50 protein-coding genes, 2 tRNA genes and 1 pseudogene are annotated in these 55,503 nt (G+C 55.1%); 15 read left to right on the top strand and 38 right to left on the bottom strand.

Annotation, left to right across the window (positions count from 1 at the left end; genetic code table 11):
• Nucleotides 1-254 (top strand): annotated as a pseudogene (locus HMPREF2958_RS02940) (hypothetical protein); the annotation flags it as partial.
• 82 nt (nt 255-336) lie between these two features.
• On the opposite strand, the gene HMPREF2958_RS02935 reads toward HMPREF2958_RS02940, so the two are convergent.
• The 6 genes from HMPREF2958_RS02935 to HMPREF2958_RS02910 form a co-directional block, all read right to left on the bottom strand.
• Nucleotides 337-423, bottom strand: a tRNA-Ser gene (locus tag HMPREF2958_RS02935).
• Between the two features lie 226 nt (nt 424-649).
• A complete protein-coding gene (locus tag HMPREF2958_RS02930) occupies nt 650-1,261 on the bottom strand; it encodes a TetR/AcrR family transcriptional regulator (protein ID WP_246824104.1) in 612 nt (203 codons plus the stop codon).
• Between the two features lie 48 nt (nt 1,262-1,309).
• Nucleotides 1,310-3,874, bottom strand: coding sequence for a YhgE/Pip domain-containing protein (locus tag HMPREF2958_RS02925; RefSeq protein ID WP_070696421.1), 2,565 nt, complete (start codon nt 3,872-3,874; stop codon nt 1,310-1,312).
• 2 nt (nt 3,875-3,876) lie between these two features.
• Nucleotides 3,877-4,791: an ABC transporter ATP-binding protein gene (locus HMPREF2958_RS02920; protein WP_070696418.1), complete on the bottom strand. Its 915-nt coding sequence runs from the start codon at nt 4,789-4,791 to the stop codon at nt 3,877-3,879.
• A gap of 381 nt (nt 4,792-5,172) precedes the next feature.
• The gene (gene tadA / locus HMPREF2958_RS02915; protein ID WP_070448756.1) at nt 5,173-5,691 is read right to left on the bottom strand and encodes a tRNA adenosine(34) deaminase TadA; all 519 of its coding nucleotides are present in this window, start codon (nt 5,689-5,691) and stop codon (nt 5,173-5,175) included.
• A 55-nt stretch (nt 5,692-5,746) separates the two neighbouring features.
• Nucleotides 5,747-7,879 carry a RecQ family ATP-dependent DNA helicase gene (locus tag HMPREF2958_RS02910; protein ID WP_070696415.1) on the bottom strand — a complete coding sequence of 711 codons (2,133 nt, stop codon included), beginning with the start codon at nt 7,877-7,879 and terminating at the stop codon, nt 5,747-5,749.
• Nucleotides 7,880-8,237: 358 nt separating this feature from the next.
• Between HMPREF2958_RS02910 and HMPREF2958_RS02905 the strand changes: the two genes are divergently transcribed.
• Nucleotides 8,238-8,897, top strand: a complete 660-nt coding sequence (locus HMPREF2958_RS02905) for a DedA family protein (RefSeq protein WP_048751718.1) — start codon at nt 8,238-8,240, stop codon at nt 8,895-8,897.
• A 105-nt stretch (nt 8,898-9,002) separates the two neighbouring features.
• Here HMPREF2958_RS02905 and HMPREF2958_RS02900 read toward each other — a convergent pair whose 3' ends face one another.
• Nucleotides 9,003-9,710, bottom strand: a complete 708-nt coding sequence (locus HMPREF2958_RS02900; protein WP_070696411.1) for a cation:proton antiporter family protein — start codon at nt 9,708-9,710, stop codon at nt 9,003-9,005.
• Nucleotides 9,711-9,721: 11 nt separating this feature from the next.
• Here HMPREF2958_RS02900 and HMPREF2958_RS10955 point away from each other — a divergent pair, with 11 nt between their 5' ends.
• Nucleotides 9,722-9,880, top strand: a complete 159-nt coding sequence (locus HMPREF2958_RS10955) for a hypothetical protein (protein WP_168165959.1) — start codon at nt 9,722-9,724, stop codon at nt 9,878-9,880.
• A gap of 3 nt (nt 9,881-9,883) precedes the next feature.
• Here the strand turns inward: HMPREF2958_RS10955 and HMPREF2958_RS02895 are convergent, their stop codons facing one another.
• The 10 genes from HMPREF2958_RS02895 to HMPREF2958_RS02850 all read right to left on the bottom strand — a co-directional run bounded on the left by HMPREF2958_RS02895 (nt 9,884) and on the right by HMPREF2958_RS02850 (nt 19,339).
• Complete coding sequence (locus HMPREF2958_RS02895) at nt 9,884-10,651, bottom strand: hypothetical protein (RefSeq protein ID WP_070696408.1); 768 nt, start codon at nt 10,649-10,651, stop codon at nt 9,884-9,886.
• Between the two features lie 160 nt (nt 10,652-10,811).
• Nucleotides 10,812-11,705, bottom strand: coding sequence for a hypothetical protein (locus HMPREF2958_RS02890; RefSeq protein ID WP_246828002.1), 894 nt, complete (start codon nt 11,703-11,705; stop codon nt 10,812-10,814).
• Between the two features lie 302 nt (nt 11,706-12,007).
• A complete protein-coding gene (locus HMPREF2958_RS02885) occupies nt 12,008-12,541 on the bottom strand; it encodes a mechanosensitive ion channel protein MscS (protein WP_070696402.1) in 534 nt (177 codons plus the stop codon).
• Nucleotides 12,542-12,887: 346 nt separating this feature from the next.
• Nucleotides 12,888-13,733, bottom strand: a complete 846-nt coding sequence (locus HMPREF2958_RS02880; RefSeq protein ID WP_246828001.1) for a hypothetical protein — start codon at nt 13,731-13,733, stop codon at nt 12,888-12,890.
• A gap of 114 nt (nt 13,734-13,847) precedes the next feature.
• Complete coding sequence (locus tag HMPREF2958_RS02875) at nt 13,848-14,582, bottom strand: hypothetical protein (RefSeq protein ID WP_070696399.1); 735 nt, start codon at nt 14,580-14,582, stop codon at nt 13,848-13,850.
• Between the two features lie 165 nt (nt 14,583-14,747).
• Nucleotides 14,748-15,575, bottom strand: coding sequence for a hypothetical protein (locus tag HMPREF2958_RS02870; protein WP_041321598.1), 828 nt, complete (start codon nt 15,573-15,575; stop codon nt 14,748-14,750).
• 237 nt (nt 15,576-15,812) lie between these two features.
• Entirely contained in the window at nt 15,813-16,424 is a 612-nt protein-coding gene (locus HMPREF2958_RS02865) for a hypothetical protein (protein ID WP_070696396.1), read from the bottom strand.
• Nucleotides 16,425-16,554: 130 nt separating this feature from the next.
• A complete protein-coding gene (locus HMPREF2958_RS02860; protein WP_070696393.1) occupies nt 16,555-17,523 on the bottom strand; it encodes a skin secretory protein xP2 (protein APEG) in 969 nt (322 codons plus the stop codon).
• A 104-nt stretch (nt 17,524-17,627) separates the two neighbouring features.
• Nucleotides 17,628-18,011 carry a hypothetical protein gene (locus tag HMPREF2958_RS02855; RefSeq protein ID WP_246828000.1) on the bottom strand — a complete coding sequence of 128 codons (384 nt, stop codon included), beginning with the start codon at nt 18,009-18,011 and terminating at the stop codon, nt 17,628-17,630.
• A 95-nt stretch (nt 18,012-18,106) separates the two neighbouring features.
• Complete coding sequence (locus HMPREF2958_RS02850; RefSeq protein WP_070696390.1) at nt 18,107-19,339, bottom strand: RNA-guided endonuclease InsQ/TnpB family protein; 1,233 nt, start codon at nt 19,337-19,339, stop codon at nt 18,107-18,109.
• A gap of 24 nt (nt 19,340-19,363) precedes the next feature.
• On the opposite strand from HMPREF2958_RS02850, the gene tnpA reads away from it, so the two are divergent.
• Entirely contained in the window at nt 19,364-19,783 is a 420-nt protein-coding gene (gene tnpA, locus HMPREF2958_RS10650) for an IS200/IS605 family transposase (protein WP_080972578.1), read from the top strand.
• A gap of 245 nt (nt 19,784-20,028) precedes the next feature.
• Here the strand turns inward: tnpA and HMPREF2958_RS02845 are convergent, their stop codons facing one another.
• The 6 genes from HMPREF2958_RS02845 to HMPREF2958_RS02815 form a co-directional block, all read right to left on the bottom strand.
• Complete coding sequence (locus HMPREF2958_RS02845; RefSeq protein WP_070696387.1) at nt 20,029-20,979, bottom strand: hypothetical protein; 951 nt, start codon at nt 20,977-20,979, stop codon at nt 20,029-20,031.
• Between the two features lie 152 nt (nt 20,980-21,131).
• Nucleotides 21,132-21,710: a peptidase gene (locus HMPREF2958_RS02840; protein ID WP_246827999.1), complete on the bottom strand. Its 579-nt coding sequence runs from the start codon at nt 21,708-21,710 to the stop codon at nt 21,132-21,134.
• 162 nt (nt 21,711-21,872) lie between these two features.
• A complete protein-coding gene (locus HMPREF2958_RS02835) occupies nt 21,873-22,379 on the bottom strand; it encodes an asparaginase domain-containing protein (RefSeq protein WP_048753148.1) in 507 nt (168 codons plus the stop codon).
• Nucleotides 22,380-22,823: 444 nt separating this feature from the next.
• Nucleotides 22,824-25,496, bottom strand: a complete 2,673-nt coding sequence (gene uvrA, locus HMPREF2958_RS02830; protein WP_070696380.1) for an excinuclease ABC subunit UvrA — start codon at nt 25,494-25,496, stop codon at nt 22,824-22,826.
• Between the two features lie 1,621 nt (nt 25,497-27,117).
• The gene (locus HMPREF2958_RS10950) at nt 27,118-27,267 is read right to left on the bottom strand and encodes a hypothetical protein (RefSeq protein WP_168165958.1); all 150 of its coding nucleotides are present in this window, start codon (nt 27,265-27,267) and stop codon (nt 27,118-27,120) included.
• A 688-nt stretch (nt 27,268-27,955) separates the two neighbouring features.
• Nucleotides 27,956-28,028 (bottom strand) — tRNA-Lys (locus HMPREF2958_RS02815).
• Between the two features lie 133 nt (nt 28,029-28,161).
• On the opposite strand from HMPREF2958_RS02815, the gene HMPREF2958_RS02810 reads away from it, so the two are divergent.
• The 6 genes from HMPREF2958_RS02810 to HMPREF2958_RS02780 all read left to right on the top strand — a co-directional run bounded on the left by HMPREF2958_RS02810 (nt 28,162) and on the right by HMPREF2958_RS02780 (nt 34,864).
• A complete protein-coding gene (locus HMPREF2958_RS02810; protein WP_070696377.1) occupies nt 28,162-28,857 on the top strand; it encodes a histone acetyltransferase in 696 nt (231 codons plus the stop codon).
• A 333-nt stretch (nt 28,858-29,190) separates the two neighbouring features.
• Entirely contained in the window at nt 29,191-29,808 is a 618-nt protein-coding gene (locus HMPREF2958_RS02800) for a DUF47 domain-containing protein (RefSeq protein ID WP_004005702.1), read from the top strand.
• Complete coding sequence (locus tag HMPREF2958_RS02795; RefSeq protein WP_004005701.1) at nt 29,808-30,809, top strand: inorganic phosphate transporter; 1,002 nt, start codon at nt 29,808-29,810, stop codon at nt 30,807-30,809. Before HMPREF2958_RS02800 ends, HMPREF2958_RS02795 begins: the two co-directional genes overlap by 1 nt.
• A gap of 128 nt (nt 30,810-30,937) precedes the next feature.
• The gene (locus HMPREF2958_RS02790) at nt 30,938-31,906 is read left to right on the top strand and encodes a glycosyltransferase family 2 protein (protein ID WP_246824093.1); all 969 of its coding nucleotides are present in this window, start codon (nt 30,938-30,940) and stop codon (nt 31,904-31,906) included.
• A gap of 8 nt (nt 31,907-31,914) precedes the next feature.
• Nucleotides 31,915-33,453: a polysaccharide pyruvyl transferase family protein gene (locus HMPREF2958_RS02785; RefSeq protein WP_070696373.1), complete on the top strand. Its 1,539-nt coding sequence runs from the start codon at nt 31,915-31,917 to the stop codon at nt 33,451-33,453.
• A gap of 148 nt (nt 33,454-33,601) precedes the next feature.
• Entirely contained in the window at nt 33,602-34,864 is a 1,263-nt protein-coding gene (locus tag HMPREF2958_RS02780) for an FUSC family protein (protein WP_070696371.1), read from the top strand.
• 173 nt (nt 34,865-35,037) lie between these two features.
• Here the strand turns inward: HMPREF2958_RS02780 and radA are convergent, their stop codons facing one another.
• On the bottom strand, nt 35,038-36,465 hold the full coding sequence (gene radA, locus HMPREF2958_RS02775; RefSeq protein WP_048778845.1) for a DNA repair protein RadA: 1,428 nt from the start codon (nt 36,463-36,465) through the stop codon (nt 35,038-35,040).
• Between the two features lie 125 nt (nt 36,466-36,590).
• On the opposite strand from radA, the gene disA reads away from it, so the two are divergent.
• Nucleotides 36,591-37,655, top strand: a complete 1,065-nt coding sequence (gene disA, locus HMPREF2958_RS02770) for a DNA integrity scanning diadenylate cyclase DisA (RefSeq protein WP_004005745.1) — start codon at nt 36,591-36,593, stop codon at nt 37,653-37,655.
• A 143-nt stretch (nt 37,656-37,798) separates the two neighbouring features.
• Here disA and HMPREF2958_RS02765 read toward each other — a convergent pair whose 3' ends face one another.
• Nucleotides 37,799-38,578 carry a hypothetical protein gene (locus tag HMPREF2958_RS02765; RefSeq protein ID WP_070696367.1) on the bottom strand — a complete coding sequence of 260 codons (780 nt, stop codon included), beginning with the start codon at nt 38,576-38,578 and terminating at the stop codon, nt 37,799-37,801.
• Between the two features lie 134 nt (nt 38,579-38,712).
• Here HMPREF2958_RS02765 and HMPREF2958_RS02760 point away from each other — a divergent pair, with 134 nt between their 5' ends.
• Together HMPREF2958_RS02760 and HMPREF2958_RS02755 are read left to right on the top strand one after the other, a co-directional pair.
• Nucleotides 38,713-39,648, top strand: coding sequence for an HhH-GPD family protein (locus HMPREF2958_RS02760; protein ID WP_070696364.1), 936 nt, complete (start codon nt 38,713-38,715; stop codon nt 39,646-39,648).
• Between the two features lie 128 nt (nt 39,649-39,776).
• The gene (locus tag HMPREF2958_RS02755) at nt 39,777-40,544 is read left to right on the top strand and encodes an SDR family oxidoreductase (protein WP_004005748.1); all 768 of its coding nucleotides are present in this window, start codon (nt 39,777-39,779) and stop codon (nt 40,542-40,544) included.
• A 76-nt stretch (nt 40,545-40,620) separates the two neighbouring features.
• On the opposite strand, the gene HMPREF2958_RS02750 is transcribed toward HMPREF2958_RS02755, so the two are convergent.
• The 13 genes from HMPREF2958_RS02750 to folP form a co-directional block, all read right to left on the bottom strand.
• Complete coding sequence (locus HMPREF2958_RS02750) at nt 40,621-41,130, bottom strand: MarR family winged helix-turn-helix transcriptional regulator (protein ID WP_070696361.1); 510 nt, start codon at nt 41,128-41,130, stop codon at nt 40,621-40,623.
• A gap of 222 nt (nt 41,131-41,352) precedes the next feature.
• A complete protein-coding gene (locus tag HMPREF2958_RS02745; protein ID WP_013397971.1) occupies nt 41,353-43,905 on the bottom strand; it encodes an ATP-dependent Clp protease ATP-binding subunit in 2,553 nt (850 codons plus the stop codon).
• Nucleotides 43,906-44,452: 547 nt separating this feature from the next.
• Nucleotides 44,453-44,812 carry a histone-like nucleoid-structuring protein Lsr2 gene (locus HMPREF2958_RS02740; RefSeq protein ID WP_004005751.1) on the bottom strand — a complete coding sequence of 120 codons (360 nt, stop codon included), beginning with the start codon at nt 44,810-44,812 and terminating at the stop codon, nt 44,453-44,455.
• 173 nt (nt 44,813-44,985) lie between these two features.
• A complete protein-coding gene (locus tag HMPREF2958_RS02735; RefSeq protein WP_004005752.1) occupies nt 44,986-45,201 on the bottom strand; it encodes a hypothetical protein in 216 nt (71 codons plus the stop codon).
• Nucleotides 45,202-45,349: 148 nt separating this feature from the next.
• On the bottom strand, nt 45,350-46,882 hold the full coding sequence (lysS, locus tag HMPREF2958_RS02730; protein ID WP_238382396.1) for a lysine--tRNA ligase: 1,533 nt from the start codon (nt 46,880-46,882) through the stop codon (nt 45,350-45,352).
• Between the two features lie 95 nt (nt 46,883-46,977).
• Nucleotides 46,978-47,925, bottom strand: coding sequence for a pantoate--beta-alanine ligase (gene panC, locus HMPREF2958_RS02725; RefSeq protein ID WP_070696358.1), 948 nt, complete (start codon nt 47,923-47,925; stop codon nt 46,978-46,980).
• Complete coding sequence (locus HMPREF2958_RS02720) at nt 47,922-48,878, bottom strand: Rossmann-like and DUF2520 domain-containing protein (RefSeq protein WP_041321877.1); 957 nt, start codon at nt 48,876-48,878, stop codon at nt 47,922-47,924. Before HMPREF2958_RS02720 ends, panC begins: the two co-directional genes overlap by 4 nt.
• Before the next feature lie 89 nt (nt 48,879-48,967).
• Nucleotides 48,968-50,692, bottom strand: coding sequence for a PH domain-containing protein (locus HMPREF2958_RS02715; RefSeq protein ID WP_083313684.1), 1,725 nt, complete (start codon nt 50,690-50,692; stop codon nt 48,968-48,970).
• The gene (locus HMPREF2958_RS02710) at nt 50,692-51,267 is read right to left on the bottom strand and encodes a PH domain-containing protein (RefSeq protein ID WP_246827998.1); all 576 of its coding nucleotides are present in this window, start codon (nt 51,265-51,267) and stop codon (nt 50,692-50,694) included. Before HMPREF2958_RS02710 ends, HMPREF2958_RS02715 begins: the two co-directional genes overlap by 1 nt.
• A gap of 9 nt (nt 51,268-51,276) precedes the next feature.
• Entirely contained in the window at nt 51,277-51,810 is a 534-nt protein-coding gene (locus HMPREF2958_RS02705) for a DUF3180 domain-containing protein (RefSeq protein WP_004005758.1), read from the bottom strand.
• Nucleotides 51,807-52,409, bottom strand: a complete 603-nt coding sequence (folK, locus tag HMPREF2958_RS02700; protein WP_070696827.1) for a 2-amino-4-hydroxy-6-hydroxymethyldihydropteridine diphosphokinase — start codon at nt 52,407-52,409, stop codon at nt 51,807-51,809. The genes HMPREF2958_RS02705 and folK overlap by 4 nt, the downstream gene beginning before the upstream one ends.
• Nucleotides 52,410-52,446: 37 nt before the next feature.
• Nucleotides 52,447-52,881: a dihydroneopterin aldolase gene (folB, locus tag HMPREF2958_RS02695; protein ID WP_037231372.1), complete on the bottom strand. Its 435-nt coding sequence runs from the start codon at nt 52,879-52,881 to the stop codon at nt 52,447-52,449.
• Nucleotides 52,882-52,918: 37 nt separating this feature from the next.
• A complete protein-coding gene (gene folP, locus HMPREF2958_RS02690) occupies nt 52,919-53,869 on the bottom strand; it encodes a dihydropteroate synthase (protein ID WP_070696355.1) in 951 nt (316 codons plus the stop codon).
• Nucleotides 53,870-54,130: 261 nt separating this feature from the next.
• On the opposite strand from folP, the gene HMPREF2958_RS02685 reads away from it, so the two are divergent.
• Nucleotides 54,131-54,334: a hypothetical protein gene (locus tag HMPREF2958_RS02685; protein WP_070696352.1), complete on the top strand. Its 204-nt coding sequence runs from the start codon at nt 54,131-54,133 to the stop codon at nt 54,332-54,334.
• 38 nt (nt 54,335-54,372) lie between these two features.
• Nucleotides 54,373-54,969, top strand: coding sequence for a GNAT family N-acetyltransferase (locus HMPREF2958_RS02680; RefSeq protein ID WP_070696349.1), 597 nt, complete (start codon nt 54,373-54,375; stop codon nt 54,967-54,969).
• The last annotated feature ends 534 nt before the right edge of the window (nt 54,970-55,503 follow it).

Raw genomic sequence — 55,503 nt, 5'->3', positions numbered from 1 at the left:
TGGCGTTTCGGGTGGATTATGGGTATTGGGCTGACCCGAATAATACTCAGGATGCTCAGGTTTTGGTGCGGTTTATGCAGGATAAGTATTGGGTGCAGCGTCTTTTAGAGGTGCCTGTGGTTTCGGGGTTAGCCCACGAGGGGTACGGGAAAGAGTATTGTCCTGTTGGTGGTCCTGAGTTCGGGCCCGAGTTCCGTAGTAGGCAGAGCGCCTCGGGAGATTTCACGTGGGCTAAAAACTTCGTCCTCACCTAAGCCTATAGCTTTCTAGACACAAGGTGCACAACAGAAAACCCGCCAGGTCTTAGAGTTCTAAGACCCGACGGGTTTAGCTATGCGGTGGTGGAGGGATTTGAACCCTCGTTGGCTGTTACACCAAACATCATTTCGAGTGATGCACCTTCGGCCGCTCGGACACACCACCAATAGGATATGATTCTACCGCATCCGCCCCAAGGGGGCAAAAAACTCCACCCCCTTGCTCGGTTCCATCCAAGGTGTTGGAGGCACCCTTCAAATCCTTAGTGACAAGCGCATCATACCGCTTATTCTGTCTGCCGAACTTAGTTCCTCACCCAGGGGGTTAGCCTTCAGTCAAGAGCGAACCCATAGCGGCTGTGCACCCCAATATCGCCTGAAAGCCGCATCCGTCAGTGCCGAATATAGCCGTCAAATACCAGCATGACCGCACGGGTGGAGTCCTCGATGCTACGCTGCACCCCGTGTATCTCCCGGTCCATCGCCAGCATAAAAGTAGCACCAAAAATAGAAAGCGCCAACGCACGTGTATCCTGGGCGGTATCGATCGTGTAGCGGCTGCGCAGGGCGCGTACCTGCGACTCTATGAAATCCAGGATTTCTTGGCGGTTGTCCACCATTGAGTCGGTCCAGGCGTCCAGCCCCTTCCACACTTCGCTCACCCAGAGCCTGGTGAATCCTCGGTGTTCGTGCAGATAGGTGAGCGCCGTGGAGATGCTTTTGCGCAGCCCTTCGCGCGGGTCGCTCTGAGCGACGGAAGCTTCGCTCATGCTCTCCACGAGCAGGTGCGTGCCGTATTGCAGAAGCCGGTCGATCATGGTTTTCTTCGACCCGAAGTTGTAGTACACGGTGCCTTTGGAGACCCCGGCGCGTTGGGCGACCTCTTCAATGCTCACGTGGGCGCTTCCCCGATGCTCCATGATCTCCATCGTGGCGGTGAAGAGTTTGCGTTGGGTTTTGCCGGTGCGGCCCGGTCGGCGTGCGGGGTTCGGCGTATCGGGCATGGGGATGGTTCCCTTCGTGGCGGTTGCTGTTCTCTCCATACTAAGGCCCTACACCGTGATTTCGGGGATTAGTTTTTTCAGGGACCAGATGCGGTCACGGCGGGTTCCCAGGTACCCCAGCACCAGACCGACGGCACCCCACACCAGCAGGTACATCATGATCGGCATCAGGCTGGATTCGTTGATGCCGTAGCTGAGCCTGCGCATACCGGTGACGGCGTAGCCCATGGGGAAGAAGTCGTGCATCCACCTCATGGCGTGCGGCAGGGTTTCGTAGGGCATGGTGCCGCCCGCCGTGATGAGCTGCAGGATCATAATAATCAGGGCTATGAGCTTGCCGGGCGAGCCGAAGAACACCACAACGCCGTGAATGAACAGGGTGAAGATCGTTGCGACGAAGCAGAGGAAGAAGAAGGCAATCCACGGATGCGCCATCTGGAATCCGAGCCCGAATTTCACTGCCGCGAACATGAGTACTGCCTGGGCGATACCGATCAGTCCGAACGGCAGCCAGCTTCCTAGGATGATGCGCACTGTCGGTGCCTTTGAGGCCAGTGCACGGTTGTTGAGCGGGCGCAGGGTTTGCACGAGCATCAGGCCGCCGATCCACAGGGCTAGGCACATGAAGAACGGTCCCATACCCTCGCCGTAATTACGTCCGTTGGCTAGGGAACTGTGTTCGAGGTCCACGGGTGAGGACATGACGGAGGCTACGTCTTTTTGCTGTTCTTCGTTCAGGTTGGGGATTTGGCGGGTGCCGTTTTGCAGTCCGGTGGAGAGCTGCCCGGTTCCGTCTTTGAGCTGTCCCGTGCCGTCGGCGATTTGGTCGGTGCTGCTGCTGAGTTTTCCGGTGCCGTCAGCCAGCTGAGATGATCCGTCCTGCAGCGTGGTTGCGCCCTCGTGCAGTTTGTTTTGGCCGTCTAAGGCTTCTTTTTCGCCATCGGCAAGCTGCTGTGCGCCGTTGTGCAGGTTTCCGGTACCGTTTTTGAGTTCACCGGTGCCCTCGGCCAGTTGGGCTGCTCCGTTATTGAGGGTGGAGGCACCATCGGCAACTTTCCCGGTGCCGTCGGCGAGTTTAGCTGAACCGTCCGCTAGGGTGGTTGCCCCGGAATCGAGTTTGGTGATGCCGTCGCGCAGTGTTCCGGCACCCTGCGCTACCGCCGTGGCGCCGGAGTCGAGCTTATCCACCCCGTCAATCAGGGTACTGAGTTTTTGCGCTGCAGCGGATTCCCCGGTGGCCACACAGTTGTCATTTTTGAGGGTTTGCAGCTTCGCCAACACATCTGAACCGGCTTGTCCGTGCTGCGCCAGATGGTTTTTGAGTGCCTGATCGTTCGCGGATGCTACAGCCGATTTCGTCTGTTCGGAATTGATGTTGGCGACGATCTCATCGGCAGTTTCCTGGCTGATGGAGCCGGATTCGACGAGAGGCGCTAGTTTCTGCCGGGTATCTTCGGCAACCTTAGACACCACCGTATTTGACAGATCTGTGCCGAAATCCCCGCTTGGGGCGGAGGTGTCGATCGAGTTCAGGTTTTGGCACATGGCGGTGAGCGTTCCGGGAAGTTGACGCACCCCGTCCTGATCTAATGCATTCTTGAGCGAATGCGTTCCGTCGGCGACCTGCTGGGCACCTTGGGCGAGGTCGTTCGCGCCTTTCTTAAGGCTGCCGGTGCCGTTTGCGAGGGCTGCGGAGCCATCCGCCAGCTGGGAAGCGCCGTTATGCGCGTCAGAGGCACCGTTGGTCAGGGTTGATGATCCGTCAGCGAGCTTGACCGCACCGTCATTGACTTTTCCGGTCCCCTGGTTGAGGGTGCCTGCGCCGTCAGCCAACTGGGATGAACCATCGGCGAGCTTATTCTGCCCTTCGACGAGCCTACTGGAACCATCCACCAGCTGCTCAGACCCGTCCGCGAGCTTGACGGCACCATCGTTGAGGGTTCCGGTTCCGTCAGCGAGTTGGGTCATCGCATCGGAAAGTTTGACGGTGTTCGCGTTGATTTTGTCGGCGCCGTCGGCTGCCTCATTCATTTTGCCGTGAATGGTCGTGAAGCTTGCCAGCAGAGTGTTCGCCGTCTTATCCCCCACCTTGGAGGCCACGGAATCCCGCACGGCTGTTCCCGCCTTCGTCACGATGTTGGTGAGCACATAGTTATTGGCGTCGTTCGTGATAATTTCCAGCCCGGCGGCCTGCGGGTTAATGGGACCGGTGTTGCCTTTCTCATCAGGTTTGAACGAGCCGGTACTCACGAGCCTGGCCGAGAAGTCTTTCGGAATCACGAGCGCAAAATCATAGGTCCCGTCGCTGACGCCTTGGACAGCTTTATCACGGGTCTCTACGCTCTTCCAGTCGAAGGTTCCCGCATCCAGCAGGCTCTTTTTGACATCCGCACCGGTTTTCAGATCGTTACCGGAGGCATCTTTCGCGCCCTCGTCTTCCACCACGAGTGCGCCCACAATACCGTTCACATTCCCGTAGGCATCCCAGTTGCCGTACAGGTACAGTGAACCGTACAGCAGCGGAATACACGACATAGCAAGAAGCACCAGTACCGGAAGCACTCCGGAGGTTAGACGCTTAAGTTCGACGAGCGCAACACGAACTACACTCACAGTTACTGTTCCTTCTCTGCTGGGTTCTTCGGGTTTGATAATTCTTCGTGGTCTTCGGGGAAAGGCTCGGATACTTCGGATGCGTTCGCCGCCGAGTCTTCCTGCGGTGACCGGACGGTCTGTACCTTCTCGCCCGGATCCTCGCTCTGTAGCGTCTCGCGATCGTTCGGGTCGCTATGATCGTCGTCGTGGTGGTCGCCGCCGAGCAGGTCATCCAGGGACGAGTCGGTTTCCTCCCGCGCAACGGTGAGGCGGATGCTCTCGGGCGCATCCTGCGGGTTTTCTTCAAGGTCTTCGTGGGCGTCACCAACCACGGCAGTTTTGCCGTCCCAGCTTTCGGAAATATGCGGAACTACGGCGATCACGGCACACGGATCGTCTTCGTTTTCGGCGAGTTCCTGCAGATACGGCAGCCACATGCGGGTGTGGTCCAGATGCCGTGACGGAGTATCAAATACCAGAAGATCGGAGCGGGTATGCGCCGCTAACGCGCTCATCAGACGGATGTTCTGCTCACCTGTAAGCTGTTCGGTCCAGAGCCTATCGAGCTCGCCTAAATCATTCTGCTCCAGCCAGTGGCTTGCTCGGGGTCGACCGAAGAACGGCAGAGAGTACGAGAGCATTTCGGAGACGTAATCATGCACGCGCATATGTACTTCGGGGGCGGTAACTTCTGGGGAATCAATAATGTCAGAGATACTGCGCAGGTGGCGCAAGCTGACGGGGCTTCGGTGATCCCAGCTGAGAGTTCCGCCGCTGAGCTTCAGCCGCCCGGTAAGGGCTAAGCTCAGGGAAGTGCGTTCAATCTGACTGTCGGCCTGTATCAGGATGACCTCGCCGCGTTCCACCGTGAAGCTGGTACGGCCGAAGAGCGCCTTATGGCGACCCCGAGCCCAAATATCGTCTGCGGTTAACATGTGTGCTGAACCTTTAAATGAATACGTGTCAGGATTCTTGGCGCGTCCCCGCGTTAAGTGGCACGCAGGACCCTGAATTACCTCATCTATCGTAGATCCGCAGAAACAGTGCACATGACCATTTTTTGACGATTTCCGATGTTATTTTTGAAATTTATGGATTATTTTTCAAAGAAAAAGCGATTTTCGTTCAAATAAGGGGGTGAGCGGTGCCGGCTCCCATCGCTCCCCCTCTCTCCCTCTATCTTCTTCCTTCCCTTCTCAGACTAAAAGACTCATGATGTGCTCAAGCACGGTTTCCTCCGTTTTATTCACATCACGAGACTTTTATGAGGGAAGACAAAGAATTTAGACAAAATACCCAGCAGTTTAGATCCCCTGCTACGGGCGGCGTGCTTCAAAAAATGTGCGCATCAGCCCGGCACATTCCTCGCGCAGCACCCCGGCGTAAACCTGCACATCAAGCCCTAAACGACGGTCACGGAGCACATCATATTGACTCCCCACCGCACCCGTTTTTTCCTCCCAAGCACCCATAACCACCGTGGGTATGCGCGCCATCAGAATCGCCCCGGCACACATGAGGCATGGTTCAACGGTCACTACGAGCGTGCACTCTTCCAAACGCCAGGTCTTAAGATGCTGTGCCGCCTGGCGAATCGCGTGGATCTCAGCGTGCCCGGTGGGGTCATGATCGTGTTCGCGACTATTGTGCCCCGAGCCGATAATTTCGCCTTCGGCATTCACCACCACCGCGCCGATAGGTATCTCACCGGCGCATGCTGCGCGCTTTCCTTCGTCGAGAGCCAGGCGCATCCAGCGTTCATGCTCAGCCAATGTCGCAATGGTACTGAGGGCTTCACCGTCACCGGCGTGAGCACCACTATTGTTGTATTCCATATCGTCTATATGTCCTTGTCAAAAGCTATATATTCCTCATGAGAAATACATATTCTCAGTGTGTCACACCCAGCGCGAAGGGGTATACAGCGGATGCTCCGCCCGCCCGCAGCCGCTGCGCCAACACGGTGATACTCCAGCGAGAATCCACAATATCGCTCACCAAAAGTACAGGTCCCGGATGCTCACGCAGCCTCTCAATTACCTCAGGCGGAATCTGGTAGGAACGCATGACATCGGCACATCGGAAAACACTGTTACCGCCGAAGAAACGCGGTTCGGCAGCCAGCTCAGCCTCGCCCAAATACACGAGTTTGCCGACATGGGCCAGCCCCTCCCCCAACGAGCGCGCTAACGTGGGACGCACCGGAGACGGTACCGTGAGTACGGTTTCGGGGCGCCCGGTTTCACCCCAGTCCCATGCCGCAAGAACCCGCACGCAGGCCTGCCCGAGGGCTTGGGGAACGGGCGTATCGAGAGGTTCCCCGGATTCGTCGGTCGCCAAAAGTTCACGCACACGGCTGCCCCACCCCACATCGCTGAGGCGTGCCAGCGCGTAACCCGGTTCGGCGCGCTCTGACACCGGAATCTTACCCTTTGGCGCGTTCTCTCCCACGAGCTCCTGTAGCCCGGTAGGCCACATGCCGCGCGGGGCTATTTCTACGCCAACCGCGTTGAGGGTTCCTTGAGCCTGCTGCACGGCGCGCTCAGAGACCTGTTCGGGGTACCAGGGGCCCGCGCACCTATCGCATTTTCCGCACGGAGCCGCCGTGGTATCGTCCAGCTCGCGTGCCAGAAAGACCATGCGGCACCCTTCGGTACTCTCGTAGGCGAGCATGGCCTCTTGCTCCCGAACGCGCGCCTGCGCCACGGCACGGTATCGCGGTGCATCGTAGCTCCAGGGAGTACCTGTGGAGTACCAGCGTGAGCCGATCTTGCGCACAGCATCCTCAACATCGAGTACTTTGAGCAGAAGCTCTAAGGTGCTTCGGCGTAACTGTACACGCGCCTCCAGCGCGGGTATAGAAAGCCCATCGGGCTCATCCGCCAGCGCCTCACACACGGCGTAGGCGTTCTGTTCGTCGGGCATGGATGCGGTCGCAAAATACTCCCAGATCGCGCGGTCCTCACGCCCGGGCAGCAGAAGCACATCCGCATGGTCGGTGCCGCGACCGGCACGGCCCACCTGCTGATAGTAGCTCACCGCCGAAGAAGGCGCCCCAAGATGCACCACAAACCCCAGATCCGGTTTGTCGAATCCCATACCGAGGGCACTCGTGGCAACAAGCGCCTTAACCCGGTTGGCTTTGAGGGCTTCTTCGGCTTCGCGGCGTTCATCGGGATCGGTTTTTCCGGTGTACGCAAGAACCTTGTGCCCGGCGGTTTGCAGCAGTCGAGCGGTGTCTTCGGCGGCGGATACTGTCAGGGTATAGATAATTCCTGAGCCCGGCAGCGTATCAAGGTGTTCAACCAGCCAGCCTAGACGCTGCGCTTCGTCGGGCAGCTGCAGCACGCCCAGCCTCAGAGAATCGCGGGTGAGCGAACCGCGCAGCACCACAACATCCTCGGGGTTGGCGCCTGCGGCAAGCTGTTCGGCAATATCGCGGCTTACACGTTCGTTCGCGGTTGCGGTCGTCGCGAGTACGGGAACGTTCGCATCAAGCTCACGAATAAGTGCCCCGATGCGCCGGTAATCGGGGCGAAAGTCGTGCCCCCAATCGGATATACAATGCGCTTCATCAACCACCAGAAGGCCGAGCCGCGGCTGCAGATAAGGCATCCATTCTTCACGAAATGCGGGGTTATTGAGTCGTTCGGGTCCAATGAGGAGAACGTCCAGATCGTTTGCATCAAGGCGGGCGCGTATTGCCTCCCATTCGGTCACGTTAGCGGAGTTCACCATAGCGGCACGAACCCCGGCACGTTCGGCTGCCTGCACCTGGTCGCGCATGAGCGAAAGCAGCGGAGAAATAATGAGGGCAACCCCGGAACCTTGGGCGCGCATCAGAAGCGCCGAAATAAAATACACGGCAGATTTTCCCCAGCCTGTACGCTGTACCACGAGGGTGCGGCGGCGGTCGGTGACAAGCGCCTCGATAGCCTCGAACTGCCCGGGATGAAAGCTCGCATTTGGGTTTGCGGTGAGCTTTCTGAGCAGGACTTGGGCATTTTCATGGAGTGTTGGCATGGGGTTCCTTTGTGAGGGGTTTCTCCCATCATGGCAGATTTCAAGGCTCCGCACATGCTGTACGGTTACCTCGTGCATGCAGGTTTGGGAATACTATCGCGGTCACGGAATATATGGGTACTGACTTCACCGCCCTTATATTCCTCATCGGGTATAAACGCCATGATTCCATCAGTTAGCCAAGCTCGTGAGGCAGGTTCACGCTCTTAATCGTTTCTCACAAAGAATCCCGGTAGAATATTGCGAGACACTTCATAGCTTCCACATATTTTTGCCTTAGTGGTCTCTCAGGCAGACCGCATAGGATTGTGTGCAAGCACCGCGCGTGCCTTGTGTTCGACTACTTCAGGATTTTTCTATGGCTTTTTTTATCCCCGTACTTCTTGCCCATCTTCCGCTGGGGCTCCTCGGTTTCAAGCTTGAAGATGTGCTGATCAGCACCGGTCCGTGGGTTCTGGTGGTTTCGGCCATCATCGTTTTTATCGAATCGGGCGTGCTGTTTCCGGTGCTTCCGGGCGACTCTTTGATCTTCGCTCTGGGTATGCTCCATGACCGCATGGGGCTGTCGCTCTGGTTGGCGTTCCCGGTTCTCATTATTGCAGCGGTAGCTGGCGGCGAGGTCGGGTATCAGCTGGGTGCCCGCTATGGCCGTAATCTTTTCAAAGACGATGCAAAAATCCTGAGCACCAAGAACCTGCACGCTGCGGAAGAATTTTTTGCTAAACGAGGCGGTTTCGCACTTGTTGTAGGTCGCTTCGTACCGATCGTTCGTACCTTTGTTTCGCTGGCGGCGGGTATTTCTTCGTATCCGCGCCGTAGGTTCAACCTCTGGAACATCCTGGGTGCCGTCCTGTGGATTGGTTCTATTGGCATGGCAGGCGTGCTGTTGGGTGGTGTCGAGTTCATCCACAACAATATTGAGATGCTTGCGGTCATTATTGTGTTGGTTTCGGTTCTGCCCGTGACCTTTGAATACCTGCGCGGTCGTTCCAAAGCCAAGAACGAGGCAGCCGAGTAGGGGCGCCTAAATCTCAAACTTCTGCGTATGCATAAGGGGGCGGCGAATACAGTCTGTATTCGCCGCCCCCTGCTATATGCTTATATTCTTATCGAAGCATATACCCTAATGGTTATAGGGTTGGTTCCCCTGCTGCTGGTAGGGATTTACGCCACTCTGATTCTGCTGGTACATACGCCAGATGCGGCTCTGAGCGGTATACTGCGTAGCATCACGCAGCACCATGAACACGATAATGGCGCCCTGCAAAACCGTGGAGAAGATTGTCATACCAATTGACACAGGGTCGTTCATCGTAGAATACGGGGAATAACTTACCGACCCTGTGCCGGCACCCATGAGGATCATGATCAGGGTAATCACACCGAATGCAGTACCAATACTACTTAAGACCAAAGCTGTAATACGCGCCCAAGTGTGCCCTTTGGCGTAAAAATAACCGATAACGACCGTAAGAGCGACTATGATGACGGCTATCAGAATGCCAACAACAATACTCGTTGTTATCAACGAGTCTGAAAAGTTGACGCTACTGTAGTTCCCATACGGAGAGTACTGGTTCTTCTGCTGTTCGAGCAGGGCATTCATCCTGTCTCGAAGGGTTACCGAGTTGTAAATACTTGATACCAGGGCATAAAGCGCATACCCAAAGATCAGATAAATACCTGTTTTTACTACCGTGCTGGGTTCGGGTTTTTTCTCTGGAACAGACATATAAGCCCCTGGCTGGTATGGCTGGCCATAAGGTCCTTGAGGCTGTTGGGCGTATGAGGGCTGATACTGCGGATCTTGATAATAGGGATTTTGGCTCATGATGTGTCCTGGTGACTCTTATCGTGTGTACCGGTGTTATGTCTGCGGCGGTCGTATGCATTCCAGCAACACTTCTATATGCTGCAAAAACGCAAAACGCTCGCCGTACTTCAATGGTAGTGTACGGCGAACGTTTCCGCGCTGTTGAGGGCGCATCCGGGTGTCTGTAGGTGTTAGTTCAGGCGGTATCCATCGCCACCACCGTCGTACCGGTCATTAGGATTCTGCGGTGCAGGGTTTGGTCGTGACTGCGGATTCTGCGCCTGCGGGTTTTGTACAGCCTGACCGAATCCTTGTTGAGGCTGGGAATCTGTGGGCTGTTGAACGGGCTGCGGACCCTGATCCTGCCGGTAGTTGCGCCAGAGGCGGCTATCGCTCGTGTACCGAGCGGCATCACCACGAAGCATGAAAACCACTACCGCAATCTGCAAAATAATGCCCAATATAAGAACTATGTATACAGCAGGGCTTATAGATACCTGCTGCGCCCCATCCATCTGAGATGTAACGGACTGTACCAGCGACTGGGCGAGAAGGGTGAGCAAGAAGTAGAGCAGATCGCGAATGGTACCGATAATCCCCAGGACAAGGGCGGTAATGCGCGCCCATCCGTGGCCCTTAGAGTAGAAGAATCCGAGGAGAATGGTAAACGCAGCAAAAATTGCACTGATGACATAGCCGAGTCCCGTCGAAGAGTTTACTTCGGTCGTCTTGCCGTTCTCCGTGTGGTATGTCTGGAACCCGAAATCATCCAAGCCAACGATGGCTCGCATGATCATGTACAGCGCCACGGCGTAAATCAGGTAGGTGCCGATCTTGACGACGGTAGTGGGCTCGGGTTTCTGCGTTGGCACGGGTGCGTATTGAATCGCTGGGTGCATGGGCGCGTTGGGATGCGGCGGCTGGTATGGGGGTTGTTGACCATAAGGATCTTGACTCATGGTTCCTCCTCAACAATGTTTTCTGTGGTTGGGCTGCGGAATTCTCACTTCGATTGTTGAGAGTTCCTTAAAAGAATGTTCGTCGTGCCCCCGCCTGAGGTGCACGACGAACATTGTTAGGCATGCACGAAGTGCATCAAACCTATGAAATTTTCAATCTCTAATTCAGATTGTACCCGCTATTACCCTGATGGTCTTGGGGATTTTGCGGGTTTTGCGGCACATTATTCTGCTGAGCCTGCGGATTCTGAGGAGCTTGCGGATCATATCCATACCCCTGCTGCCCGTTCTGAACATGCTGGGCGTTATGCTGTGCAGCGGATGCCTGTCCCTCGGATGCAGGCACGGCGAGGGCGCTGGCATCGACGGGCTGGTTCTCGGGCTTCTGGGCTTCTACCGCGCCGTAATATTCCCGAGCCTTTCTCATATATTTGAGGGTTGTTGGCAGCCAGATCAGGATAATCAGAAGAACCTGGATCACGATAGAAGCTAGTTCGAGATAAACCCCAAACTTTATAGCGGAGAAAAATCCTTTGTACTTCTCTGGGAAAAGGGGATCGCTTATAATTTCGTCAAAGCTATTAACGTTATCCAGAGCCTCTGGCATTCCATTAGCATAGATCACTGTAAAGATACCGGCTACAGCAGTAAGACCGATAGCCGAACCTAGACCTCCTTTTTTCATATTTCTTGCTAGGGTAAAGAAAAGAAGGGCAATTACGATGCCAAAGATAATTCCTCGGGGACTAGAATCAGTAATTCCAAGTTCGCTTTCGCTGATGTTATATTCTTGGGCGAAATTTTTTGCCTGCGGATGTAGGTAAAGCCCCATAATAATATCAATAATCCGCAAAAGAGCCGCAATAATACCCACGATGAGAACGGCGACAACGGTTCCTCGGTACGCGGGCTTCTCAGGAAGTTCAGCGGCGGGAGCGGGGGCGTTCCCATACATGGGCTGACCGGCGGGTGCGGGTTGTTGGGGGTAGCCTTGGTTTCCGGAAGGCTGGGGATTTTGAGGCAAAGCCGGGTCAGGTCTATGCTGCTCGCTCATCGGTGGTACTCCTTTGTTCTCGGTTACCGTGTTAAACGGCTGTATTATGAGCATAGCGGAGCCTTAGTTTCAGGTCATACATTATTGACCAATGTCGTGAAATATTTTTTAATCACGCCGAGCTCAACCTGATATTTCGTCATACACGACAAATTTTTGGACACGCCCGATCTCGAATTTTATTCGGAAAAACCCTTCAGCGACCACAAACCATCGCTCCCGAATTCAGAAAGCTGACACGCCGCCGTTAACTCAGGAGCATAGCCCGGATATGTCTTGTACATAGGCTCCAAAACCTACGGCTAACAGTGCGCGCATGCCTGACGGTAGGCGTTGCTCTCACGCATATACAGGGTAACGCTGGCGGGGAACATCAAAAATCCTAACAGCACCAAGTGCGTCAGTGCCGCCATGCTCAGCACCACAACCGACAAATATGACCCCGGAATATCGGGAACGGCGGGGCGCAGCCAACTCAGAGTCAGCAGGGATGTTCCCAAGGTTAGCAGCGCGAGTGAAACCAGCAGAGCGCGCGCCAGCGCATACCCCCGAAGAATAAAAATTCCTAGAATAACGTGCAAGAAAACATTAGCAATAGTCAGAGCATTCCCCAGAGCAAAATTTTCAAAATGCCATGATGCTGTCAAATATATGGTGCGAAGAATAGCAATCATCATGCTGGCGCATGCGGCTACCTTCACTGCACAGGGTACATAGGGGCGCTCTAAAGAGGCTCTCGGTACGGGCGAATAATTCACTATATTCTCTTCGCCCATATACCCAGAGGTCAGTGTTGTTATGGAGTATTCAGAGCGTACAGCACTGTCATAGCTCATCGGCAATATTCCTCCTAGAGGGCTGCGGCATTGTACGAAAGTATCTAAGGTCTTAGCTGAGTGTTACGAAGAACCTCCACAACCCTTAAAGCACACGTTACAGGTTCATCAAGCAATATGACAATATCTCTAGGTTTTTGCACTATGTTTTAATGTCAGAAAAGCGTCGGTTTAAGGCGCTTATAGTTTCATTATTTATCGGTCAGATGCCCAGAAATAAAGGCTTTATGGGCATACAAGAAATTATTTACGCGCAACGAGATCAGTTATAAAAAGGGTGCTGCGACATATATTTCATATATGTCGCAGCACCCTCACGAAGTAAAACTCTTATATCCTCAGGGAGCTAAAGCTGCTGCCCTCCAGAAGGAGGCTGATTCCCCGGTGCCTGCCCCGGATGCGGCGCGGGTGCCGGATATGCATAGGGCTGCGGCATTCCGTAGGGGCTATTGGCCTGGTTTCGCGCCCGCCGCACCGAAGTACGCTGGCGAACATACCTATTCGCAGGCGGCAGCCACATCAGAATCAGGGACAGAAGGCCCACCACCAAAATAGCGATATAGATGATGACAAGTCCGAAAGCTTGACCTCGAAGATCCACCAAATCCGTAAAATTGGCAAACTCGTTGTAGCCTACGATCGAGTCCATCAGGAAAAGCATGACTAAGAGCGTATTCAACACTGTAAAAACCGTCAGAACAATACGCGCCCAGTTGTATCCCAGGAAAATAAAAATTCCGAAAAAAATGTAGATGATGCTGAAGAAAATACCAAAAATAAAACGGCCTACTAGACCGACCTGCATATCTCGAAGTTCATAAAATTCCGGTTTAGCAATAAACTGTTGATAAGCGCTCTCCCCCAACGATTGACGGAGCGCTTCCATCAGGCTACTCACCATAGAGGCCATAACGCCGTATTCGATGACGCGTAAGATGGGCATCAAGATCGCCAAGATGAGGACAGACAGCAGCAGAATCGACATTTTCGGTTTTGCGGCTGATTCCGGCGGCGTGGATGGTGACGGTGCCACCTGGTGTGCCGGATTCTGCATATACGGCTGCGAGATCTGCGGGTTTACAGGGTGGTTCTGTCCATACTGATTCTGCGGCTGGTTTGAGTATGCACCTGATGTCTGCGGACCTTGCGGTGGCCGGGGGTCTGGACTGGCGGGCTTGGGGTATTCATTCATCGACAATAGTCCTTACGGTTATAACGGGGTGAAGCACCGCTTTGGGCTTCTTTTCGAGAATAGCGGAAAGTACTCACGCTACCTAGCATTCGGGCTTATTTAATGACAACCAGGTTATGAGTTTGTACCTTTAGTCTGCTCTTCCGAGGCTAATTCCGTCTGAGCCTCAAACCGGTTGGCGTAGCTCTTACTACCCGCCTCCAGCGCTTCTTTGGCTTTCCAGTAGGCTTTAGTGTTCCGCATATACACGTTCACGGGCGGCATCCACACAAGAACAACCAGGCATATATTCGCCAGGAAAAGTAACATATATACGGCCACCAGAGCCCCTAAATACCCCTGCGCATTCGCAAAAGCCGGCGCCTCTGGGTCGGATATCGTATAAGCCTGCCCCAAAGCGCTCATACCGCTCATCAGCATGCCTAAGGAGGCAAGAATAGTCAGCAGAATACGACCCCAGTTTTTCCCACTACTCACGACAAGCCCAAAAAGAATATAAAGCAGAGCAGATGTCAGCACTGAAAGAAAATGGAATGTGAGCGTTGAGTTTAGCTGCGCCTGTGCAAACATTCCAGATTTCATCTGCTCAAGAGATATATCACCATACGCAGGTACGTGCGTGCGTGATTGATGCCATTTAAGAGCCTCGCTCAAATATGAAGACGTTAGGACATACTCCACAAAACGCAGGATTGGGCACACGGTAGCGGTAAAAATTGCGAAGACAAAAACAAAAGTAGGTCTTTTAGGCTCCTTAAAGGCGGCAGCGAGACCTCCCGGATTCGATGCTGCCATATGAGGCTGATACGAGGGCGTGCCTTCCGGCATAGGCGCGGCAGAATATGTCATGGTGCAGTCCTTACACGGGTTTTATGAAATTTATAGTGTTACGTGAATACTCTTTTGAGCATACTAAAAAGTTCTTTGAACACCAGCATTGTGGTTCTCTTATGAACCGAACCTTGGCGGCTTAGATTCTGCCGCCGCCCTAGCTGCCGATCACAATCTGTTCGTCTACGACCGCTGCCCGGGATACTGCTGCCCGGTATTGGGGTTGTAACCTCCTGGCTGCTGACCCGCATAGTAGCCTGGCTGAACAACGTGATATGCATATACCTGCTGATATTGAGTCTGTTCCATTAAACGCGCCAGCCGATATGCCTTGAGTTTGCGTACATAACGATTAGCCGGGCGAAGCCACATCACAATTATCGTAAGTAGGTTAACCGCGCAGAGGGCAGCGTATAGAATCACGAGCACCCTCATATACCCCTGTACCTGTGGATTTTGTGAGATCCCTTCAATACCTGTCTGTGCGGTATTAAAAGCCCAGCATTTGAAGGCGCTCATAATAATCCCGATAACGGCAATAATTGTCAGCATAATACGCGCCCAATTCCGCCCCACATATGCGAAACAGCCGAAGAGCAGATAAAGACACGAAGACACGAAAACAGATACCAGCAGAAAGGCTGCCTGGGCGCCCGAGAGTAAAAATGCGGGAACCGCAATGGCCTCGCGATCAATATTCTCTGCATACTGTTGGGAGCTTACCCAGCGTGCCGCCTCGTTCATTAACGATGCACTGACCAGATACTCTATGATCCGTAACGCGATGCATGCCAAAGCACCCACAAGAACCAGTGTCAGCACGAATGTTCGTACAGGTTTTTCAATCTTAACCGCGTTATTGTCATATGTGCCCTGAGGGGCAGCCTGAAGGGGAACTGTAGGATTCTGCCCCTGCCCCACCGCCATATGCTGCTGCAAATGCTGCACATAAGGGTTTGAAGGTTGCTGGGGTGAGGGGTCTCCTGAAGTAGGGTTTGGGTGGTTGGTCATCGGCGATTCTCCTTGAGGTTTTAGCTCAATAGAACTGTGAACTTATTTCTGAGAGTAGCCGACCTCAAGGGCGGTTTGCAGTATTTACACCCGTATTCCATATGTGGAATATTTCTCAGCAGGTTTTCTGCGATATACAAAAGGTACCGCACCAGATCGGAAAACATCTAGCACATCACCCTCAAAATACTCTCTCACCTGTATATATTCCAAATAGAGAATATACTGTGGGGTGGTTTAGAACATCAGAGAATCCTCACGCTGCTCGGCACGCCATAGGCTTCGCGCATGCATATATTCGCGGGCGGCACGGCTCCAGATCAGTCCAAGAGCAATAACGCTCACCACAAGATACGGCATACCCACATAAAGAGGCACATAAAGCGGCGACGAGTTGGAATCCAAGAGGAACTCTACTTCCTCCATAGGAGCCCCATTAAGACCGGCCATGATAACGCCCACTAGCAAGAGCACAATAAAGGTGCAGAGCATTCCCAACAGCAAGGAGGCAGTCAGCACATATGCAGCCCACCTATGCCCGCGTAAATACGCAAATAACACCACCACATGAAGCGCCATCAGCACGAAGGTTGCCATCATGAAAAATACGAGGGGAAGCTGGTCTTTGAGCGTCAGAAAAGTTTCTGATTCCCAGAGCGATACGCCCTGTAGCGGCACCGTAACAACCCAGACGATATACGAGATCAGAATGTACGCCCACATCCCTATAAATATCGTCATGATGAGGGCTGCCAGAGACACTTGAAGGGGCCTTATAGGCTTGCCCGATATCTTCGACACTAATACCGTGGCCCGATCGTCATGCGGATGCTCTGGCTGGTTTTCCACCCGGGTTTCCCCCTCTCGTACTGGTTTCTAGTGTTAGATTAGCAAGGTTTGCCAGCAAGAGACAGATACAACACCGCCGCGCATGTCATATCGCGTCGCACAGCGGCGCAGTGGGTCCTGTACATACGCCCTAACGAATACTCAATGTTGGGCGAGCAAGTATCGCACGCAGAGTATTGAACTTATACAGGGTTACACTCAGCAATGCGATTTCAAGAAGCCATAAAGCACCCAGCGCGCAGAGCACAATCATGGGGTCAAGACCCAGTGAAATACCATCCCAGTTCAAGACGAGAAGTAGGAATGTGATGGGTGAAAGTACTAGTCCAACACCAATAAAGCAGATCAGTGAAAATATTCCCCACACGGAATATACGGATGCGTCCGAAGCGTCTTTGGGCGGACGCGCTAACGGCCATACCTGAACAACGGCGTAGATTGTGATAATCAGCCAGAACCCCCACCCCATGTTGGTGGTGTAGCGTGCAATAATAGCGCCTTCAAAAATCCCCAAGAGGGCAAGCACTGCTAACCGGACACCAATGGTGATGTTCAGAGAACGTCGTCGTGCATTTATTGTTTCAAGGCCTGCCTGCATTTGAGAGAATGCGCGGCTCAGGTTCTTCGGCGTATATGCCTGATGTGGAATACTATTCCGTCGCGGCGATACATCCTGCTCAACCTCTTGCGAGGTTTGTGATGGGGCAGGTTTTGATGCAGCGGATACTTCCGAAGAACTAGGCGCTGGCGGCTCTGGCGTGGGGGCGGGAATAAAACGTGGGGCAGGCGCATCCTGAGGTGCCTGAGGCTCGGCAGTTTTCGATTTTGTAGCTGCCCGAAGCGCCTGACGAACCGCGCCCTGTTTCCTGGGCTGCGGCGGCTGCGGGGCTGGTTCAGGTTCCCCCGAATTCTGTCGTGCATGCTCAAGGGCGTATGCGGGCGGCGCTGCCGGAACCGCGTGGCGAATCGGTGCCGTGTAGCGGGTGGGCACCGCATCCTGACCGGCCGGCGGGGCTTCGTCCCGAGGCGAAGCATCTTCGGCGTTCACGCGGGCAGGGGGAACCGCATCGGCATCATGCACGCGAGATTCGTGATCCACAGCAGTTTCCTCCTCCCCATATATCCTAATCCTAAGGATTTATACGGCTTTTCCGACGTATAAATTCCCGAAGCCGCATGAGTTTTTTATCTACGCATACCCTATCACGGTTGGTAGGTATTCTTCGGGGAATATATACCTCGTTTCATGCGCGATGCATACACAACAAATACGATCGAGAAAGCTAAATCAACCGCAGGTGCAACTGTCGCCAGGAGGGCGACTAATGCCCCTCTACCCCCGTTATGTCCCCAGGTCGCCATACTTCCAACTGCTATGAGTAAAACTAGGGCTCCTCCCATAGTTCCCAAGGCTGAAAGTACAATCCCAATAATGTTGATAACGCGCACCATCAGATAATGGCGGTTATTTTTAACGGCTAACCAGCCAAAAATATTGCAGATCATAAAGGCCGCGATAAATATTACTAAAATATACCCGGGTGCAACGACTATACGTTCACGTGCAAGGCATTCATCCTGATCCAATGCCCCTTTGCACGAATCAAACGTGTCATTAATACCTGAATTGACTTCCTCTACCCCGTGAACGGGGTAAATTCCTACCAGTCACTACAACCAAACTAGGCTGTGGTGACTTTCGGTGGGTGAACAGCATCAACAACAACAGCATTTGCTAACAAACGTCTTACATCATCTCCGCAGTATTCGTTTAAACTCTCGGCAAGCCCTGCCGCGAGTAGGATATTAACCGCCGCATTCAAATCCCTATCCACATGGGACTGGCACCCAGTACAGGCCCATTCACGGATATTCAACGGCTTTCTACCATTAGGTGTACCGCAAATCGAGCAGATCTGGGTAGTAGGTGCGAACCTATCCACGCGGATAAGGGTTCTACCGTGTTCGGCAGCCTTCTCTTCAATCAACCGGTTGAGGTGTCCCCAACTAGCGTCCAACACACTCTTACCCAACCGGGTTCTAGCTAGACCCGTGATTGAGAGGGTTTCCAGGGTGATAACTTGGTTTTCGTTAACAATCTGGTTCGCTACATGGTGTAGGTAATGGGTTCGCACGTTTCGGACTTTCGTGTGGGCTTTAGCTACCCTGAGTCGTTGTTTGACATAACGGTTACTACCCTTTTTCTTTTTCGAGAGTTGTTTCTGTAATCGAGCTAGTTTCTTCTCGGCTTGTTTCAGAGGTCTAGTGTTAGCAAAGACGGTGCTTCCCCCGTTACTGTTCACCGCGATAGCTAGGTCTTTCAAGCCCATATCCACGCCTACCGCGTAGGCGGTAGGCTTCGGGGCTGGGGCGGGGGTGCTTTCGACAACGAAAGACACATAATACCTACCATCCGCTTCTTGGATCAGGGTTACAGAGGTTGGGGGTGAGGGTAGGTTACGTGAGAGGTTGAAGCGGACTTCACCAATCTTAGACAGTTTCACAAAACCTACCCCGTGAGTGGTTTGTCTAACCTTGAATGCTTGGGATGTAAACCTAGCAGCTTGCCGGGATGAGCGTTTCCTAAACCGTGGGGCACCAATCCTAACCCCTTTACGCTTACCTGTCACGGAGGTGAAAAAGTTAGTGTACGCCTTATCCAGATCCCGTAAGGACTGCTGTAAGGGTACAGCGGAAACGTCTTTCAGCCACGCTTTTTCAGGGGTCTGTTTCAGGTGAGTGAGTCGGGCAGAAAGCTCTTTACTAGAGGGCTTCTTCCCTGTGTCTTTATACTGTTCCTCTGAGTAGGCTAGAGCGTCGTTATAGACCACGCGTACACACCCAAACAGAGCAGCAATCGGCTGTTTTTGCCCTTTCTTGGGGTAGGCGCGGTAACGATAACGCTTGAGACTCATAACACCTATTATATACTTGGTGTCATGGATAATACCACTGATATAAGACGTGGTAGACATGCGATTTGGGATTTACATGTTCACTTGGTGTTCGTCACTAAATACCGGCGCAATGTCTTCACTAACACCATGCTCACCACCTGCGAAAGAACCATGCGAGAAGTCTGTGAAAGTTTCGGGGCAACCCTAGATGAGTTCAACGGGGAAACAGATCACGTTCACTTGCTAGTACGCTACCCAGCCACCGTGACTGTTTCTAAACTCGTGAACTCCCTCAAGGGGGTTTCCTCTCGTGTACTTCGGCGTGATTTTGAAGCTGAGATTACCCCGTTTTTATGGGGTGGCCATTTGTGGTCACGCTCGTATTATGCGGGGTCTGCTGGGGGTGCCCCATTGAGTGTTATTGCTGAGTATGTGAAGTCCCAGGCTCGCCCTGGTAGCTGATTCATCTCCACCCTAAAGGGTGGAGTCTTCTCAGAAAACTAGATAATACCCATCGCATACAGGCACCTACAATACCTAGACGCACCAGATATATCGATGCATATTTTCTGATTTCGGAGTTATCAGGACCCGTCGACTGTACATCGGAATTATTGCCAGATACGTTTTCTACCGGCTCGTGAGCCACATTTTACCTTTCACACCAAGAGCACTCGAATGGGGCACGGTGTGGCACCCCGCAGTGGTTATACACCGGGTTTCGTGAAGTAGTCCTTATGGTTCATCCACGAGGCATGCCGGACGAAAATAATCGAGAAAATAAGCTCTGCCACGGGTACTGCCCCAGCCACGAGGAATATGATAAAAATGGCGAGTAATCCCGAGGATCCAAACGCCGTTATCATGGCTATACCGCCCAAGAGCATTAAACCAGCAAGCACAATCCCCAGAGACGAAAGCACAATGCCAATAATGTTAATGACAAGCACCCTCACGTGGTGCTGATTTTTCCTAACGGCAAGCAGCCCAAAAATATGACATATCGGGTACGCGATTAAAATGACAAGGAAAATCGACGCCCCCGTGATTGCTGAGGTGTTATCCTCACGGCATACTCGCTGCGAGTATTCACTCCATGAGTAGCTGCCGGTTCCGCAGTCGCTAAGTTCGATGATCGCACCGATAAGGTTGAAAGTCGTCGCAACAATACCGATCGCAATAAGAGCACCCACAATACACAGGCGCAGCAGGTACATCAGCGAACGTTTGCGGACAATCTCATCGTGCGGGTTTGCCGGATATGCAGTGTACGGGTATGCGGTTGGGCTCGGCACTGCATATCCCGAATATCCGGGTACGACATGCGGATTCGCATAGGGATTTGGAGGCGTCGATGGGCTCGGCGCAGGATAGCCCGGTTGTAACCCAACATACCCTGGCGCTGAAGGAGCAGTCTGCTGGTTCTGGGCGTTGCCGGAGTTGTTGGGGTTTTGTTTATCCTCGGGTGAGGGATCCGACTTTGCGGTGTGACCGCTATGTTCGTGCTGTGATGCGCCGCCGGTTCCGTCGGTTTTATGTGCGGTGCTATCCTCTGAATGATCGTCTACAGGCGACGTTGCCGAAGAATCCTGCGACGCAGTTCTAGGTTCCTCAGGCTGACGGGAAGAATCATCGTTTTTCATGGGGTCTGTGCTCATATGTACATCCTCATTACCGGTAATTTTTGTGTAGCCCGGCGCGCGGGTGCCTCGCTACACCAACGTTGGGTTATGTCATACACTACCACGCTTGCAGGGAGTAACGGCTGCAATCATGGCACGTTGGGGGAACGGATGAGCTCAGGAACTCATTACGGTATATCAGAGTCTGAGCGGTGGGTGCTCTGTGCTTCGGTCTTAGTCAGCGTGTGGTCGTTGACTGCCTGGTCTTCAGACGGGGAAGACTCTTCTGACAGTTCGCGAGTCTCTTGAGCTTCACGTTCGGCACGGGAGGGGAACCTGCGGAAGATCAGGAAGACGAATATGAGGGAGCATAAAATCTCGATCACGAATGACGCCATAATCCAAATGGTCAGAATGGGGTACGAGCCCCCCAGAAGTTTCCACAGGGTTCTTGGCCCGTGAATAAAAACCAAAATATAGGCGAAAAATCCGGTGATGACGGATGCCGCCAGGGCACTGAGCAGGTTTCCCACCATAACAAGCCCCATAGATTTATTCCGCGCATACGCGACCGCAAACCAGCCGTGCAAAGACAGGTACATGAGGGGAACCGCGCCGATAGGGTCAAGCCCGATAGCCTCGAAAAAATACACCAGCGTCAGTGCAGGCACCACGAGGAAAAGCATGCGGACAAGGTACAGGCGCCGCACGGGTGGCGGCGTGGAACAAGCCTGATCCCAAAAACCCGGGTTATATTGTTCACTCATAGGTACCCTGTCTGCCGCTGGCGTTGTGAAACACTGCCGGAGGCGCCATCGAGAAAGCACTCAATACTACGGTACGAGATGAAACTGAGATAACGCTAGATTTACGCACTGTTTACTGAAGCGTCACCAAGAGCCTGCAGAACGCAGCAAAAATTTCAGAGTTTATCCCTCGAAAATCCCGCGGGCACGATCCTTACGCACGGTGTGCGCCGGAAAAATTCGGCCGCTCATGCTGATGTAAACGCCCGGTTCCAGTAGGTTAAGCGCGGAAATCGCAGCCCCTAGGTTGAACCCCGCATCCGAATGCGCCATGACCGCCGGCTGCATGGCACCGGTCAGCACCACAACCTTTGACCCCAGCTCGGCATGCTCGGCGATGTATCGGGCGGATTCGCTCATCGTGTCGGTCCCGTGGGTGATGAGAACCTGGTCGTGTTCGACCGCGTCGAGGGCGGCAACGAGTTCGGCGCGGTCTTCGTCGGTCATATCCAGGCTGTCTTTGCCGATGAGCGCACGAATATCAAAGCGAATGTCGGTGAGCACTCTCGACAGCACACCGTGCGCGGCAGGCTTGCCAATATCGAGGGTACCCGCCACCGAGTAGAACTTATCGATAGTTCCGCCGGTTGCCAGGATAGTGATAACGTCCGGGTTTTTGATGGTGCTCATGGGCGCGGGCTCCTTAGGGGCTGAAACATCGCCGGGGTATATCTTTGCCCCGGTACCGCATATATTCTAGGGCATTGGAGCGATTTTCTTTACGTTCTGTGGCAAGAATTAGACAGCTACGCTTCACCCACTATCCGTCTAAATTTTAATGCCGGGGAATGCATCTGCTTTTATTATCAGATAAAGCATACAGAAGCATTGCCTAGATATCTCCGGGATACCATCAACGGCGGGTTTTCTAGTGTCATCAGCTGGTCGTCAACAGGAAAACGTCTCCTACCGCTCTGCCCGTAGAAGATAACAGTCTCTATCAGTATATTCTTCAGGGCAGCCTCAAGAATCATTAGAGAATATCAGTTACCCAAATCAATACTTCGAGAGATCCTTTCTAGCATCATTTACCAACTACATAGCCAGAAAAAGAACATAGGAATATTAGTTTAATTATTTTAAAACCGTAGCCAAAAACGGCGCTGAAGCACTATCTTCCACCGTGGCCACCTGCTCAGGTGTTCCCGTGGCAACGATCTGACCGCCTCCCTCTCCCGCGCCAGGGCCCATATCAATCACATAATCAGCCGTTGCGATAATTCGCATATCCAACTCGACCATCACTACCGTATTACCAGCATCAACCAAAGTCTGAAGATGCGATATCAAACGGTCAGCATCTGAACAGTGCAGACCGGTAGTGGGTTCATCAAGTACATACAGAGTGTCGCCGCGTTGTGCCCGTTGCAACTCCGTGGCTAGTTTGACGCGCTGTGCCTCACCACCAGATAACTCAGTCGCAGGCTGCCCCAAACGCAGGTAACCCAAGCCGACATCTCTCAACGCAGCCAGTGAACGCGTAACCTCCACTTCGCCGTCGAAAAACCCCAGAGCTTCCTCTACACTCATTTCTAAAATTTGGGACACATTCTTACCACGCCAGAGTATTTCTAAGGTGCTTGACTGGTAGCGGGTACCTTGGCAGTCCGGGCACTTTGTGTACACCGAGGGTAAGAAGAGTAGCTCTACCATCACCGACCCCTCACCTTCGCAGGTGGGACAGCGCCCGCCCGCTACGTTAAAGGAGAATCTGCCTGGTTTGTATCCCCGGCGTTTGGCTTCTGTTGTATCGGCAAAACGACGGCGCACATGGTCAAAGAGCCCTGTATAGGTGGCAATATTGGAACGAGGTGTTCGCCCAATAGGTTTCTGATCGATGGCAACCACGCGGCGTATACCGCTGAAATCACCTTCAACAGTTCCCCTCGTTTCAGGGGCCTGTTCGGCCCTTAAAATTTCATCTCCCTCTACGGGTGTTTCATCTACCTGCACCGTTTTACCTAGTCGATGACCTATCAGTTGAGGTAGGCACTGGCTGACTAAGCTAGATTTCCCCGAACCTGAAACACCTGTGACGGCAGTGAGAACCCCTAGTGGGATTTGTACATCCACGTTATGGAGATTATTTCGGCTAACTCCAGAAAGTTTTATCCACTGCTCGGGTTTCCGAGGAGTATGCGGTGGGAGCCCACTGCCTCCAAAGAGATAACCGCGTGTAAGAGATTCCTGGACGTGGGCTAAACCATCAACTTCACCGCTGTAAAGGACTCGACCACCATGTTCTCCAGCTCCCGGCCCTACATCCACAATCCAGTCAGCATGTTGCATTACTTCAATAGAATGTTCCACCACAAACAGACTATTTCCCCGTGCTTTGAGTCCGTCAAGAACGTCAAGAAGCGCACGGGTGTCTTGAGGATGTAGACCAGCAGAAGGTTCATCTAATACATAGACCACACCAAAAAGTTCAGATGTCAGCTGAGTAGCTAAGCGCAAACGTTGCAGTTCACCACCGGAAAGGGTAGGAGTCATTCGATCGAGAGAAAGATAGCCTAAGCCGAGGTCGATAATGGGGCGAAGACGCTCAATGAGGCCAGCGGCCAGCCGAGAGGTAGCGGCAAGTTTTTCAACAGGCTGAGGGGGAGTCTTACGAGCTTCCGGTTCTGTCTCAGCAACAAGTTCACTTGTGTGACTGCCTGACTCTGTAGCTTCTTCTCCCCTTTTTTGGTGTAAGCTTTGCCCGAGCGTTTCTTTCTCATCTGCCTTCATAGTGATTGTGTGGGAAGCATCTTCGACAGCTTTTTCAAGAAGATTGGTTAGCTCATAGAGAGGGAGCTGGGAGAAGTCAGCAATATCTAACCCTGCAAAGGTTACTGAGAGAGCCTCTGGTTTGATGCGTTTGCCGTGGCAGGCTGGGCAAGGGATTGATGTGAGAAACTGCGCTACCTTGCGTTTCATGGAGGCACTTTTAGTATTAGCAAAGGTATCCAGTACATAACGTTTTGCACCCACGTAGGTGCCGCTATAAGAAGGTTCAACATGTGCTTGTTTAGCCGCTTGAGCCTCAGCAAGTGTCATACGCGAGTAGACCGGTACATGTGGTGTTTCGTCCGTATAAAGAATCCAGTCGCGATCTTTTTTGGGAAGATCTTTCCAGGGGATATCCACATCGTAGCCAAGTGCCACCAATACATCTCGAAGCTGATGACCGTGCCAGGCGGTAGGCCAAGAAGCTATGGCTCGTTCACGGATGGTTTTGGTGGGATCGGGAACCATGTGATCTTCGGGTACTTCATAGACTCTGCCAATTCCATAGCATTGAGGGCATGCCCCCTGCGGGGTGTTGGCAGAGAAATCCTCGGCATAGAGCATGCTCTGGTGCTCTGGATATTGGCCGGCGCGTGAATACAACATACGAACCAGGCTTGAGATGGTCGTGATGCTACCAACGGTCGACCGGGAGTTTTGCCCACCTCGCTGTTGTTGCAGGGCTACAGCGGGGGGCATCCCTGTAATGGAATCGACGTCGGGCACTCCCGCTTGATCGATAAGACGGCGGGCATAGGGGGCCACCGACTCTAGATAACGGCGCTGCGATTCTGCATAGAGGGTTCCGAACGCGAGGGAGGATTTACCTGATCCTGACAGGCCGGTAAAGACCACGAGAGCATCACGGGGCACAGAAAGATCAACATTGCGCAGGTTATTTTGACGTGCGCCCAATACCTGAACATTTGGTTGGATGTGAGTTTCTTTATTTGTGGTGGATTCGGGTAAATCGCTCATAGATGAATTTGACCAATCGCTTCTGTATGAGGCACCGGTAGCCTCAAAATCGTTGTGATCTTTTGTCGTTTGCCATTTTACTGCCTATCCCGCCGATTCGTAGACAACGATTTTTTATTCTCTTCCACATGGGGGGGATCTTGTTCTACCCCTCTATACTATGGTAAGTTTGCCGAGGAACTAAAAGTCCCTTGAGGTTGATAAAACACTCGCTCTCCTGTGAAGTATGTTACTGATCCGCACGGTAGCATTCCTGCCGCTCAGTAATTAATTCTTGAAAAAAGGAATAGGTAGAGGGGATTAAGATTTCGCTTAATTCCCTCTATTTTTTTAAGTCTTACCAATACGAGGTATTAGTTTGAGTGGCTTCAATAAATTTGGCATCAGCCCACACTTCAGACTCGATCTGAGCCACATCACGCATCCGTAAAAGTCTCCTCCGGCCGGTGCATCGCTGAACAATTCCGAAATAATCCCGTCTGAGGGTCAAACAAAGCCTTCGCGTGAGCGTCCCAATGAGTCACCCACCTACCGCCGGAACACAGAACGCACCCATACCCCAAGACGTACCCCAACCTTCTCCGGACCAGGCAAAACCGTCCGCATAAAAGCCTCCACGAACCTTTTCACCCAGGACATACCCACCTCACACACAACACTGGCAATAGGAAGGAATAGCTTCCAGAAAACCGTAGGAGCAACCATAAAAAGGAACCAGCACACAACAGGATGCTCACATAAAACTTCAAAATCTTTCATGAGTCTCTAAATCCTCCCCGCCACCATCGACATCAAAAAAATTTTCTCGAACACAACAACGCACGCCCAGACCACGACGACATGAATAACTTTCATAAGTAAGTCGGGGATGAACAGGAAAAACGCAACAAGTAGAGTGAAGAACTTTCCCGACCTCAACCCGTAGAGTATCTACTGATACATCCCTTGAACCGTCTACGCTCCACACCCCACAGGTTAGGGTGCTTGTGAGTACTGTGTTCGTGGGGTGCTACAACGGCAATGGAGAACACCAAAACCCTTCTCTGCCCCAAAAAATTCTCGAACAACGGCACCCACCACGAAACGAGGGGCTCAATAATGTATTACGCATGTGGCAAGTAAAAACACGGCACCGCCCGACAAAAAACTTGCAACATCACACCAGCAAGCGGTTCCAAGACACAAAAAAGGTAGTCACCCCAGGGAAACCGTAGGAGCAACCGCCTCAAAGCTCATATCATATTGAACCCATATGATATGACATGGAAAGGAACAAAATTACTTATGCTTCAACATTCGTAAACCTTATGAAACATTATTTCCTCCCCTTCTGAACCTTAAACCATGCGATTTCGCGGTAGAACGGGTTCTGCGGAGTCACATCCATGAAGGATTCCTGAGCCGATGCCGCATCGTCGTTCATATTGGCGGCACGGTAAAGAGTATAAATATAGATAACAGGTTTCCCCTCACTGTTTCCCTGCGCATAACCAACATTTCCAATAATGCTTCCGCCTGTGCGACCTTCAAAGCTGCCAGTTTGTACTTTTTCTTTAGATAACTAAAGTGAAAGAATATCAATAGTTCGAGTTGTTTTCTGTTTTGCTTGTCTAGTATAAGGTCATTCACTGGAAAGATCTTTCCAAACATTCCAAAGCCCAAAAACAACTACAAAAACAATGAATAATACAATGAGGATGATAAAAATACCGAAAATCTTTTCACCGGTGTTTAGCTTTTCATCATCCCGCAAATTACTTTTAGTGGTCATGGTTATTTTCCTTTCTTCCGATATTTTTAATATCAAGAAAATATTGACAAGACTAGGCCGAAGAAAATGACCAGAATTTCAAAAGTCGTTCCAATAAAATCATCTAACGTGACTTATGCTTCCCCTTAAGCAGTATTGATAGTCCCGGTCTCTACCACAGACCGAACAATCGACAGCATCCGCGTAATCAGCTCTATCAGCAATCGTGACCAACAAAAACTTTGGGCTAGGCGGTAAATCCTGTTCGTATGCCCAATTAACCATCCGAAAAGACATTGAATCTATATATCCTCTAAAGGTCTTCTAAAACCGATGTTTCTAAGCCGCTCCTAGAGCTGTCCACGGAGCCGCGTGTGTCAGCTCATCCGGTGCGATCTGTAATCCCCAATCCTGCAAAAGGATTACATACCGATACATGCGTGCTTGCAAAATCTACTCGGGTTCTCCTACACAGGCAGGCGTGTCAGACCGGCTTCGAGGAAAACAAAACTTCAGCTTGGATGAGTTATTTACACTTGCTGGTGCGCTTGATCTAACTGTTGGTGATCTCCTTGGAAACAGCATTGTCTCCGCACATGTTCCCGCTCCTTCGTATATAGAAGAAGGCCAAGGACGGATTAAACGAAAAGTCGCCCCGATCGGCTTCATACCGAAAGGGGCGAGATACCAGATTCTTTCTGGTGAAGAGTGCGCCCTGTGGGGCTCGAACCCACGACCTGCGGATTAAAAGTCCGTAGCTCTACCAACTGAGCTAAAGGCGCGCCGTCCCGCGTGAACGCGAAGACATCATCTACTATACACTACAAATCCGTCACGAGTCGCCTTCGCAGATATGATTTTCGTCCGGCTGAATCCTTCGAAAAACTCGTGCCCTGCCCGTTACACTAAACACCTATGGCTCATCGTGCACATCATCGCCCAGTATCTCAGCCCAGCGAAAAGTTTGAGCGTCGCGTTGGCGGTGAAGATCCCGCCGCCCGTGATGAGGCGGCGCATACGTCTGCTCGCATTCTGCTGGAGCGCGGACGCCAAAATTCTGACCCGGAGGTTGCCGCCCGACTCATAGACTTCACTGACGAATACGGTATTGAGGCGCTTGCGCAGCTCTGGTCTCATTCACCCGCGCGTTCCCTCCCCGGAGCGCTATGGCGCATGTACTCCTTGCGTGACATGGTACGACGCTACCCAAAGGCCACCGCACAAGCTTTCTCTACCGGTATGGGTGCCGATTACCGTTCGCATCTGCTGGCGGGGGTGCCAGACCCACCGGGCGCCTCCGAGGTCGTCGAAACGGCGGACAAAATTCTGGCCGGGCTCTACAGCGGCGATATTGATATAGCTCTCGAACGTTTTGCGGCGTTCGCGCGTGTGGTGGCAATGGGACTGCGCCTCAACTATGAGCGTGCAGATATTAGCCGACTTTCCGGCAACCCGCAGGGGGTGCATCCGCCCAGTCATGAGGTTCGCCGCGAGGGCATTGAACGCATGTTCCGCGTGCCCGAACAATACCGAAAACTCGTGAAAATCGCCGAGGATTTGGAGGCGACTGCCGCGCACTGGCGGGCAAGCGGCGGACTCGAAGCATTGTAGCCCCGCACGGTACTCGCGCGCCATAAAATCCCGGGAAAATACAGGATTCGGAACTGATGCCGGGTGTTCTGCTTAGAGCTCATGTACCTTGACGGAGGCTCGGCGCGGGCGGATAATTTAAGACAAGATGTCGGGTTGCTAATAGGTAGCCCCGGGCTCCAAATCATTTGCCGCTTCGAGCGGCCTTCCGCCGAGAGGCGCTCCCAGCCCGACATCGCTAACGTTCACAGCGGGAAGGCTTTTATGTAGCCTTCCCGCTGTTGTATTCTCAAGCCGCCGCGCGGGAAGCATGAGACCCGCGCACCCTCAGCACACCCGCGTTAGACTGTAACTATGTTGCACCGCATCTTTCCACAAGCCAACAGCTCACTCACCTCGCTTGCACAAATCTCGGTGCAGGTGGCGGAGGCGGCGGCGCTCCTCTCCGAAATGGTTGGCTCGTCTACCTCCGAATACCCCGAGCTCTTCGACCGCATGCTGGTGCACGAGGCGAACTCAACCGACCTGTTCTTCATGACCCTCACCACCGTGCGAAGCTCATTTGCCACCCCGGTACCCCGCGAAGACCTCTACACGCTGGCTCGCAAACTCACGAACGCGGTCGAAAAGCTCACAAGTGCCGCGCACATCCTTTATCTGCACAAAATTGACGGTTTTGCCCCGCATATCACCGCGATACTCGACATTATTCAGCGGCAGGCGGTGCTGACCGAGGCGGTGATCCCCAAGCTCGCCGATATTAAGGGCCTGGATAACTATTGGATGGATATGCTGCGTATCTCGCGCCAAGCCGTTCGTACCGCCGAAGAATACGATGCAGAACTCGCCGAACGCTTCCCGATGGAACGCTACCGCCGGTACACCAAGTTCATTGCCCAACTGGTTGAGGCGGCGAATGCGATGCGCGGCGTGTCTTCTGAGATCGGGCGTATTATCGTGCAGGAGTCCTAGTGGTTCTGCTCAGTATTCTGTGTGTGGGCGCGTTTCTTTCCGCGATTTTTGTGACCGGCATGCACGATGCCTCCAATGCGATCGCGGTGCCGGTACGCACCCGCACGATGGGCGATACCGCGGCTCTGATTACCGCCGCGCTGTTCAACGGTATCGGGGTGTTTGCGGCGTATCTGCTGATCACCGATATGAGTGTGCCCTGGATTGCCGTTCCCAGCGGGCATTTGGGCCTTCCGGGGCTGACCGCCGCGCTTATCACCGCCGCCTTATGGGGTGTGGCGACCTGGGCCTTACGCATGCCAGCTTCCTCAACGCACGCCCTCATCGGCGCCCTTGCCGGGGTGGCGTGGTATGCCCGGGTTGATGGCGAAGGCTCACGGTTTATCCCCGCGATTTTCGATGCCACCCTGCTGCCGCTTCTCTACCTGCCGCCCCTGATTTTCCTCCTCTCCTGGCTTTTAGTGCTCCCGTTTTACCGACTGGCTATCCGCTCTTCGCCCAGCAGCGTGAACCGGCACTCGCGTGAGGTACTGGCGGTGTCGGCATCCGCAATTTCGCTTCTGCACGGTATGCAGACTGGGTACCTGTACCTGTTGGTGCTGCACGTGCTGGGTGCGGTTTTTCCGCTTCCCACGCGGGACCTCCTCCCCTGGCATGTGCTCACTATTGCGCTGGCTCTGGCGGCGGGCACGCTCACGGGTGGGCGGCGCATCGGCTACACCTTCGCCTACCGTATGGTGCGCTTAGACCCGATGCGCGGCGCGGTAGCTCAAGGCACCACGGCTCTTATGCAGGCGCTCGGGTACTTCCTGCTGCAGCTGCCGTTCTCGTCTTCGCACCTGGCGACCGCATCCGCCCTGGGGGCTGGGGTGAATCAGCGGTTTAACTCGGTGAAGCCGAAGATCGTTGCGAACATTATGCTGACCTGGTTTGTCACGCTTCCGGCATGTTTTTTGTGTGCGATCGCCCTCATGATGGCTCTTGATGGCATATTTGGGTAGAATTTTTACCCCTAATGTGGGCTGGAATGCTCGCTTATTCCCGCGCAACTCCGTAGAATTCTAGACAACCCTATATATTTCCGCCCTACGTGCCTTATGCGCAGGCCTTATATATTCTTTGGAGAGCTTTGTTTTCCTCTGTCGCCGTCATTGTACGCACGAAAGATCGCCCGGTCTTTCTCGCACGTGCCCTGCAGAACATCGCCGAGCAACGGTATACGCAATACACCGTGTACGTGGTCGATGACGGCGGAAATCAGGAAGAATCGCAGCAGATTATTGACCGTAGCCCGGTTGCGGCGCAGACCGTTCTTCTTCATGCTGCGGGCGGCAATATGGAAGCGGCTTCTAACCTGGGTGTGCGCTCCAGTGAGTCTACCTATATCGCCATTCATGACGACGATGACCTGTGGGATCCCCAATTCCTGGAACGTACCGTCGCAACCCTTGATGAGACCGGTGCCGATATGTGCGTGGTACGGATTATCGAGCGTTTTGAGCAGCAAACCGAGGACGGTTTTATTGTTCTGAACGAATGCACCTTTCACGAAGATCTACCCGCCATGGGGCTACAGTTCCTATTCCGTACCAATCGCGCGGTTCCGATCGGCGTGCTGTACCGCCGCACCCTGCACGAGAAGGTGGGGTATTTTGATGAGGAACTTCCCGTGGTGGGCGACTGGGAATTCAATATGCGCGCCGCCATGGCCGGTGAAGTTCAGCTTCTGGACGAGCCGCTGGCGTACTGGTGTAAACGCCCCGATGCGACGGGTTCTGCCGCCAACAGCGTGAGCCACGAGCAGCAACATCGTATTTTTGATGCGCAGGTGCGCGCCAACGCGATCCGTGAAGACCTTGCCGCTGGGGCGCATATTGGGCCCTACCTTTACCAGGCGCACCTGACGAACGAGCTTGACGGTCGTTTATTGGAAACCCTGGAGGCGCTTCAGGACGTTCAGGAACGTTTGGAACGTCTCGAAAATATGCAGCAGGAACAGTGTGAGCGGCTGCACCGCATGGAGCGGGCGATGTCGTGGAGTGGCAAACTTTCGCGTTTGCGTGCCGTTTTTTCGCCTAAAGATTCATCAAGCAAATAGGTACGTATATGACTCGTGTTCTTGTTGTCGGCGATATTGGCCAGCCCGTCTACCACGTGGGGGACGAGGCCATGACAATCAGCACCGCCGAATACCTGGCGGATGCAGGAATGCAGGTTATTTTAGCAACCCGTGACGCCGAGCAGAGCAAGCGTTATCTGGGGGCTCGGGGTTCGTCTGCATACGAATATATGCCGTTTTTACTGTTCCCGTGGGCGCCTGCCGAGCGCGAGATCACGTTGGAACGCCTCGAAGAGTTTCTGGTGGGCGGCGTTATGCCGGATCTGCCCGACTTTTGCCCGTCGGCGCAGCAGATCCGCGATTTTGTAGAGGGTATTCAATCGGTGGATGCGGTCGTCATTTCCGGCGGCGGCAACCTGAATTCGCGATACGGCTGGCTGCTGTATGAGCGCGCCGCTATCGCATTAGTGGCGCAGTACGCGAAGATTCCGGTCTTTGTGTCCGGGCAGTCGATTGGTCCCGTGCTTTCCCCGCGCGATGAGGAAGTTCTGCTGCGTATGCTGCGTTCGGCATCCTCGGTGGCGGTGCGCGAGCGCAGCTCCTACGAGTGGTGCCGCGAGCACGATCTTAAGGCGCTTGCGGGTGTGGATGATGCCAGCGACTACCGGGTGCATACCCCGGAGATAACGCTCGACTATGCCGATGCGCGGGTTGAGGTTCCTGAGCTTCCCGAGCGTTATGTGTGCGTGACGGTGCACGAGGTTTCGGGGAGCAAAGTACACGAACTAGCCGCTTTATTAGACAAGATTTACTCCGAGTATGGGCTGGCGGCGGTCTTCCTGGGGCATATGGGCGACCCAGCGTCGGAGGGCGGGCGCACCGGTGACTATCGGGCGCATGAACTGGTTGCCGCATCCATGACATCCCCTGCAACGTTGATACCGATTCTGCACGCGGATGCGACGGTGCGCATCCATCAGGGTGCCGCGCTAAATATCACCGACCGTTACCATCCTGCGGTTTTTAGCCTCAGCGCCGGTATTCCTGCGGTTGCGCTGGTGCCCGATGCGTTTACCGAGATGCGGATTTGCGGGGTTATGGGGCATTACGGGATGCAGAATTTTATGACTCCGCTTCATATGCTCGGCACCGACATTCCCGAGAAGCTCATTGCGTCTGCGCTCTCGCTCAGCAGGGGGCAAGGCCAAGAGCTGCGGGCGCGGCATGAGGTGGTGACCGCGCTGCTTCACGCGTGGCGTGAGTATCTTGCGGCCTCTGTGTGCGGGGAGAAGCAGGCGCATATGCCGGAGAGTATTTCTGCGGCTGTGGCGATTCCCGCCTTAGAGCCGTCCCTAGAGGCGATTAACAATGCGGTGCGCGAGCTTTTGCTGAAGACTTCCCTGGCCGAGGGTACCGAGTGGGCGCTTTCAGATCGCATGCACTCGTGGGAAGCGCATATGCGGGGTGAGTTTGAGCGTGCCGAGGATGAGCTGCAGGCGTTGAAGCGTTCGCGGATGGTGCGGGCGGCGCATCGTACCAGTCGGCAGGTGCAGGCGATGCGGCATATTGGGAGCCGGTTCCGGTAGCCTTACCGCCCCTAACCCCTTTTAAAAAGCGCCTTGCCAAACATCAGAGATCCCGCTTTGTTCCGAATGAGGAGCCTTTTGATGCATATCATCCGAGGGCGCAAAGGACCCGCGGCTGCACAATTTCAGGGCGGGTAGACTAGACACTATGGCACACGCATCCATGAAGGAACAATTTTTAAACTATGTCCGCGCCGGGGCTCACCGCGTTCGGGCGGGATTTTTTCAGTCTATTCAGATCACGATCGCTTCGATGGGGGCGTATCTTTTTGCGGAGCGTGTGCTGGGGCATGAGGAACCTATTTTTGCGGCGGTCGCGGCACTGGTCTCGCTCGGGTACGTGAGCGGCTCTACCCATTCGCGGCGCATTCTGGAGGTCTCGTTCGGGGTGAGCCTGGGTATTCTGATTGGCGATCTGTTTTTGCAGATGCTCGGGCGCGGCATCTGGCAGGCCACGCTTGCCCTATTTATTTCGGTGCTTCTGGCCAGGTTCTTAGATAACGGCATTATTTTTACGATTCAGCTCAGTTTTCAGGCCTGCCTGGTGATTCTGCTGCCGCCAACCTCAGATCTGCCGTTTACCCGCAGCCTCGACGGCGTGATCGGTGGTGTTGCGGCGTTCCTCATGATGTTTTTGATGCCCAAAGACCCGCGAAATGGGTCACGTCAGCGTGCCGAGGCTCTTATGAGCGCTTTCTCGGATGTCTTCTTTCTGGCGGCAAAGGCGATTCGCCGGTACAACTACGATCAGGCGTATCAGAGCCTGCAGGATTCGCGTAAACTTCAGCCGCTGTATGAGGCGAGTAAGAACGATTTGGTGACGGCGCGCGGTATGGCGCAGCTTTCGTGGGCGGGAAAGAAGACCCGAATCGAGCTTGATCGACTGGCGCAGACTCTCGGGGCTATCGATTTGGCGATTCGTAACACCCGCGTGTTTAACCGACGCATGGCATCCACGATTGCGCATGTGCAGCTGCGCCCGAAGGCCCTTGAAACGCTTTCGGCGGCGCTCGAAGAACTGGCGCTTGCCACCCAGAGCACGGGACTGGGCATGTATTCCAGCACCGAACATGAGCGCGAACACTATATGGAAGTTGCCCGCGAGCGCCTGATTTCTCTCGCCGAGACTCTGGAGCCGAAGCATTTGGGGGTAGAGACCTTCGAGGGCGAGTCGTTGGTGCTTATGCTGAGGCTTATAACCGTGGATATGTTAGAGGCTACCGGTATGGATCATGAGGATGCGGTCGCCACGCTGGTACCTCTGGGCGAGGCCGTGACGGAGCATGCGCCGCGTACTTCCGAGATTCCGATTGTGCAGGCTGATGTTGCGGGCGCTCAGGAGGAGGATTTGCGCACCCGCACCGTTAATATCATGCTGCGCGATGAAGACCTTGAAGAGGGGCTGGGGTAGGTCTTTCCTGCTCGTATCGTATGGCTGATGGTGTGCGTCTAATCCCCATGAGATCCGTCTATAAAACCCGACCATGAGACCCGTGAGCAGATAGTATTTCGGCGAGCAGATAACGAAATGCTATCTGCTCGCCGAAATACTCTACTCGCGGTTCACGTCACGATGTGCGGCAGTTATTTATCCTGCGGGAAGAGCAGGTTCAGCGCCTCGCCTAAGGTGGCGACCTCGCGCACGGTCACCCCATCGGGCACCTGCCCCACACCCGTTGGGGATGCGGGCACCAGCACATGCGTGAACCCCAGCCTGCCGACCTCGGCGATACGCTGGCGAATACCCGGCACGGCACGCACCTCCCCCGCCAGGCCGACCTCGCCAAACACCGCGAGTTTACGCGGCAGAGGCTTATTCTGCGCGGCCGATGCCAGCGCCATCACGCACGCCAAATCGGCGGCGGGCTCAGAGATTTTGGCGCCTCCCACCGTGGAAACATAGCAGTCGAGTTTGCCCACGTTCAGCCCGGCACGGCGCTGCAAAACCGCCAAAAGCATCTGGATGCGCGCCGAATCCAACCCCGCCACCGTGCGCCTGGGCGCGGGTGCCACCGCCTGATCCAACAGCGCCTGGACTTCGGCCAGAAGCGGGCGGCGCCCCTCCATCGTCACGGTCACGCAGGTTCCCGCCACCGGATGCGGCGTGCGCGAAACGAACATGCCGGACGGGTCGAGCACGGGCGCGATCCCGTCCTCGTGCATATCGAAGCAACCAACCTCGTCGGTGGGTCCGTATCGGTTTTTGATAGCGCGCAGCATACGAATATTGGAGTGTTTATCACCCTCGAACTGGCACACCACATCGACCAGGTGTTCCAGCAGGCGCGGCCCGGCGATCGTGCCTTCCTTGGTCACATGCCCCACCAGCAGGGTGCACATATTGCGTGCTTTCGCGGCGGCAATCAGTGATGCGGCAACCTCCCTCACCTGCGTAACACCCCCGGCGCTGCCCTCAACATCTGCGGAGGCAAGGGTCTGCACCGAGTCGATCACCAGCATCGCCGGGTCTACCTGCTCAATATGCGCCAGCGCGGTTCCCAGGTCGGTTTCGCTCGTCAAGTACAGGGTATCGGCGACGGCGTGGATACGGTCCGCACGCAGCTTAACCTGCGCGGCGGATTCCTCACCGGTCACGTACAGCACGTCGCGGGTTTTCGCGCGGGCACGCTCAGCGGCGGGGGTTCGCGGGGTGTATCCGCGCGCGAAGGTGGCGGCAACATCCAGCAGCAGGGTGGATTTGCCCACGCCGGGTTCGCCAGCCATCAGAATCACGGCACCGGGCACCAGTCCCCCGCCGAGCACCCGGTCAAATTCGGGATTGCCGGTACTCATATAGGCGGCGACGGTCGAGTCTACCTCGCCGATCACCTGCGCCGGTTTCTGCACGCTGGATGCGGTACGGGTGCGCGCCACGGTACCCCCGGCGGCTTCCTCAACAGACCCCCAGGTTTGGCACTCACCGCATCGACCCACCCATTTGGCGGTGGTCCAGCCGCATTCGGTACAGCGGTAGGCGGGGGTTCCTTTAGTGGTTTTTGTGCGTGCAGCCATGGTTTTTATTGTACGGGCGACCCTGACGTTTTAAACACCTAGGTCGTCAAAAGCCGAAGAAGAGAATATCGGGGCGGGGCGCGCAAAAAGGCTGTAACACAGGCTAAAACGATACAATATATTCCGTGCAGACAGATTACAGTGAACTCCTCCTGAAGACCATTGCGCAGATCGCCCCCGGCACCGAGCTGCGTGAAGGGTTAGAACGCATCCTCCGCGGGCGCACAGGCGCGCTCATCGTGCTCGGTTCAGACCGCACCGTCACGGGGCTCTCCTCCGGTGGGTTCACCATCGACACCGAATTTTCTGCCACCCGCCTGCGTGAGCTCGCCAAGATGGATGGCGCGATCATCTGTGACCGCGACGCCACCCGCCTGCTCATGGCGGCGGTACAGCTCATGCCGGATGCAACCATCGACACCAACGAATCCGGAACCCGCCACCGCACCGCCGAACGCATGGCAATCCAGACGGGTTTCCCGGTAATCTCGGTCAGCGCATCCATGTCCGTCATTTCGGTGTATGTGGACGGCACCCGGTACACGGTCGAAGACACCCAATACCTGATGGCGCGCGCCAACCAGGCAATCCAGACCCTTGAAAGCTATAAGAAACGCCTCAACAAGGTGCTTTCCACGCTGTCCGCGCTCGAAATCGAATCACACGTTACGCTCAGCGATGTCGCTATCACTCTGCAGCGCATGGAGATGGTGCGGCGCATTATCTCTGAAGTCAGTCACTATGTGCTTGAACTCGGTGTGAACGGTCGTCTGGTGGCGCTTCAGCTCGAAGAGCTCCGCAGCCCCGATATGGCGGGTATCGACGTTATTCTGCACGACTACCTGCCGCGGCCCACCGCGCAAAGCATATCCATCGCAACTCGGGCTCTGCGCGACCTTACCGACATGGATATTGTGGACCTCACTATGATCGCCCAGGCCGCAGGGTTCGGCGATTACGAACTCGACACTCCCCTGCAGCCGCGCGGCTACCGCTTGCTTGACGGCATCGCCACTATTCCGAACACAATTGCCGAACGCCTCGTTGAACGGTTCGGCACTTTGCAGGCGCTCATGGCCGCATCCTTAGAAGATCTGCGTGATGTTGATGGTATAGGCGAGCATCGTGCCCGCACCGTGCGCGAATCGCTTTCCCGCATGGCGGAAAGCAGCCTCGAAAAATACCTCTAACATTGGCCGGGTACGGTCCGAAGAACACCAGCCACCCGATAGAAAGAGCCTTTATTTCAATAAAGCGTTAAAAACTCTCTTTATTGAATAAAGGCTCTTTCTATACATCTTTTATATATTCCCGCAGGGGAATACCGTGGGCGCTATTTCAACAGGAAGTTCACTCGCTGCGAGGTCACCCCATTCACGGTAGCCGTCACCCAGTATGTACCCTTCGCCGTATTCTTCAGCGCATTACACCCAGAGGTATTGAGTTTACGATCCCACGCAACATCGCTGGCGGCTTCCTTGCCCGCAGGAATCTCGGTCTTCTTCGTGGGAGTGGGCGTGCACTTCGCAGACGAATACACCTGGGTATCGCCCGATGTAATGTTGATCTCCACACCCTCGGCAGCCTTCTCGCCGCCAATAAAGCAGGGATTACCCGCAGAATTCGTGTACACCACGTGGAACGACGGCATTTCACCGGGCGCATACTGCTTCTTTGAAGGCTCGACCGTCACCTTTAGATCCTTGGCATTGCACAGAGCCACGGCTGGCGTTGCGGATGCGCTCGCCGACCCGGACGGAGTTGCACTGCCGGATACCGCTGGGGTCCCAGAAACGGACGGGGTTGCCGATGCGTTCGGGCTGCCGGATGCTGAACCGCTCACCGACCCCGAAGGCGCAACCGTAGAAGGTGTGGGGCGCGCGCTGAAATTCTGGAAAGGTTCGCCGGTGGCTGTCGCCTCTGCAGCGGCATCGTCTTGAGGCCCCTTATTAATCTGGTTCACTAAGGTGGTAATACCAACAATGCCAACCAGCAAAACAAGAATAAGCACTACCACGGCAACGATACGACGGCGGCGGTATACTTCAGGAGGTAATTCGGGACCAAGTTCAGACATACCGTTAAGAATAACGGTTTTTTGGGTGTCGTGCATGCAAAACCATATATATAAGCTACATGGAATAGATAAAAATACGTTGCCTGTATATTGTGGGTCAATTGGCACCCGATACCCAATATCACCTACTCTAGAAACAGTAATACATTACAACGCAAGCAATTATTGCCATGTTCAATTTAAAAAACTCACACGAACTACACCACCGCATAAATACTTGGTACCAGCACCATGCCCGCGACCTGCCCTGGCGCCGCGCCGACTGCACGGCCTGGGGTGTGATGGTGAGCGAATTCATGCTGCAGCAGACCCCTGTGAACCGCGTGCTTCCCGTTTGGGAAGAGTGGATGCGCCGCTGGCCCACGCCCGCATCCCTCGCAGCCGAGGACAGCGCGGAGGCGGTGCGCGCCTGGGGCCGTCTGGGCTACCCGCGCCGCGCCCAACGCCTGCACGGCGCGGCGGTCGCTATTACGAAGCATCATGACGGCGAGGTTCCGGCGGATTATGATGAACTTCTTGAGCTTCCCGGCGTGGGGGCATACACCGCGGCGGCGATTACGGTCTTTGCCTTCGGCAGACGCGCCACAGTTATCGACACTAATATTCGCCGGGTGCACGCCCGCGCCGTCATGGGCAAGGCACTGCCCCACAAGTATTTGAACACCGCCGAAACAACCCTTGCCGAAGAGCTGATGCCGCAGAATACCGCCGTATCCTGCGTGTGGAACGCCTCTGTTATGGAGCTGGGCGCACTCGTGTGCGTCGCCAAGAATCCACGCTGCGAGCAGTGCCCCCTTGAGGATATCTGCGCGTGGGTGAAGGCGGGAAAGCCACAGGCCGAGTATACGCCTACGGGGCAGAGCTGGCACGGCACCGACCGGCAGCTGCGCGGTGCCATGATGGCGGTTCTGCGCGCCGCGCACGCACCGGTGCCGCGGGAACTTCTAACGGACTTCTCCACCGATATTACTGTTCCCGATGCCCTGAAGGTTCCGGTGCAGGATTTACGCAAACTCGACTCATCCCAAGAACAAATCGACCGATGCTACAGCGGGCTTCTGAAAGATAAACTTGCGAAAGAGCGTAAGGACAGAGTTTCGCTCTAGATTCTGACCTTTTATGCACTATTCCCCAACTCACGATAAACCTCGAAAAAATATTGTTTTCACCTGAAATCTTTGGAAAAATGGAGAAAACATGCTGGAAAGCTCATTTCTTCGTGAAGGAGGACTCCATGAAAATAGCGGTCATAGGGGCAACCGGCACCATCGGCTCGAAAATTGCCGCTGAACTGGAAAAACGCGGTCACGAGGTAGTGCCGATCAGCCGATCGCACGGGGTAGATGTTTCATCGCTCGCAGATTTAAGCGCGGCGCTGACCGGAGTGGATGTTGTGATCGATGCGATTAACAACATGATCATGAGCAGCAAAAAGGCGCAGACAGCCTTTATCAGCACCTCCAGCAATATCGCGCAGGCGGCGGCTGATAACGATGTGAAGCGCATCGTCTGCGTCTCGATCGCCGGAGTAGAAAACCCGGCGGTTAGCCGCGGATACGGTTACTATGCGGGCAAGGCGGCACAGGAGAAAACCTATCAGGATTCCGCCGTAGACACCGTTATTATTCGTTCGACGCAGTGGTTTGAACTTCTTGACCCCATTGTTCAGCAGGTTACGGTGGGGCCCGTCTCGGTGCTACCGACCATGAAAATGGCGCCTATTCCCGCAGATGCGGCAGCACAGCTGGTATGCGATGTTGCCGACGGCTCCGAGAAGGTACCGGGTACGGGCATCGTCTCGATCCGCGGCGAAGAAGAAGGAACAACGGCGGAGTTCGTGAAGCGTCTTCTCACAGCACGCGGCGAGGTCGGCGGCAAAACGCCGAAGGTGGTGCGGCAGCTGCCGTATTTCGGTTCCGCTATTGCCAAGGGCGGGCTGATTCCCGATCCCGCAGATCACACCGTTTCCACCACGCTTGAGGAGTGGCTGGCAAGCCTGTAGCGGTTTTAATACCACGCGAACCGATGCGGTCTTCGTATGTACGAAGACCGCATCATCGCGTTAAGCGCTCGTATGCCTATGCGCCCTTATGCTCAAGAAACCCGATAAGCCTGTCGAGCAGGTCTTGCAGCTGTTCACGTTCCTGTGAGGTGAATTCGGCGCTCATGGCACGCTCGACGGCACGAACCTTCTCGTCGGCCCGAACAACCAGCTCTTCGCCCGCATCGGTGAGGGTCACGATATTCACGCGGCTGTGAACTTCGGAGGGCACACGGGTAATCAGGCTTTTCGCATCCAGACGGGCAAGAATGGTGGCCATCGTCTGCGGGGTTACCGCTGCGGCACGCGCCAATTGCGCCGCAGACTGCCCGGGCACATAGTAGAGCGAAGTCATGGCGGCATACTGTGCGACGCTCAGATCGTACTCGCGCAGAACCTTAGATTTGACCGCCATCATCGCCTGCTCGGCGCGTTTAATCGACGACCCTATGCGCGATCGGGTTTCGGCGAGATAGGCTTCTTGCCCCTGTCCCGGCTGCGGAGGGTATTTTACAGACTGCTGTGATTTTTCCGATGATGCGGGCATGTACTAAGCATACTATCCCCCGACTCCGTCTCGCTTTGTTATTCACCGACATACACACTTATCAGAAGCACGGCGATATTGGGAGGGGTACAGCAATAATTATCAGAAGCGCGGCAAAAAACACCCTGCACAACTAAGGCTTGTCCCCGAATCCTCACGCGACGGGTTCGGGGACAAGCCTTTGTTAATGCCTCCCGCAGGATTGCCTACAGGGGAAAGCCGCTAGTCAGATGCCCCTCCGGTAATCTGCTCGGCTTCTTCTACGGCAGACTCCGCCATCTTATTGACGGTCTCCAGGGGTAAATCCCGCATCTGCTGCGAGGAGAAGACGAACTTCGCATCGTCGCCTTCGCCCTCGACACCCACGGTAATCTTCTCGCCGGGCTTGATTTCGCCGAAGAGGATCTTCTCGGAGAGAGCATCCTCAATATTACGCTGCATTTCGCGGCGCAGCGGGCGGGCGCCCATTGCCGGATCGTAACCCTTCGAGGCCATGAGAACCTTCGCGGCATCCGTAAGCTCGATCGACATTTCCTGATCTGCCAGGCGCTTTGCCAACCGGCCCACGAAGAGATCCACAATCTGCAGAATCTCGTTCTCGGAGAGCTGCGGGAACACGATAATATCGTCCACGCGGTTCAGGAACTCGGGGCGGAAGTGCTCCTTGAGGTTCTCCATCACGCGGGCCTGCATGCGCTCGTAATCGGCGTCGCCGTGATCCATCGCCTGGAAGCCCACGGGAACGCGACGGTTCACATCGCGTGAGCCGAGGTTCGTGGTCATGATGATCACGGTGTTCTTGAAGTCCACCACACGACCCTGCGAGTCGGTCAGGCGGCCGTCTTCAAGAATCTGCAGCAGCGAGTTGAAGAGATCGGTGTGAGCCTTCTCGACCTCATCGAAGAGCACCACCGAGAACGGCTTGCGGCGCACCTTCTCGGTCAGCTGACCACCCTCGTCGTAACCTACGTATCCGGGAGGCGCACCGAAGAGTCGAGACACGGTGTGCTTCTCCTGGTATTCGGACATATCCAGGGTAATCAGGGCGTCTTCATCGCCGAAGAGGAATTCTGCCAGAGCCTTTGCAAGCTCGGTCTTACCAACACCGGTTGGACCAGCGAAGATAAACGAACCACCGGGGCGGCGCGGATCCTTCAAACCGGCACGGGTGCGGCGAATCGCACGGGAGAGAGCCTTGATAGCGTTATCCTGACCGATCACGCGCTTGTGCAGCTCGTCCTCCATCTTGATCAGACGCGAGGACTCTTCCTCGGTGATCTTGTACACCGGAACACCGGTTGAGGATGCGAGCACCTCAGAGATAACCTCGGGGGTCACCTCGCCGAAAGCATCGCCGTTTTCGCGCCAAGCCTTCTCAGCCTCAGCCTTCTCGGCGAGTACCTTTTGCTCCTGATCACGCAGCGCGGCGGCCTTCTCGTAATCCTGGCCCTTGATAGCGTCTTCCTTCTGCGTGCGCAGCTTCGACGCCTTCTCGTCAAGAATCTTAATCTCGGGCGGAGCGGTCATCCTCTTGATGCGCAGGCGAGCGCCCGCCTCATCAATCAGGTCAACGGCTTTATCCGGCAAGAATCGGTCGGAAATATAGCGTGCCGCCAAGTTCACGGCAGCCTCGATCGACTCGTCGGTAATGGTTACGCGGTGGTGAGCCTCGTACTTATCGCGCACGCCCTTGAGAATCTGCACGGCGAGTTCTTGGGAAGGCTCGTCCACCTGAATCGGCTGGAAGCGGCGTTCCAAGGCGGCGTCCTTCTCGATGTGCTTGCGGTACTCGTCCAAGGTGGTGGCACCGATGGTCTGCAGCTCACCGCGAGCCAGCATCGGTTTCAGGATGGAGGCAGCGTCGATAGCGCCCTCTGCGGCACCGGCACCGACAAGGGTGTGAATCTCGTCGATGAACAGGATAATGTCGCCGCGGGTGCGAATCTCTTTGAGCACCTTCTTGAGGCGTTCCTCAAAGTCACCGCGGTACCGGGAGCCCGCAACCAGGGAACCCAAATCCAGGGTGTACAGGTGCTTATCTTTGAGAGTTTCGGGAACATCGCCGTGTACGATGGCCTGCGCCAAGCCCTCAACAACGGCGGTTTTGCCGACACCAGGTTCACCGATAAGCACGGGGTTGTTCTTGGTGCGGCGTGAGAGAACCTGCATTACGCGTTCCATCTCGTGGTGACGACCAATCACCGGGTCAAGCTGCCCCTCGCGTGCGGCGGCGGTGAGGTTACGCCCGAACTGATCGAGAATCGTCGAACCCGCCGGGGTGCCCTCGCGGGAGTTGCCCGCGCCGACACCGGCGGTTTCCTTATTCTCGTTGTTGCCGGGGTATCCGGAAATAAGATCCATCACGGCCTGGCGAACCTCGGCACCCTGCACGCCTACTTTGGAGAGAACCTGGTTTGCCACGCCTTCGGAGGCGCGCACCATGCCCAGCAGGATATGTTCGGTGCCGATATAACCGTGGTTAAGCTGAATGGCCTCGCGCATGGAAAGTTCGAGGACCTTCTTGGCGCGCGGGGTGAAGGGAATGTGACCGCTTGGCGCCTGGGGGCTGGGGCCCACAATGCTTTGCACCTGTTCGCGCACGGCATTCAGGGTAACCCCGAGGGACTCAAGGGCACGGGCACCGATGCCCTCGCCCTCGTGAATCAGCCCGAGCAGCAGATGCTCGGTGCCGATGTAATTGTGGTTGAGCATGCGTGCTTCTTCTTGGGCAAGCACCACAACGCGCCGAGCTCGGTCGGTAAAGCGTTCAAACATTGCGCACTCCTTGGAAATTTTGCTTGATACTAGATTACGTGGAAAAGCGCGGCTACGGTGCACTGTTCGCCATCAAGAGAACGTCTGTGTCGCTATTTTTCGGGGAGCCTTTTACCGAGCCAAAACCGGGATGCGCATCGGGCGTTTCTCGACGGTCATAAACATTTTCATGAAACTTTTATCGGGCTCTATCAGAAGACCTAATATCGCTTTAGCTTATAGCAACACTAATGCACCTCCGCGCCCTTTACTAAAACGTTATAATTCTGCTTCGGCATTTAGATTCTTAGGAGACATTCTTGAGGATTGCTCTCATAAGATAACGGGGATTCCATAAACACCAAGAAAAGGCCCGGGGCGATACCCGCCACGTGATTACCTAAATACATATCATGAGGCTAATAAAAAAGCCTGAAGATGATAGCTCTTCTCATGAAGGGCTTTTTCTAAAACCTCGTTATACAGAAGGCGGGATAACACTTGATGTGTCATCCCGCCGTCGGCAGATGAAATACCATCACAGAATTAGCGATGGTATCAATACTATTTACTTACCTTCTGCCTTCATAGCTGCGTAGTAAGCATCCTGAATTTCCTGGTGGATGCGACCGCGGTCAGAAACTTCGTGACCGTTTTCGCGTGCCCACTTACGAATTGCAGCGGTTTCAGGGTTACGCTTCACCGGAGCGGAAGAGCCACGACCACCGCGGGAACCGCGCTGGGAGGCGCCTACCTGAACGCGACGACCCTTAGATGCGAACGGACGAATTGCGTCACGAAGACGAGCGGCATTAGCACTGGATAGGTCAATCTCGTAATGAGCTCCGTCGAGGCCGAATCGTACAGTCTCTTCTGCGGGACCACCATCGAGGTCGTCCTCAAGAATAATGCGCACCTTCTGTGCCATAGGGGTTTTCTCCTTAGTTTGGTTTATTGCTCCAACTATGAGTTTTTACACTGCACGTTGTCACACTCTCTAATTTATCTCCTTCATAATAACAGAAATAAATGACTAATGACTACCAACATAGAGAATTCTAAGGAATGACACAGAATAGTGTTGTCATTTAACGGTTATATTTATTGACGCTCCGTTTTATTACCCGTTTTATCAGTACCAAAAGGATTTACCGTTCCTTGTGAACCCTTTACCTTCTCATACCACTGTTGAGCGTCTTTTTCGACATCACGCTGTGCTGAACGTTCGGCGCGATCCGCCCGGTTAATCCAACGCAAAATGAAATATAACGCAATCCCGGCAAAAATAGGAGGCAGCAGCGCAATCAAAATCTCCATGAAAATCCCTCACAACCTTTCGTGCTGATGACAGCATACCCGATAGCGCAAAATGCCGCCCGATAACGCATACACGTTACGAACGGCATCTACGGTTTAACGCGGTTTACAGACCTTTACGAAAGAAAAGCCTCGATCAAGCCCGAAATTACGACTCCGGTTTCATCAACGGGAACAAAATAGTTTCACGAATACCTGGCTGACGCACCACGGTTCCAGGGCGTTCAGGGTCCTGTTCACCCGCCAAAAGCATAATCAGACGGTCAACACCCAGCCCGAGACCGCCCATCGGCGGTGCACCGTGCTCCAGGGCGCGTAAGAAGTCCTCATCAAGTTCCATCGCCTCGTCATCGCCCGCAGCGGCCTTATGGGACTGCTCAGTCAAACGCTCGCGCTGAATCACAGGGTCGATCAGCTCAGAGAACGCGGTGCCGCGCTCCATACCGCCAATAATCAGATCCCACGCCTCAATCGTGCGGGAACCATCGCGGTTTGGCCGGGCCAAAGGCTGGGCGCTCGGCGGGTAGTTATACACAAAGGTCGGGTTCAGTAGGGTCGGCTCCACGATTTCGCCGAAAAGCTCAATCACAAGTTTCTCAGCGTCCCAGGCGGGATCCACCTCAACCTCATGCTTGGCAGCGATCTCGCGCAGCGTCTCAGCGGGGGTATCCGGGGTTATTTCAACGCCCACGGCCTCAGACAGTCCGGGGTAGACACTCAGCCACGCCCACTCACCGCCCAGGTCGATCGTGCCGTCCTCAGTCTCAATCGCGGTAACCCCGAGCTCCTGTGCGCACGCAACGATAATCTCCTGCATACGCTCGGCCATCACGTACTGATCGGCGTAGGCTTCGTAGCATTCCAGGGTTGTAAATTCGGGGCTGTGCGTCGAATCCACGCCCTCGTTGCGGAATACGCGACCAATTTCGTAGACGCGCTCAATGCCGCCCACCACGGCACGCTTGAGCGGAAGTTCGGTGGCGATGCGCATCGTCATAGGCTGGTCGAAGGCATTCAGATGAGTGCGGAACGGACGAGCCGTCGCGCCGCCGTGCACCAGCTGCAGCACCGGGGTTTCCAGCTCAATATAGCCGTGATCTTCCAGCACGCGGCGCACAGTGCGGGTAATCAGAGCGCGCTTTTTCACCAGGTCACGAGCCTCAGGGCGAACCATCAAGTCCAGGTAGCGGCGGCGCACCCGAGTTTCCTCGTTCAAATCCTTGTGCAGCACGGGCATGGGGCGAATCGACTTCGCGGCCATCCTCCACTCACGCACCATAATCGACAGTTCGCCGCGGCGAGAGACCACCACGCGGCCGGTCACATACACGTGATCGCCCAAATCCACCAGGGATTTCCAGTCGGCAAGCGACTGTTCACCAACCTCATTGAGCGAGAGCATCGCCTGAATGCGGTCGCCATTCGTACCCGCCTGCAGGGATGCAAAGCAGAGTTTACCGGTATTGCGCACGAACACAACACGGCCCGGCACATGCACCACATGGTCGGTTTCGTCCCCGGCGGTGAGCTCGCCGGATTCTAATTTCGGGTCGTACTGAGCGCGAATATCGGCGATATGATCCGGTTCGATGCGCTTACCTTCGGCATCCAGAAGCCCAACGGGATACGCTTCACCCGCGGTCTCCAGGAACTTAGCGCGCTTCTCCAAGCGAATCTTCATCTGCTCGGACATATCTGCAATGGCCGGTGTGGCGCTCTGCTCGTTGCTCAAAAGATACCTATCTCGTGTTTTAGGAGGTCAAATATGACGGTTTGCTACAGCAAATCCATGTTGTCGATCAAGCGTGTGGAACCCACATATGCCGCAACTAGTGCGAGCACCCGCTCGGAATCAGCGGTCGGCGGCTGGAAATTGCTCGGATCCACAAGCTCCAGGTAGTCCAGGCGCACACCCTCGGTTGAGTTAATACGTGCCCGTGCACTCTCTAGATCAATGCTCTCAAACCCGCGGTTCAGCGAGTTTTCGCGCATCAATGCAAGGGTTCGGGAAATCACCAGCGCAGCTTCACGTTCCTGTTCGCTGAGGAATTCGTTCCGTGAGGAGAGAGCCAAGCCGTCGTCGTCACGCACAATAGCGATAGGACGCAGGGTAATGTCGTGGTTGAAGTCGTGAATCATGCGCTGCACGAGCAAAACCTGCTGGGCATCTTTCTGCCCAAAGTAAGCGTTCACCTCGTGCGAGCCCGCGGCGGGGCGCACAATATTGAAGAGCTTATTCACGACGGTGAGCACGCCGTCGAAGTGGCCGGGGCGGGTGATTCCCTCAAATTTATTGCCCAGTTCGCCGCTGGAAATGCGAATAAGCGGCTCGCCTTCGGGATACATTTCATCCACGGAGGGCGCGAAGATAATATCAACGCCCGCATCGGCGGCGACCTGCGCATCCGTTTCCAGGGCGCGCGGGTATTTGTCATAGTCTTCGTTGGGACCGAATTGAAGCGGGTTAACAAAGATCGACGCCACCACAACATCGTTCTGTTCACTCGCGCGGCGCAAAAGCGTGGCGTGCCCTGCATGCAGAGCACCCATCGTAGGCACATACCCGAGCGTAGCGCTGCGGTACTGCACCTCGCCTTCCTGTTCGGCGGCTTCGGCACGGGCGCGCTCATCCAGCCGTTCCTGGGCGGCAGCAAGCGCCTCCGCAATAGCGGAGCGAAGCTCGGTAATAGTCGTGACGATGCGGGGCATCGAGGTCTCAGTCATGACGAGAACTCCTTATCGTCAGGCATCGCACCGGATTGACGCGTGCCCGTGGTGTGGGTTCGCAGGGTAGATTCAATCCGAGCCTTCTGGTCGTCGTTTAATAAGTTTCTATTATGCGCCCTAGATGCGGTTGCGCGCACCATGGCGGCATATGAGTCAGCGATATCCTGTGTATTTTCGTGGTCGGTGTACTCTATCAGCGCATTAAGATGCGCATCCAGGGTACCTGCATCGCCGCGTGCCACGGGACCGGTTAGCGCGCCTTCGCCACTCGCAAGCGCGTTATCGACGGTCGCACGAACCAGCGGACCGAGGTAACGCGCCGGGTCTTCAATACCGATACTAGCAAGCATCTGCTGGGACTGTCCCAAAAGTGTGACGAGATGGTTCGAGGCGTGCGCCAGTGCGGCGTGATAAAGCGCACGATCGGCTTCGGCAACGTGGACGGGCTCACCACCCATTTCAACGACGAGCGCCTGAGCTATAGGGATAAAAGGCGCAGGCCCGGTCACGGCAAAGCTCGTACCGGTGAGTCGTTGTAAATCCAGGGATAAACCGGTGAAAGTCATGGCGGGGTGAATCGCCAAGCCGATAGCGCCCAATGTGGTTGCGGGAGCGAAAATATCAGTGCCGTGCCGCCCGGAGGTGTGCACAAGCAACTGCCCACTGGTTAGAGACCCGGAAGATGCCAAATACTCGATCAGACCAGCCAATTCATCGTCGGGGACAGCCAACAGCAGCAGCTCGCTGCGTTCGGCAATCTGTTCCACCTCAAGGAGCGGTACGCCGGGTAAGAGCACATCCGCCCGTTCTTGAGAAGCTTCAGAAACCGCATGCACGCCCACCAGGGAATGCCCGGCAGCGCGCAGGGCGGCACCGAGCACAGCGCCGACTTTACCGGCGCTGATAACACCGATACCGAGGCGTGCGGGTTTCAGATGATTCGTGGTCACACTCTTAAGTATATTAGGTACCGCAAAATCCGCGTGTTTTTCAGCGTTCACCAGGTGCGTCGACGATCATGGCGGATCGCTACAGGGAATTATGCCGAAGGCGATGTGTAATAGGCCCGAGTGCCGTCAGTGCGGGTGATGATCTCGACGGCAATGCGTTCGGCATCGTGCGCCTCTAGGTTCTGGACGGCTGGTTTGACCGGCCCCGGAACGCTGCCCAAATGTATGCACGCGGTTTTGAGGATGCGATTGAGCGGCCCCTGCGACCACTGCACCGCGAGCACCTGCCGTTCGGGGACTATCGAGAGGAACCGCAGCAGGCAGCCGCCACGCAGCAAGAGAAGATCCCGGGTGGGGGTGTGTCCCGGGGTTTGCAGCTCACGGTTCTGGTGATCATCGACACCCGTTTGTTCGGTATTCACCCGCGCGAAGCCGTCACGCCGGAAGGTGAGCGGGTTAAGCCAACGTGTTCGGCGCGGCGCCGTCACTACGCCTAACTCACTGCTGTCGGCGGGGTTGTACCTTGATGATTCCATGACCGCCTGCACGGTTTCGAGGCTATGCGGTGACGCACTCGGCAGCAGCAGGTGAAGAAGCCGCTGCATTTCGCGGGCGGTGCCCACGGGCAGGGCGGTGTTGCGGGTAAATAAGTCGTCGGATGAACCCTCCGTATTTACTGCCACGCCCGCAATATTGACCACCACTCGGTACCACCCGAAGGGCTTCCACAGCAGGGGCTGTTCAATCTTGAGGGCTTGAATACGCTGCGGGAACAGGGTTTGCGTATGCGTTCCCGTGAAACCATAGGTGATGCGCAGGCTGTCGCCGCGCGCATCCGAAGTATTCTGGCGGATGCGCTCTACCGTGAAATTTGCGCCCTGATCGAAGCGGCTCCACAGCTGCCAGAGAAAACCGAGAATTGGAATCAGGGACGGAAAAATAAACTGCGATATCTGCCCCAAGTCCTTTTGGGGGTTCATCAGCCACCCCACGATCGTACCGCCCACCCAGATAATCGCTACCGGGAGTGCCCACAGCAACGCGCTGAGCACAATCGCGGCAAGAACCCGCAAATTGGGGACTTTGAAGAGCAACCGTTCCGGCTTGTGGCCTTCCTCTGCCTGCTGCTCCCCTGCGAGGTTTACCTCGTGATCCTTCTCAGCCGGAACACTCACAGCATCGGCGGACTCTGGCGTATTGGCGGCACGCAGGGTACTCACCCGCTGCAGCAGGCGTTCCTGCAAATCCTGCGCCTTCGCATGCGAGAGGTATTTGATATGCAGGGCTTCTTCGGCACCGTCCGCAGCCTCAAGCCGAAGCTCGGACAGCCCCAAAATACGGGCGACAAGTGAGCGTGAAATATCGACGCTTTGCACGCTTTCCAGGCGAATCTGCCGCTGTTTCTTGAAAAATATTCCGCTGTGGCGGTATACCGAATGCGCGCTCACGCTGTAGCGGGTAAACGCCCACGAAAGAATACTTCCGCCAAAAATAAGGACCGCCGCAGCACCGTAGCCATACAGCATTACCGGGTTATGTCCAACGTGGTTCAGAAGATATTCGGGTAGCTGCCGCAGAATATTCCAGTAATCATTCTCGGCATTATTATTGAAGGAATTCTTAATATAATCCCACGCGAGATAAATAATAAACGCGAAGAAAACCCATATGTTCATGATGAACGTGCGCACATCGGTACGCCACCACGTGAGGGTCTCCGCAGCTTCACTCGGGACTATCTGATGTTCAGAAGTGTTAGAAGACTCGACAGAACGCACGTCCTGGTTATTCGAGTTCTGGGATTCCCGTGTCATTACAGCGCCGCCATGCGTTCATCGGCGCGGCGTATCAAAAGCTCGCGCAGCTGCTGCCCACGTTCAGCGGGAATACCGTACAGCGTCACCTTAGAAGCGGTCACCCCGGCGGTGCGGATCGTCAGACGCACCAGGTGATGAGCACGCTCCAAGGGACCGGAATCTACATCTACATACTGGATGCGCCCATACGGAATGGACGTCACATGCCGAAACAGCAGCCCCTGGCGCGCCATCAGATGGTTGGGGCGCAGACTATAGCCCAGCGCTCGGGTGCGGCGCGGCAACAGCGCCGCCCACCAGATTCCCCACACCAACAGGACAGCGGCGATCGCCCCGGTAAGAGCGGGCAGCCACGTGGTTTTGGGCAGAGCGCCGGAGGAACGCATCATCTCAAACATCACGGTCAGCGCCGCAAAAACGCCTACCAGCGTGATAAAAAACCCTACGACGCGTATTAGCTGAATCTTGGTATATGAAGGATACGCGCGCACCCACTCGCTCTCGGTCGCGGTCACCGAGCTCTCACCCTCGTGCGAGAAAGAAGCATCCTCAGCATGTGAAAGTTGTGACATACATACCCTCTATCGTCGATCGCTCGTGCGGGAGTATCCGTCAGCGGCAAGCTTACCCGAGTTCGAGCCGCCCGAAGACGAATTACCGTCCGGATCGTCCGGCGGAATACGGCACAGATACTGCGCCCACAGCCCGCCCGCCAGCAGCAGCACAGCACCAACCAGGTTCACCACAGTAGACCAGAAAAACCCGGGAATACCGCGAGCGCTCGCCAACGCCACATCGTAGACGATAAGCCCGAGCATCCAGCCCGCCAGCAGGGCCCCGGTCAAAATTGCGCCCTGCGCACACGCCAAAGTACGCGCAGCCATGAGAGAGTTCATGGACTTCGCTTTACGCCGGGTCTCAACATTGCGAAAACGCGCCACCTGAAACGCAAACCAGAGCGTAATACCCGCTATTACCACGCAGATCAGTGCCACCACAGGCGACATTGCGAGTTCACCGCCGCCTGCGTTCACCACCAGGTTATTCAGGATCGTTGCAGCAACAAGCCCCAGCGCCACGGCACACGCAATAACGGATATTCGGATGGGCTTCATACGCCCTCGCTTTCAGCACCACTATCAAATAGGTTCTTGGGCAAATTCATGTCTCGCATAAATCGTACCGCGTTAACCCCCGCGCGTTCATCGGCTGTGCGTACCCTGCGAGCTAAATCGGCGACGAGATGCCGCGTCTGTTCGCCCGTAGCGGCATCACGAGACGGTATGACCGCCTGCGGATTTGCCTGTTCCCACGGAACCAGAACGAAAGCGCGTTCATGCGCACGCGGATGCGGCAGCGTCAGAACCGGGTCGTCGCTGACAAGGTCGTCATAGGTAATAACGTCAATGTCGAGAGTGCGTGGGCCCCATCGCACAAGCCGCACCCGGTGGTGATGCGCCTCCACCTGCTGGCACAGCGCTAACAGTGCATAGGGGTCAAGGCTCGTGCGCACTTCAAGGACGGCGTTGATATAGTCCGGCTGGTCGGCGGGGCCGCCTACCGGTTCCGTCACATACAGCCCGGAGGCGCCTACTAGCCGCACTGCACCCCCGCTAAGATGCACGAGGTCGGTGGCGGCCTGCTCTAGGGTGGTTTCGCTCTCGCCCAGGTTTGACCCCAGGGCCAGCACCGCCGTATGCGCTAACGCGTCCATGCCGGGCGCAGGGTGCGATTGGTTCGCGTTCGGTACATTACCCACGCGCGCACGCGCCCTTTCCGCCCTGAATCTGCGTGCCTTCACGCTCCCGGAATACGGTCACTGCCACGTTCCCGAAGGTCACCTCAATCGGAGCCTTCGGTTTATTGACGGTCACCTCAAGCGCATGCACATACGCGCATTCGTCCAGAATGTTCTGGGCGATACGCACGGCAAGAGTCTCAATCAGATCGAGGGACTCCCCCACAATATGCGTGCGGATAATCTCGGCAACTTCCGCATAGTTCGTGGTTTGGGCGAGGTCATCGGTCGCGGCAGCCTGCGTGAAGTCGGTGTATAAAACCGTATCTACCACGAAAGGCTGACCTTCACGTTTCTCAAAATCAAGCGCTCCGTGAAAACCCACGGCGGCAACACCGGTCAGGGTAATGCGGTCGCAGGAGGCATAGGCGTGCGCTGGGTTCGGCATGGTGTTCCTTAGCTGATGTGAATACTGGTACATAATTTTAGGTCTGTTTGGTGCGGGTAATAGTGCGTAAAGTACTCGCCACGGTCACGGCATCCACCGTGGGGGGCACATTGTGCACGCGAACCCCCCACACTCCCTGGGCCGCCACGAGCGCAGAGAGAGCGGCGGATGCGGCATCACGGTCTTCGGGGGCGCGTGCTGGCGGCATTTGGTCGGGAACGGTGTTCGCGCTCGCGGCGGGATTCTGGGTTTTGGCGCGCGCCACATCCGCAGCGTTCAGCGCATTCGCCAGAAAACGCTTACGCGAACCGGCGATTAGTACCCGATGTCCCAGCGTGTGTAGCTGCCCAAGGGCGGCGAGCAGTTCCCAATCCTGCATGCCGCCCTTCGCAAATCCCAGCCCGGGGTCAAGGATAATGTTCTCAGCATGAACCCCGGCGGCAACCAGGCGATCACGCAGTGCGGCGAGCTCGTCCAGCACCTCGGTGACGGTGCCGTGCGGGTAGGCGGCGAGCGCATCCATTGTGGTTGAGGTGCCGCGCGCGTGCATCAGAATATAGGGTACGCCTAGCTCGGCGACGGTCTGTATCATCTCATCGCTCACGCTCATGCCCGAAACGTCGTTGATGATGTGCGCCCCGGCGGCTACGGCGGCACGGGCGGTCGCTGCGTTCATGGTGTCTACGCTGATGGTGATACCGGTTTCGGCAAGCCCCTCGATCACGGGCAGGATGCGCCGAAGTTCCTCATCAACACTGATGCGCACCGCACCGGGCCGGGTGGATTCGCCGCCTACATCAATAATGTCTGCACCCTGTGCGATCATGTGCCGCGCGTGGGTGAGAGCGTCGTTCGCGGTGTAGTGTTCGCCGCCGTCGCTGAAGGAGTCAGGGGTGACGTTCAGGATTCCCATCACCAGGGTTCGCTCTGCGGCTGCGGCGTCGCAGGGCAGGTGTGCGGGGGGCTGCGGGGTCATCATTGCGTGCATGATTTAATCCTAACGGATGCACGCCTTGCCACCTTCGTGCCACGAGCAGGTGGTATTTGGCCCGAGCAGTGTCGGAAAATCCTAACCTGTCGGCGAACAACAACCTTCTCGCAACCGGATTTAATATTGCATGATTTATGCGCATTTTTTCATGCAGGGCGTAGCGGGGGTATGCTGGATTTATGACTATAGAGTTCTGTGCGGCTACGGTGCCGGGCGGAATGTAACGCATCGTAGAGACTGACGGTTTTGGAGGTTCAGATGAATCTGAAAGTTGGCGCCTGGATTCTTGGCTTTATCGCTCTTGCGGCGTTTATCACGGTTGTTCTGGCGAATGGACTTACCGCCGTGCGCTGGGTCGCGTTCGGTGTCGCAACCTGCGCAGGGTTCCTCTCCCTGGGTATGGTCGTGACCCTAGCCCTCGGCTGGGATGACCCCACGGGAAAGAAAACCGAATCTCACTAGTTTTATCTCGTGCAGAGGCGTTCCGCTAGGATTAAGCCATGCCGGATGCCCTCACGATTCGACCCGCCACCCCCAACGATGCGCAGTCAATAGCGCGCATCCGTGTTCAGGGGTGGCGGTTTGCATATCAGGGCTTAATATCTCAGGACTACCTCGATTCGCTCAGTGTCGCCGAAGACACCGAGCGGATGCGCGGGTATCTCAGCCAGCTTCCCCAGAACTCGCCGCCCAGCAGGTCAGCGTCCGTGCAGGGTTCGAGCGACGGTGAAAAACGGTCGTTTATGCTCGCTGCACGCGACGATGCGGTGCTGGGGTTCTGCTGTTTCAGCGCGGCACCCGATAAGACTGACCGCGCCGAAAGGGCTACTCCGGGCGGGGCGATGAACGGAAGACTCCACTCACTCTACATAGACCCGGATATCCTCGGGGAGAGTATTGGGCACACCCTCATGAACCATGCGCTCAGCACCTTTGCCGCATGGGGATGTGAGCGCGCGACTCTCTGGGTTTTGGAGGGAAATTCCCGCGCCATCAGCTTCTACGAACGGCAGGGCTGGCGGTGTACGGGCGCTACAAAGGTAGACCAGTCCTTTGGACCGCGTCTGGTTGAGCACGAAATGGCGGTTCAGCTTTAACGCAAAACCGCCCGGACGATCGTGCGACTTGTTGAGGTAGGCTCACGATTCATCGAGGCGGTCGCTAAGTTAGTCGACGCTATTAGCCACTGGCTAGTATAACGTCCTCACAGAGTGGGCACTCATAGTTTTAGCAGACTGGGTGCTCACCCGATTGCTACTACCTTACCCTATATCGCGCGCATGCTCCACCCTCTAAAGCCGTCTATGCAGCTGTGTGCATACGAATAATACTGTTTGTACCCCAATGTACTCCCTAGTATTTCGGTACTATATTTGGTACTATACTTGTTATGCCTAGTGTTGCTACGATCCTACAGAAAATGCGTAATAATCCGAAGAATATCGCTTTTCGTGATCTCATCAAAGTGAGTAAAGCATATTTTGGAGAACCACGTATTCACGGGTCTCATCACTTTTTCAAGACACCTTGGATTGGCGATCCGCTGGTTAACTTACAAGAAGGCCGAAATGGATCTGCTAAGCCATATCAAGTGCGTCAGGTACTAGCGGCCATTGAAAAATTGGAGGCAG

Source organism: Rothia sp. HMSC036D11 (assembly GCF_001814205.1).
GTDB classification, from domain to species: domain Bacteria; phylum Actinomycetota; class Actinomycetes; order Actinomycetales; family Micrococcaceae; genus Rothia; species Rothia dentocariosa.
Note: the sequence above shows the minus strand (reverse complement) of the source record. Positions and strands in the feature narration are given on the sequence as shown.

Coding starts and splice junctions, on each gene's coding strand:
- HMPREF2958_RS02870 (WP_041321598.1), bottom strand. CDS start 15,575: ATGACCAACCACCCAAACCCTACTTCAGGAGACCCCTCACCCCAGCAA.
- HMPREF2958_RS02885 (WP_070696402.1), bottom strand. CDS start 12,541: ATGAGCTATGACAGTGCTGTACGCTCTGAATACTCCATAACAACACTG.
- HMPREF2958_RS02845 (WP_070696387.1), bottom strand. CDS start 20,979: ATGAGCACAGACCCCATGAAAAACGATGATTCTTCCCGTCAGCCTGAG.
- HMPREF2958_RS02755 (WP_004005748.1), top strand. CDS start 39,777: ATGAAAATAGCGGTCATAGGGGCAACCGGCACCATCGGCTCGAAAATT.
- HMPREF2958_RS02765 (WP_070696367.1), bottom strand. CDS start 38,578: ATGCACGACACCCAAAAAACCGTTATTCTTAACGGTATGTCTGAACTT.
- HMPREF2958_RS02745 (WP_013397971.1), bottom strand. CDS start 43,905: ATGTTTGAACGCTTTACCGACCGAGCTCGGCGCGTTGTGGTGCTTGCC.
- HMPREF2958_RS02890 (WP_246828002.1), bottom strand. CDS start 11,705: ATGAGCGAGCAGCATAGACCTGACCCGGCTTTGCCTCAAAATCCCCAG.
- radA (WP_048778845.1), bottom strand. CDS start 36,465: ATGGCTGCACGCACAAAAACCACTAAAGGAACCCCCGCCTACCGCTGT.
- lysS (WP_238382396.1), bottom strand. CDS start 46,882: ATGAAGATTCGCTTGGAGAAGCGCGCTAAGTTCCTGGAGACCGCGGGT.
- HMPREF2958_RS02850 (WP_070696390.1), bottom strand. CDS start 19,339: ATGAGTCTCAAGCGTTATCGTTACCGCGCCTACCCCAAGAAAGGGCAA.
- folP (WP_070696355.1), bottom strand. CDS start 53,869: ATGCACGCAATGATGACCCCGCAGCCCCCCGCACACCTGCCCTGCGAC.
- HMPREF2958_RS02800 (WP_004005702.1), top strand. CDS start 29,191: ATGTTGCACCGCATCTTTCCACAAGCCAACAGCTCACTCACCTCGCTT.
- HMPREF2958_RS02880 (WP_246828001.1), bottom strand. CDS start 13,733: ATGAATGAATACCCCAAGCCCGCCAGTCCAGACCCCCGGCCACCGCAA.
- HMPREF2958_RS02835 (WP_048753148.1), bottom strand. CDS start 22,379: ATGAGCACCATCAAAAACCCGGACGTTATCACTATCCTGGCAACCGGC.
- HMPREF2958_RS02875 (WP_070696399.1), bottom strand. CDS start 14,582: ATGACATATTCTGCCGCGCCTATGCCGGAAGGCACGCCCTCGTATCAG.
- HMPREF2958_RS02685 (WP_070696352.1), top strand. CDS start 54,131: ATGAATCTGAAAGTTGGCGCCTGGATTCTTGGCTTTATCGCTCTTGCG.
- HMPREF2958_RS02750 (WP_070696361.1), bottom strand. CDS start 41,130: ATGCCCGCATCATCGGAAAAATCACAGCAGTCTGTAAAATACCCTCCG.
- HMPREF2958_RS02810 (WP_070696377.1), top strand. CDS start 28,162: ATGGCTCATCGTGCACATCATCGCCCAGTATCTCAGCCCAGCGAAAAG.
- HMPREF2958_RS02895 (WP_070696408.1), bottom strand. CDS start 10,651: ATGAGTCAAGATCCTTATGGTCAACAACCCCCATACCAGCCGCCGCAT.
- tnpA (WP_080972578.1), top strand. CDS start 19,364: ATGGATAATACCACTGATATAAGACGTGGTAGACATGCGATTTGGGAT.
- HMPREF2958_RS02715 (WP_083313684.1), bottom strand. CDS start 50,692: ATGACACGGGAATCCCAGAACTCGAATAACCAGGACGTGCGTTCTGTC.
- HMPREF2958_RS02920 (WP_070696418.1), bottom strand. CDS start 4,791: ATGTTAACCGCAGACGATATTTGGGCTCGGGGTCGCCATAAGGCGCTC.
- HMPREF2958_RS02905 (WP_048751718.1), top strand. CDS start 8,238: ATGGCTTTTTTTATCCCCGTACTTCTTGCCCATCTTCCGCTGGGGCTC.
- HMPREF2958_RS02735 (WP_004005752.1), bottom strand. CDS start 45,201: ATGGAGATTTTGATTGCGCTGCTGCCTCCTATTTTTGCCGGGATTGCG.
- panC (WP_070696358.1), bottom strand. CDS start 47,925: ATGACTGAGACCTCGATGCCCCGCATCGTCACGACTATTACCGAGCTT.
- tadA (WP_070448756.1), bottom strand. CDS start 5,691: ATGGAATACAACAATAGTGGTGCTCACGCCGGTGACGGTGAAGCCCTC.
- HMPREF2958_RS02760 (WP_070696364.1), top strand. CDS start 38,713: ATGTTCAATTTAAAAAACTCACACGAACTACACCACCGCATAAATACT.
- HMPREF2958_RS02840 (WP_246827999.1), bottom strand. CDS start 21,710: ATGAGTGAACAATATAACCCGGGTTTTTGGGATCAGGCTTGTTCCACG.
- HMPREF2958_RS02780 (WP_070696371.1), top strand. CDS start 33,602: ATGGCACACGCATCCATGAAGGAACAATTTTTAAACTATGTCCGCGCC.
- folK (WP_070696827.1), bottom strand. CDS start 52,409: ATGGACGCGTTAGCGCATACGGCGGTGCTGGCCCTGGGGTCAAACCTG.
- HMPREF2958_RS02910 (WP_070696415.1), bottom strand. CDS start 7,879: ATGCCAACACTCCATGAAAATGCCCAAGTCCTGCTCAGAAAGCTCACC.
- uvrA (WP_070696380.1), bottom strand. CDS start 25,496: ATGAGCGATTTACCCGAATCCACCACAAATAAAGAAACTCACATCCAA.
- folB (WP_037231372.1), bottom strand. CDS start 52,881: ATGCCGAACCCAGCGCACGCCTATGCCTCCTGCGACCGCATTACCCTG.
- HMPREF2958_RS10950 (WP_168165958.1), bottom strand. CDS start 27,267: ATGACCACTAAAAGTAATTTGCGGGATGATGAAAAGCTAAACACCGGT.
- HMPREF2958_RS02705 (WP_004005758.1), bottom strand. CDS start 51,810: ATGAAGCCCATCCGAATATCCGTTATTGCGTGTGCCGTGGCGCTGGGG.
- HMPREF2958_RS02930 (WP_246824104.1), bottom strand. CDS start 1,261: ATGCCCGATACGCCGAACCCCGCACGCCGACCGGGCCGCACCGGCAAA.
- HMPREF2958_RS02680 (WP_070696349.1), top strand. CDS start 54,373: ATGCCGGATGCCCTCACGATTCGACCCGCCACCCCCAACGATGCGCAG.
- HMPREF2958_RS02900 (WP_070696411.1), bottom strand. CDS start 9,710: ATGAGCCAAAATCCCTATTATCAAGATCCGCAGTATCAGCCCTCATAC.
- HMPREF2958_RS02785 (WP_070696373.1), top strand. CDS start 31,915: ATGACTCGTGTTCTTGTTGTCGGCGATATTGGCCAGCCCGTCTACCAC.
- HMPREF2958_RS02710 (WP_246827998.1), bottom strand. CDS start 51,267: ATGTCACAACTTTCACATGCTGAGGATGCTTCTTTCTCGCACGAGGGT.
- HMPREF2958_RS02740 (WP_004005751.1), bottom strand. CDS start 44,812: ATGGCACAGAAGGTGCGCATTATTCTTGAGGACGACCTCGATGGTGGT.